Consider the following 56,370-nt stretch of genomic DNA (forward strand, 5'->3'; position numbering starts at 1 on the left):
TGAAAAAATCACCTTAATAGAAGATAGATTTAAAGAATACGAAAACACTATCAAATCAAGATCTGAGCTTTTAAATAAAATAAAAGTGTTTTTAGCTGGTTCAATAGCTATGGAGCTTATTTTTAATGAAAGTTATACTAACGCACAAAGTGATCTTTTAAAAGTTAAGGAAATACTAGCTTTTATGGAAAATTTTGGAATGCTAAATGAAGGTTTGTTGCAAGATCAAAAGCAAGAAGTAAAAGAATTTTTAGAGATGATGAAAGATAAGATTACAAAACTTGCTAGTATTCTTTTAGAAAATGAAAAGATAGAAAGGCAAGATGTAGAAAAAGTAATAATGGAGTTAAAATGATAAAAATAGGAATTTTAGTGCTTTCAGATAGAGCAAGTAGTGGGATTTATGAAGATAAATCAGGGGTAGAAATAGAAAAGATTTTAGATTCTTATATAAAAAATGAAAAAAAATTTTATTATGAATTAATTCCTGATGAGTATGATTTAATTATAGAAAAATTAATATATTTAACAGATGAAGTAAAGTGTGATTTGATTTTTACTACAGGTGGCACAGGTCCTGCATTGCGTGATGTTACACCAGAAGCTACCCAAGCAGTGTGTGATAAAATGCTTCCAGGTTTTGGAGAGCTAATGCGTGCTAAAAGCTTAGAATATGTTCCAACGGCCATACTTTCAAGACAAAGTGCAGGTATAAAAGGAAAGTCTTTGATAGTAAATTTACCAGGAAATCCAAAAGCTATAAAAGAGTGTTTAGAGCCTATATTTCCTGCAATTCCTTATTGTGTGGATTTAATAGATGGAGCTTATATAGAAAATAATGAAGAAATAATTTCTGTGTTTAGACCAAAGAAAAAGTAAGTCCAGTTAGACTTACTTACTTTGAGGTTTTATAGCCTTGTGATAAAAGTGCGTTCATACCGCCTTTTAAATTAGTAACTTCTATACCATTTTGATCTAGTAAAGCAGAAGCTTTAGCACTTCTAGCACCGCTTCTACAAACTATAGCGATAGGTTTGTCACTTGAAATCTTTTTAACTTCTTCAACGAAATTTTCATTCACACTGCCATCTTCGTTATAAAAGCTAATTTTAATGGCGTTTTTTATTGTGCCAGTTTGTGACCATTCGCTAGGTTTTCTAACATCAATTACTTGATAATTTTCCAAAACATCCGCATTAATATCGATATTTTTAACTTCTGCTAAAACAAAACTAGCACAAAGTGCTAAAGATAAAAATATTTTTTTCATAATCAACTTTCCTTTTTTATGACTTCATAACCTTGTGATAAAAGCGCTACCATACCTCCATCAAGATTAACACATTCTATACCTAGTGCATCTTCTATCATCATAGCAGTATGTTTGCTTCTTGAGCCTGTAGCACATACAAAAGCTATGTTTTGGCTTTTAAAATCTATTTTAGTTTTAAACTCATTTATGAAATTTTCATTCATATAACCATTATCGTCACAAAGTGCAATTAAATAAGCATTATCAATAACCCCATTTTTCCATTCACTAGGGGTTCTTACATCTATAATGCAATAATTTTCTAAAATATCTTTAGAAATAGCTATGTTTTTCATTTTTTTAAAGCCTTAGAGATTATTTTATTTAATGCATTGTTAAACTCACTTGGATTATCTATACCCATACCTTCGCTAAGTTTAGCCATATTCAATAATATATGTGCCATTTCATTAGTTAAAGTATCATTTTCTTTTAGTGCTTTTAAAATTTCATGATTAGGATTGATTTCAAGTATAGGTTTGACTTGTTGTTCTTGTCCCATTTGTTTAAGAATTTGTTGCATAGCAAAGTCAGGTTTGTTTTGATCATAAACAATGCAACTTGGACTATTTGAAAGTCTTTGGCTAAGTTTTACTTCTTCTACTTCATCTTTTAAAACTTCTTTTATCTTGATAAGTAAAGGTGCAAATTCAGCCTTTTGTTCTTCACTAATTTCCTCACTAGTTAAATGATTAATAGCGCTAAATTTCAAGCCTTCAAATTCATTCATCATAGGCATAACTATAGTATCAATTTCCTCATCAAGCAATAAAACATTGATATTTTTTTGTTTATAGCTTTCAAGAAGTGGCGAATTCCTTAGAAGTTTTTCATTTTTACCACTAATATAAAAAATTTCTTTTTGACCTTCTGCTAAATTTTGTTTGTATTCTTCAAGATCAATTAGTTCTTCTTTATCGGAGTTTTTAAAGTATAAAAGTTTAGCAATAGTATCTTTATTTTCACCAAATCCATACAAACCTTCTTTTAAAACTTTTCCAAAATTTTCATGAAATTTAAGATAATTTTCTTTATCTTTTTCTTTAAATTTTTTAAGTTCAGCTAGGATTTTTTTAACACTTGCTTCTTGAACGCTTTTTAAAATTTTGTTTTCTTGTAAGATTTCACGGCTAACATTAAGCGGAAGATCTTCTACATCGATAATACCACGCACAAATCTTAAATATGTTGGCAATAATTCTTTGTCATCATCACTAATAAACACGCGTTTTACATAAAGTTTTAAACCACTTTTATAATCTACTCTATACAAATCAAATGGAGCTTGAGCAGGTATGAAAAATAATGAATTATATTCTATAGAACCTTCTGCTTTTGTGTGTATGTAAAGCATGGGTTTGTTTGAATCGTGAAAATTTTGCTCATAAAATTTTTCATAATCATCAGCTTTTAAACTAGCTTTGTTTTGTCTCCACAAAGCACTTGCGGTGTTTATTTGGGTATTTTTTAATTCTTTTTTAGGTTCTTTTTCACCTTCTTCTAAAGGTAAGTACTCTTCTTTTTCCATAAAAATAGGAAATTGTATATGGTTTGAATATTTTTCAACTATACTTTCTATGCGATATGAATTTAAAAATTCTTCGTCTTTTAAGTGCAGAGTAATACAAGTTCCTTGTTCATCTTTTTTAGCATCTTCTATCTCATATCCATTTGCATCAGAAGTCCAAAGATAAGCTTTATCATCTAGTGCTTTTTTACTTAATACTTCTATTTTAGAAGCAACCATAAATGCAGAGTAAAAACCTACACCAAATTGTCCTATAAGCTGAGAATCTTTTTTCGCATCTCCACTTAAATTTTCTAAAAAACTTTTTGTGCCACTTTTTGCTATGGTTCCAAGATGATTGATTAAATCTTCTTTATTCATACCTATACCATTATCACTTATGGTTAAAGTTTTTGCTTCTTGATTGAAATTAATTTGAATTTTTGGTTCAAATTTTAAACTTTTATAAGCATCATTACTAACACTTAAATAACTAAGTTTATCAAGTGCATCACTTGCATTAGAAATAAGTTCTCTTAAAAATATTTCTTTGTTAGAATACAAAGAATGAATCATTAATTGTAAAAGTTGATTAACTTCAGTTTGAAATTGCATTTTTTCTCCTTTATTTTAAAATTAAAAATCCTAGCCATACCGCCAAAAGGCAAAGAGCTACATTTAAGAATATATTTAATAAAAATTGAAAATAATTACCACTTTGTAAAAATAGCAAATTTTCATAAGAAAAAGTTGAAAATGTTGTAAAAGCACCTAAAAAACCAGTGCTAACTAAACTTTTGGTCAAAATATGCACACCTTTAGAGTTCGCATAAGAAAAAAATAAACCTATTAAAAACGAACCTATAATATTTACAAATAAAGTTCCATAGGGATAATTATGTGGAATAATTTTACTAAAAAAACTACTTGTGATCATTCTAGCAATCGCTCCTAAAAAGCCACCAAAACCTACAGCTAAAATAGTTCCAATCATACTTGTGCCCTTTCTTTATCTAGCACTGCTTGCATGTTTTTTCTGCTTTGTTCAAACCAATCTTCTTTGCTTGTATCTATAGGTTCTAAAAAGATTACTTTTAAAATCCCACTTTTTGCACTAAAATTTTGTGTATCTAAAATTTTAGCCGAATCAATAATTACTACAGGTTGAACTTTTAGATTTAATTTTTCAGATAAAATTTTAGCACCGACTTTAAATTTTAGTAATTTTTGTGTTTTTGATCTTGTTCCTTCAGGGAAAATAGCTAAAATCCTACCTTCTTTTAATCTATCTTTAGCCTCTTTTAAAAGTTTTACTAGGCCTTTGGGACTTCTATCTATGCAAATAATTTTAGGTTTTTTAATCAGTGTTTTAAAAATAGGAATTTCTCCTAATTCTTTTTTGGCTATCCAAGAAATATTTTTTGGACATAAATCTTCTAAAACCACTATATCTAATAAGCTTTGATGATTAATTAAGAATAAATTTGTTTGCGGGTGTATAGAGCCTTGAGTTTGAATTTTGTAATTTATAACATATTTTTGTAATTTAGCCCATTTCTTTCTAATTTTCCATATTTTATCTTGAGATTGGGTTAGTAGAAAAAAAATACATAAAAATATAATAGAAATAATAAATTCTATCCAAAAAATCAAAGCTTTAAAATTTTGATAAATTTTCACTTTTAACCCAGCCTATTTTTCCATTAATAAATAAAATTTTTTTATAATTATCTCTAGAACCTATAACTTCAACTTCTTGTTGATAATTACCAGAACTAAAATGAGTTGAATTTTGAGTTGGTAAAATTTGAATATTACTATCTGCTTTTAATATTGCTTTATAAATATTATTTTGTGTTAAAAAACTTGCTATTAGTGTTAAAATAGCTAGTCCTAATGCAATATAGCTTTTTTTGAATATAAACCATATAGCAAGTATTCCACATAATATCCAGAAAAATATTTGTTTATAAAAATTCAAATCATTTGTTTTGGGATTTAAATCGCTTTGTGTGCTAATACTATCTTCTTTTAATTCTATTTTTAATGAAAAATCTTTTAATTCTTTAGAGTTAAGATTAAAATAAGAAAAATCAAAACGGGTTTTACTTTTATCTAAAATAGCATAATAAAATCCACTTTGTTTATCAAATTCTCCCTTTATAGCTTCTACGCCTTGTTTTTGAATGTCTTTTAAATTAAAGCCTGCTAAATTGGTATTTTCTCCTAAAAGTTCAATAAAAATTATCATATTTTCATTATCAAAATTACTAGCTTTAACTTGCTTAACTTCTAAATTATTTGCAACTATATGAGAATATTTATTAGATGATGCATTTATTTTTTTTAATTTAATAGGCTTGATAATTAAAGATGAATTTTGAACAATATGATCATTTCTGCTTAAAGAAACAATTATTTTATTCAAATTTGCATTAAGACTTTTTGCTTCAAACCATAATTTTGTATAGTAAGAATTAGCCTTTTGTTCCCATAGTGGATTAGGATTAATCCAAAGCATATCTTCGCTTTTATCAAAACTAATGTTTAAATCCAAACTTATATTTGTTGTGGTAATAACTTCTAAATCAATTGAAAATATTTCATCTATATAAACTTCATCGACATAGTTTTTTGCGTTTAAAACCAAAGAATTTTGAGAAAAGTTATCCTCTATAATTTTTTGATCAAAATAACTTTCATCACTAGGTGCAATAGTATTATAAATTTGTTTTTCTTGTTCATCTAAAGAATGATAGTTTTTTTCTAAAGTATTATAATCTTCAAATACACTATTTTCTTGTGCGTATAAATTCAAACAAATTATAAAAATAAAAAAAAACTTAAAAGTTTTTAACAATGCATAAATCCTTCAAACATTTTAAGTCCTACACTTGAACCTAATATATCATCACACATTCTTTCAGGATGGGGCATAAGTCCAAAAACTTTTTTATTTTCATCACAAATTCCAGCTATATCGTTTAAAGAGCCATTTGGATTGTTAATGTATTTTAACAATATCATATCTTTATCTTCAAGCATTTTAATGCCATCTTCGTTGATAAAATAATTCCCTTCTCCATGGGCTATAGGAAGTTCTATAATATCATTCTTTTGAAAATTTTTTAAAAAAGAGTTGTTATTTGATATGACTTGTAATTTTTGCATTTTTGAGATAAAACTAAGACTATTATTATGTTTCATAGCTCCTTTTAAAAGTCCAAGCTCTAAAAGAATCTGAAATCCATTGCATATACCTAAAACATACCCGCCTTTTTTTACATGTTCTTTAAGTGTTTTCATAGCAGGAGCAAGTTTTGCAATAGCAGCACATCTTAAATAATCTCCATAAGAAAAACCACCAGGTAAAACAATCAAATCTGCACTAAAATCTTGTTTTTCGTGCCATATTATTTCCGTTTCTATTCCTAATTTTTTAAAAGCATAAGCTGTATCAAATTCACAATTTGTTCCAGGGAAACGAATAATAGCTACTTTCATAATAATATCTCATAATCTTCTATAACGGTATTAGCCAACAACTCTTTACACATTAAATCTACTTGTTTTAAAGCCTCATCTTTACAATCACAAGCTATATCAAAACTAATTTGCTTTGATGTTTTTACATTAGAAACATTGTTAAAATCTAAAGAATGTAAAGCCTTTTCTATGGCTTTACCTTGAGGATCTAAAACTCCATTTTTTAAAGAAATATTTACAACCACTTTCATTCAAAATCCTAGCTTAAAATTCTTTTTAAAACTTCTTCATAAGCCATTTTAACATTACCTAAATCTTGTCTAAATCGATCTTTGTCTAATTTTTCATTAGTTTTGCTATCCCAAAATCTACAACTATCAGGGCTAATTTCATCTGCTAAAACCATATTTCCTTCTTTATCAATTCCAAATTCTAGTTTAAAGTCAATAAGCCTCAATCCTTTTGATTCAAAAAAATTAACTAAAATAGAATTAATATGTCTTGCTGTGTTTTTGATTAATTCTAAATCTTTTTCACTTTTAACTAAATTTAATATCAAACAATGTTCATCGTTGATAATAGGATCACCTAATGCATCGTTCTTATAACAAAACTCAACTACAGCAAAAGGTAAAACTGTCCCTTCTTTGATACCTAATCTTTTGGTTAAAGAACCCGTTGCTACATTTCTTGTAATAACTTCAATAGGGATGATTTCGCATTTTTTTACCAATTGTTCTTTTTCTCCAATAGTCTCAACTAAATGAGTTTTTATACCTTTTTTTTCTAAAAGATGAAAAATTTCAGTACTTATTTTACAATTTAATGCACCTTTTCCCGCTTCATTCCCTCTTTTTTCCGCATTGAAAGCTGTTAAGTCATCTTTAAATTCTGTGATGAGTAAATTTTCATCATCAGTTTTAAACATTTTTTTACCTTTTCCTTCATATAAAAGATCTAGTTTTGTTGCCATTTTTACTCTCCTTTTGTGATATTTAGAATTTTAATTGTATCTATTGCTGTTTTAAGTTGTATGTCATTGTTGATTTGTTCTTTTGTTATGATGTTTTTACTATCTTTATTTTCTTTTTTATTATCTTGATGTCCTATTTTATCAAGTTCAGCTTGTAGATGTTTTTTAAGATCAGCCTCTTTAATCTCAAATCCATGGTTTTCTTCTTTGCTTACCTTGCCCGGAAAAACTTCTATATCAGGCTTGACTCCAACTGCTTGTATAGTTCTACCGCTTGGTAAATAATACTTAGCTATGGTAAGTCTTAAACCTTCCTTACCCTTATCATCCATAGGTAATATAAGTTGTACACTACCTTTGCCAAAAGTTTTTTCACCTATGATAATAGCTCGTTTAAAATCTTGTAAAGCCCCGCTTACTATTTCACTTGCACTCGCACTTCCACCATTTACAAGTACTACTAAAGGTGCATTAGTAATTTTTTTGCTAGGATTTGCCTTAAATTCTACATTTTCGTTTTCAATTTTTCCTTTTTGAGAAACAATAACACCTTCATCAACAAAAAGATTCACTAAGCCAACTGCTTGATTTAACACCCCGCCTGGATTTGTTCTTAAATCTAATATAATACCTTTTACCTTGGAATTATTTCTTATAGCTTTACTTGCTTCATCAACAACATTTTTATCAAAATTAGTCACCCTTAGATAGAGCAAATTTTCATTTTCGATTAATTTAGTATAAACACTATCTACTTTTATAATATCTCTTTTTAAATTGATATCAAAAGGCTTAGAATCACCTTTTCTATAGATTGTTAGGCTTACTTTTGTTTTAGGTTCTCCGCGCATTTTGGAAACTGCTTCATTTAAGGTCATTCCTAAAGTTGATTCATTATTAATTCTTAAAATAATATCATCAGTTTTTATTCCTGCTTTATCTGCTGGACTACCTTCAATAGGTGCTACTACACTAATTGCTCCATCTTTTTGAGTGATGGTAAAACCAAGCCCGCCAAATTCCCCATTGGTTTGTTCTTTTAGTTCTTTAAAACCTTTTTCATCTAAAAAAGAAGAGTGTGCATCTAAATTTGTTAGTAATCCTGCTATGGATTTATCGACTAAATCTGTATAATTTATATCATCTACATAGTATTGTTCTATAATAGACATTGTCCTAGTAAGTTTTGATAAAGCTTCAATTTTTTTCTCTGCTTCACTTTGGGGTTGATTTTTAGCTTGTAAATTTGTAAAAATAAAAGATGCTGCTAATAAACTACAAAGACTTGCTACAATTAGAAGATTTTTTTTTGTTTTCAAGAAAAACTCCAAATAATAAATATAATGTTATAAAAATAAATATCTAATTTTATTGATTTTTGCTTAAAAAATTGTAAATAAATGAAATATTTTTATATTATTAGCGTTATATTATAAAAAAATATTTATAAATATAACTAAAAAAACTTGACAATAATAGACTAAAGTTATATAATATACTACATATAAAGATAATATTAAGGAGTTGGAAATGGCGAATATACAAGATTTTTTAACAGATTCTATGCTTTCTAACATAGAAAGTGCAGTATCTTTGGCTATACATTCTAAAAATAATGAGGTTAAATCATTGCATTTATTGTGGGCATTAAGTGTTGATGGCTCAAGTTTATTGAATCAAGTTTTTAATAAATTAAATGTTTCTAAAGAAGCTTTTGAATTAGAAATCAAAAGCAATATATCAACTCTTCCTACAAGTTCAAATGTAAATAAAGAAAATATAAAATTTTCAAATGAATTTATAAATTCTTTAGAAAAAGCTAAGGGTCTTGCTATAGAAAATAAAGATAATTATTTAGCAGTAGATATGTGGCTGATTTCAGAAAGTGAAAATAGTCCTATAAAAAATATTTTATCTAAGTTTTTGAATATAAATGATTTTATAAAGGAGTTAAAATCAATTAGAGCTGGATCTAAAATAGAAAATAAAACTAGTGATGAAACTTTAGATTCTTTATCAAAATTTGGTATAGATTTAACATTAAAAGCAAGTAATGGTGAACTTGATCCTGTTATTGGTAGAGAAGAAGAAATACAAAGATTAATGCAAATTTTAATAAGAAAAACAAAAAATAATCCTATACTATTAGGTGAACCTGGGGTTGGAAAAACTGCTGTTGTAGAAGCATTAGCTCAAAGAATAGTAAAAAAAGATGTTCCAACTTCTTTACAAAATAAAAAAGTAATAGCTTTAGATATGAGTGCTTTAATAGCTGGGGCAAAATATAGAGGTGAATTTGAAGATAGATTAAAAGCTGTTGTAAATGAGGTTATAAAACATAAAAATATAATTTTATTTATTGATGAAATTCATACTATTGTAGGAGCTGGTGCAAGTGAAGGAAGTATGGATGCAGCAAATATTTTAAAACCTGCTCTAGCAAGAGGAGAGCTTCATACTATAGGTGCTACTACTCTAAAAGAATATAGAAAATATTTTGAAAAAGATGCAGCATTGCAAAGAAGATTTCAACCTGTAAATGTAGCTGAACCTAGTGTAAATGAAGCTTTGGCAATGCTTAGAGGTATAAAAGAAAAACTTGAAATTCATCATAATGTTAGTATAAATGATAGTGCTTTGGTGGCAGCTGCAAAATTATCTAAGCGTTATATAGCAAATAGATTTTTACCTGATAAAGCAATAGACTTAATAGATGAAGCAGCCGCTGAACTTAAAATGCAAATAGAAAGTGAGCCAAATTCATTAAGAAAAGTAAAAAAACAAATTGAAAGTTTAGAAGTAGAAAATGAAGCTTTGAAAATGGAAGAAAATGATACCAATGAAAAAAGACTAGAAGAAATCAAAAAGGAACTTGCAAATTTAAAAGAAGAACAAGCAAGGTTAAATTCTCGTTTCGAAAATGAAAAATCTGTTTTTAATGGAATAAGTGCTAAGAAAAAAGAAATAGATATTTTAAAAAATGAAGCGGTATTTGCTAAAAATAAAGGTGATTTTCAAAAAGCAGCTGAAATAGAATATGGCAAAATACCAGAATGCGAAAAAGAAGTTTTAAATTTAGAAGATAAATGGAAAAAAATGACTCAAGATGGAGTTTTACTCAAACATCAAGTTGATGAGGATTTAGTAGCTGGAATTTTAAGTAAATGGACAGGAATTAGCGTACAAAAAATGCTAACTTCTGAAAAACAAAAATTTTTACATATACAAGAGCATTTGCAAGAAAGCGTAGTCGGTCAAGATGAAGCTTTAAGTGCTTTAGCTAAAGCTATAAAACGCAATAAAGCAGGACTTAATCAAGCAGGCAAGCCTATAGGAAGTTTTTTATTTTTAGGACCGACAGGAGTTGGAAAAACAGAAAGTGCTAAAGCTTTGGCTAAGTTCTTATTTGATGATGAAAAAGCTATGATACGATTTGACATGAGTGAATTTATGGAAAAACATAGCGTTTCAAGACTTTTAGGAGCACCTCCAGGATATGTTGGCCATGAAGAAGGTGGTGAATTAACAGAGGCTGTTAGAAGAAAACCTTATAGTGTTATTTTGTTTGATGAAGTTGAAAAAGCACATAAGGATGTATTTAATGTCCTTTTGGGAATTTTAGATGATGGTAGGGCCACTGATAGTAAGGGTATTACGGTTGATTTTACCAATACTATTATTATTTTAACATCAAATATTGGTGCAAATTTTATTATGGAATTAAAAGGCGAAGAAAGAGAAAAGGCAATTAAAGAAGCACTTAGAAGCTTTTTTAAACCTGAATTTTTAAATCGATTAGATGATATTATAACTTTTAATCCATTAGGAGAACAAGAAGCAGAAAAGATTGTAAAATTATTGTTTAAAACTTTACAAAATAATCTTGAAAACAAAGATATTAAAGCAAGTTTAAGTGATAAAGCAGCAAAATTAATAGCAAAAGTTGGTTTTGATGTTGATTTTGGTGCTAGACCATTAAAAAGAGCATTATATGATATGGTAGAAGATAAACTTAGTGAAATGATTTTAGAAGATAAGTTAAGTGCAAATGATGAATTAATCATAGATGCAAATGAAAATGATATAGTTATAACAAAAAAATAAGCAAGTTTTAACTTGCTTATTTTAGACTAATATTCTCTTAAATAACATTAAATTATAAACAAATCGTATATTTTGCAAAAAAATTTTTATTTTTTATAAATTCTTAACAATTATTATCCTAAAATCTATTCTGATATTTTTTATTTTTAAGGAAAAACAAATGAGTGATTTAGATATTTTTAATCGCCGTTTAGACGAATTAGAAAAACTTCCTCTTTTGAAGAATGAGATTTCAATTTCTAAAGCTTTAGAGCAATCAGGTTTTTCAAGAAGAGATTTTATGAAATGGGCTGGTGCAATGACAGCTTTTTTGGCACTTCCTGCTAGCTTTACTCCAGTAGTTGCAAGAGCAGCTGAGCTTAGTGATAGACTTCCAGTAATTTGGCTTCATATGGCTGAATGTACAGGATGTTCTGAAAGTTTATTAAGAACTGATGCGCCAACAATCGATAGTTTAATTTTTGATCATATTTCTTTAGAATACCATGAAACCATCATGAATGCTGCAGGTTGGCAAGCTGAACACAATCTTGAGGCAGCTATGGAAAAATATAAAGGTAGATATATTTTAATGGTAGAAGGTGGAATTCCTACTGGAAACACAGAGCACTTTTTAACTATAGGACCACATGGTAAAAGTGGTAAGCAAATAGCAGAGCAAGCCTGTGATAATGCTTTAGCTATTTTTGCTATAGGAACTTGTTCGGCTTTTGGGGGTATTCAAGCTGCTAGACCAAATCCAAGTAATTCTGTAAGTTTAAGTAAAATTACCAATAAAACAGTTATAAATGTTCCAGGCTGTCCTCCAAGTGAAAAAAATATTATAGGTAATGTAATTCATTATATACTATATCAAACATTACCAGCACTTGATGCTTATAATAGACCAAAATGGGCTTATGCTTTAAGAATTCATGATCTTTGCGAAAGAAGAGGGCGTTTTGATGCAGGTGAATTTGTACAACAATTTGGTGATGAAGGTGCAAAAAAAGGATATTGTTTATATAAAGTAGGCTGTAAAGGACCTTATACTTTTAATAATTGCTCAAGAGAAAGATTTAATCAACATACTTCATGGCCTATCCAAGCTGGACATGGTTGTATAGGTTGTTCTGAACCTGATTTTTGGGATACTATGGGACCTTTTGAAGAAGTGATGGCAGGAAGATTGTTTGATACTGTTTATGGTTTAGGTGCAGATAATATTTCAGATAAAATTGGTATAGGCGTGCTTTGTGTAACAGGTGTTGCAGTTGCTGCACATGCTGTAATTGCTTCATTAGAAAAGAATAAGGATTAAGAATGTCAAAAAGAATTATTATAGATCCACTTACTAGAATAGAAGGACACTTGAGAGTTGAAGTGGTAGTTGATGAAAATAATGTAATCAAAGAAGCTTACTCAGGATCAACTTTATGGAGAGGTTTGGAGACAATAGTTAAAGGGCGTGATCCAAGAGATGCGGGTTTTTTAACTCAAAGAATTTGTGGTGTATGTACTTTTTCACACTATAGAGCAGGAATTATTGCGGTAGAAAATGCTCTAGGTATTACTCCACCATTAAATGCAGTTTTAACTAGAACTTTGATGAATGCAGCTTTATACATGCATGATCATCCTGTGCATTTTTATCAACTTCATGGGCTTGATTTTGTTGATGTTGTAAGTGCTTTAAGTGCTGATGTAAAAAAAGCAAGCGATGAAGCGTTTAAATATACTGATATACCGTATGCAACAGGTGCTGATAAGCTTTTAGAAGTGCAACAAAGATTAAAAACTTTTGTAGATAAAGGAAATCTTGGGCCATTTGCTAATGCATATTATGGACATGCAACTTATCGTTTTACTCCAGAGCAAAATTTAATAGCACTTTCACATTATTTAGAGTGTTTAAGAATTCAAAGAACTATAGCTCAGGCTATGGCGATATTTGGTGCTAAAAATCCTCATCCTCAAAGTTTAACTGTTGGTGGTGTAACTTGTGTTATGGATCTTTTAGATCCTTCAAGAATGGCTGAGTATGTGACTAAATTCCAAGAAGTAGCTGATTTTATTAATCGTGCTTATTATCCAGATTTAATTATGGCAGCTAAAGCTTACTCTAAAGAAGCAAGTGTTTTAAATGATGTAGGAGTAAATAACTTCTATACTGAAAGAGAATTCCAAGTTTCAAGTGATGAGTGGTTATTTGAAAGTGGTATTATTAGAAATGGTGATTTAAGTAAAGTTGAAGAAGTAGATGAAGCTAAAATTACTGAAGAAGCTACAAGAGCTTGGTATGCAGATAATGAAGCATTACATCCTTATGATGGTAAAACTAATCCAAACTATACAGGTTTGGTTGATGGTGAAAGCATTGATGATAAAGGCAATATGGTTCATAGTAAAGTATTTGATACTAAAGGTAAGTATAGTTGGATTAAAGCCCCAAGATACGAAAACCTACCAATGCAAGTTGGACCATTAGCAAATATTTTAGTTAATTATGCTAAGGGTAATAAAATCGTAGTAGAGGCGGTTGATTCATTCTTAAAAGCTACAAATTTACCTGTTAAAGCTTTAATGAGTACTTTGGGTAGAACAGGTGCTAGAGCAATCGAAGCTAAAATTGTTGCTGATCATGGTTTAAAAGCATTTAATTCTTTGGTTGAAAATTTAAAAACTGATGAAAGCACTTGTGCAACTTATGTGATTGATAAAAATAAAGAATACAAAGGTAGATTTATCGGTAGTGCACCTCGTGGAGCATTAAGTCATTGGTGTAGAATTAAAAATGGTGTTATTGAAAATTGGCAAGCAGTGGTGCCTTCTACTTGGAATGCAAGTCCAAAAGATGCAAATGGAGTAGGTGGTAGCTATGAACAATGTCTTATTGGTATGAAACTAGCTGATGTTAAACAACCTTTAGAAGTAATAAGAGCAATTCACTCTTATGATCCTTGTATAGCATGTGCTGTGCATGTTATGGATACTAAAGGTAATAATCTTAGCGAGTATAAAGTTAATGTAAATTTATAAGGAAAGGATTTTAGCATGGATACTAAACATTCCTTAACAACAGAAAGAAAGGCTGAATACGAATTTAGTATCGGTCTTCGTTTTACACATTGGTTAAGAGCTGTTGCAATTGTTATTTTGGTGGGGACTGGTTATTATATATCTTATGTGTTTCAAGCTCCTTCTATTTCATCAGAACCAACTTTGTTTATGCAAGCAAAATATCGCATGGTGCATCAAATTTTTGGTTTTATTATGATAGCTTGTGTGCTTTTTAAGACATATTTATTCTTTTTTGATCCAAAAAGTGCCAATGAAAGAAGAAGTGTAAAAGATATCTTTAATGTAAAATTATGGGTAAATCAAATTAAATTTTATATTTTTTTAGGAAAACATCCTCATTTGCAAGGTGTGTATAATCCTTTACAATTTGCAACTTATTTTTTCTTTTATCTTGTTATGTTTGGACTTATCTTGACAGGCTTGATCCTTTATATGCATGTATATCATGAGGGTTTGGGTGGATTTTTATATAATATCTTAAGACCTATTGAAGTTGCATTAGGCGGATTAGCTGATGTTAGAACCTATCATAGAATTTTAATGTGGGTTGTATTGATTTTCGTTCCAGTGCATATTTATATGGCTGTGTTTAATTCTGTTAAAGGTAAAGATGGTGCTTTAGATGCTATCTTTAGTGGATATAAATTTGTAAGAGAAAATCATTGAAGCTTCTAATTCTAGGTATTGGAAATATTATGTTTGCAGATGAGGGCTTAGGCGTTCATCTTTGCAAACTTTTAGAAAAAAATTATATTTTTTCTCATGAAAAAGATTCTATAAGTTTTGTTGATGGTGGAACTTTAGCATTGCAACTTAGTTATATCATTGCTGAATATGATGAAATGGTTGTGATTGATTGTATAGCAGCAGATGATGCTAAGATCGGAGATATATTTTTCTTTCCATATGAAGCTATGCCAAAAAAGGTAAATTGGAGTGGTAGCGCACATGAGGTTGAAATGCTTCAAACTTTGCAATACATGGAGCTTATGGGAGATTTACCTAAAACTCAAATTTTAGCTTGCGTTCCAAAGCGTATAGAGCCTTTGAGTTTTAAAATTTCAGATGAAGTTTTAAAATCTTTAGAAAAGATGGAAAAAATTTTACTTGATTTTTTAGAAAAAAAAGGTTTTGTTTATGAGAAAATTGCTAACTATAATATACAAGAGCTTGCATTAAGTTCTTATAAAAGCTAGACTAAGCAAAACTTAGTCTAGCTTTTTAATCATCAATTTTTTGCCCTAAAAAATTACCATTTATGTCAGTGTAAATTTCCATCATATTATTAAGCTTAATTTTATAACCTTGAATTTCTTTTTCAACTTTAGTTATACTTGCATTTGGATGCATTTTTTTAATCGTTGTTAAAACATTTGGACTTAAAAAAGAAGTATCAATAGGTCTGTATTTAGCATCAATTTCTTTCCAATCCCCATTAATAAAAAACTCAAGTTCTGTTCCATTATCAAGATAAACATCAAAACCATCAATATCTTGTTTAACTAAAGCAATGTTTGATCCTGCAAAGTGTTTCTGTATGAAATTTTTTGAATTTGCTGGTAAAGCGTTAATGCCTACAACCATATCTTTTGCAAAAACACAACTTGCTATTGCTAAACCAACTAGAGCTAATTTTAATTTCATTTTTAATCCTTTGTGTTAATTTGTTGATAAAATCATAATATTAATAAGTGAATTTTGTGTGAACTTTACAAAAATTAAAAGAAATAGCAAGTATTTAATTGTATAATGATAGAAAAATTTAAAGGATTATTAAAATGTATAGGTTTGCACCATCGCCTACTGGAGATATGCATATTGGAAATTTAAGAGCTGCTTTGTTTAATTATATCAAAGCAAAACAAGAAAATACAGATTTTATTTTGCGTATTGAAGATACAGATAATGCTAGAAATATAGCTGGAAAAGAAGAAGAGATAAAAGCTATTTTAAAAGAATTTGGTATAACTTGGCAACATTATTATGTGCAAAGTGAGAATTTAAAATTTCATCGACAAATGGCTTTAAAATTAGTAAGTGAGAAAAAAGCTTTTGCTTGTTTTTGTGCTGAGGATGAATTAGCTCATAAAAAAGAACTAGCTAAAAGTAAAAATCAAGCTTATAGATATGATGGTACTTGTGAGAAATTAACAGATATTGATGTGTTAAATTGCGAAAAGCCTTTTGTGATCCGTCTTAAAAAACCTCAATCGCAAATGAAATTTACTGATTATATTAAAGGTGAGATTAGTTTTAATCCTGAAGATATTGATAGTTTTGTAATTATGAGAGCGGATAAAACTCCAACTTATAATTTTGCTTGTGCGGTTGATGATATGTTAGAAGGTGTTACTTGTATTATAAGGGGTGAAGATCATGTCTCAAATACTCCTAAGCAAGAGCATATTAGAGCAAGTTTGGGTTATGATAAAAGCATGACTTATGCACATTTGCCTATCATTTTAAATGAAGAGGGTGTTAAAATGAGTAAAAGAGAGGCTCATTCTAGTGTAAAATGGATGCTTGATAATGGTTATTTAGCAAGTGCTATTGCTAATTATTTAATACTTTTGGGTAATAAAACTCCAAAAGAGATTTTTACTTTAGAAGAGGCTATAGAATGGTTTGATTTAAAAAAAGTTTCAAAATCTCCTGCTAGGTTTGATACTAAGCGTTTAATGCAAATTAATCGTGAGCATATAAAAATGCTTGATGATGATAAATTAAATTCTTTATTAAACTTAGACAAAGATGTAGCTGAACTTGCAAAATTTTATACCCAAGAAGCCAGCACACTAAATGAAATAAGAGAAAAAATACAAGCAATTTTTGCAGTTAAAAATTATAATGAATTTGAAAATGAATGCAAGTTGATTAAAGAAGTTTTAAAAGATTTAGATTTACCTCAAGAATATGATGAGTTTAAAAAGATTTTGATGGAAAAAACAAATTTAAAAGGTAAAAATTTCTTTATGCCTTTGCGTTTAGTATTAACAGGGGTTACTCATGGACCTGAAATGAGTGAGATTTATACTTTAATCAAACCTTTTGTAAAAGAAATTATAAAGGAGTAAAATGGGAGTTGGAACAAGTTTAATTGTGTCATTGGTGCAAATTTTTTCTTTGGTTATTGAAATTTATGTATGGATTATAATCATTGCTGCGTTAATTTCTTGGGTGAGACCTGATCCGTATAATCCTATAGTGCAAATTTTATATCGTTTAACAAATCCTGCTTATGCTTTTGTCAGAAGATTTATTCCTACTACTATAGGGAGTATCGATTTAGCGCCTTTGATTATTATTTTAGGGTTAAAATTTATTCAAATATTTTTATCAAATTTAATTTTAGGAAGTTTGTAAGTGTTAAAAAAAAGTATAGTATTGCTCCTAACTGGGGTGGTTTTTGCAAATAGTGCAATGTATTCTTATAAAGAGTTAGAGCAAAAACCAAATTCTTTGGCTAAAGATTATTATTTATATCGTTTATTAGAAAAAAACGAATTTAAAAAAGAAAAAATCGAAGGTCTAAAAGAACATATTTATAGATATGCAGGACGCATTAAGAATGCCATTGAAGCTATTGTTCCACCTTTGGGATATAATAAAGAATATGAATTATGTTATAAATTTAATACACAAAATATCTTAGATGCTAACACTACTTGTCAATTTATAAGATTAAATAGTTTAACTTTTATACAAGATTTAAACACTTCTGTTCGTAATGAAATGAAAAAAGTTATTCCACAAGATAATGTTAATTTAATAAAACTTTTAGATGCTTTTGATGCAAAAGACCCACTAAGCTATGTGGTGTTAAATTATGATAGTGTAAATTTTTATAAAGTGTATAATTTTTTGAAAGATAAAAAAGATCTTTTTTTAGAAAAAGATTTTGTAAATGAACTAGCCAAAGAAAAAGATTTTACAGATTTTGTTAAAGAACTAGTAATTAAAAGAAAAAGCCCATTAATCAGAAAATCTTTGGTTAATGTTGATGCAAATTTAACTTTTCAAGATAATGCTTTTTATTTAGGTGTAAATGCTATTTTAGAAAATGATGAGCAAAAGGCTTTAGAGTTTTTTCAAGTCGCAAAGGATACTTTTAAAAGCAAGCCTTTAGTAGATAATGCAATTTTTTGGGTTTATTTACTAACTAAAGATAAAAAATATCTTGATGAATTAGCTCAAAGTAATTCTTTAAATATCTATAGTCTTTATGCAAGAGAGTTAAAAGGTTTGTCTATACCTAAAATAGAAAAATTGCAACCAAAAAAACAAAAAAATGATTTTAATATGCAAGATCCTTTTGCATGGCAAAAATTAGCTAAACAAATAGCAAAAAGTTCGCCGAGCGAACTTGAAAAACTTGCTAAAGAATTTTATACAAAAGATAATATAGCTATATATGCTTATATTAAAGAAAGAGCAGAAGGGTTTAAAAAACATTATTTTATAATGCCTTATTATGATCTTTTAAAAGATTATGCAATACAAAGACAAGCTATGATTTTAGCACTCGCTAGACAAGAAAGTCGTTTTATACCAACTGCTATTTCTACTTCTTATGCTTTGGGTATTATGCAATTTATTCCATTTTTAGCAAATCATATAGGCAATAAAGAATTAAAAATTCCAAATTTTGATCAAGATATGCTTTTTGAGCCAAAAACAGCATATATGTTTGCAAATCATCATTTAGATTATTTAGAATCTAAACTTAACTCCCCGGTTTTTGTAGCTTATGCTTATAATGGCGGTATAGGTTTTACCACTAGAATGCTCAAAAGAGAAGATATGTTTAGAGCAGGAAAATATGAACCATTTTTATCAATGGAGCTAGTTCCTTATGCAGAAAGTAGGACTTATGGTAAAAAAGTTTTAGCTAATTATGTTGTATATTTGCATCTTCTGAACGATAATACACCGATTTCGAAATTTTTTGAAACTTTGATTCAAAACACTGATTCTCAAAGCATAAGTTTAATTGCAAAGTAGGTTTTTGGATTATTTCATTTAGAGTGATTTTGTAATAATTTGCATAATCACTCTTGAGTATATATTTAAATAATTCATCATTTTCTTTTAAAGATGTTATCATAGTTTTTTTTCCTTCTATTAACATTGAAATTTGGTCTTGATTTATATTGACACTTGGTAAAAAGCTTAATATAAAAATCTCTTCTTTGCTTTTTTCATCAAGTACAGGATTTAAATAGCTAAGAATGGCAACATATCTTATATTGTTATATTGAAAATTTATTTTTTGTGCATACATTAGAGTTTGACTTTTTAAATTTGCAATGCTTTGTTCTTGGGTTTTATTAGAACAAGCATTAAAGATAAAAGCAAGTAGTATAATAGTAGAAAATTTTTTCATATTCTATTCCTAATTTTTTTATAATTATAAGCTTTTAACTTTTAAAAAGATATAATTGTTTTTATTTTCTTTGAATTTAAGGAAAACATAGTGAAAAGATTGGCAATGGCATTTAGTGGGCCTTCTAATTCTGGTAAAACTACTTTGATAACTCAAGTTGCTAAGTATTTTATGGAGAAAAATTATAAAGTATGTATTATAAAACACGATCCAAAAGATAAAGCTAGTTTTGATATAGCTAAAAAAGATAGTTTTAAATTTTTTCAAAGTGGTGCTGATGTTATGGTTTTAAGTCCTACAAGGACAACTTTATTTACACATTCTTCAAGTACTTTAGATGAAGCTATATCTAAGTTAGGTGATTTTGATTTTTTATTGATAGAAGGATTAAAAACTTTAGATATGCCAAGAATTAGTGTATTTTGTAAAGAAATAGACGAAAGTTATTTTGCCTATTCTAGTGCTATAGCAAGTTATGAAAAAGTTTTTTATGAAGAGTTAGTTTGGATTCATTTAGATGATTTAGAAAGTATTTGTGATTTTATATTAAAAAATTCAAAAAAAGTATAGGGGTAAAATATGCAAGAATTAATCAATGATATACAAAAAGCAGTGATTGAAATTTCAAAAGAACTTAGATATTTAACAGATTTTGATTATACTACTTCTCAAAATGCAACCGGAGATACTCAACTAAAACTTGATGTAAAAAGTGATGAGATTATTACTAGAGTTTTAAAACAAAATAAAAATATAAAAAGCTTAATTAGTGAGGAAAAGCAAGAGCAGTTATTAATCAATGAAAATGAAAAATATATTATCGCCTATGATCCATTAGATGGTTCTTCTTTAGTGGATGTTAATTTTGCTATAGGTTCTATTTTTGCTATTTATGAGCAAAGGGCTAGTGCAAAAAATTTAAAAGCAGCAGTTTATGCTATTTATGGTGTGCGTTTAGAGCTTATAGTATGTATAGATACTCCTAAGCTTTATAGATTAAATGAAAATGATGAATTTGTTTTTGTTAGAGATTTAAAGCTAAATGAAAAAGGTAAATTGAATGCAAGTGGAGGCACGCAAAAAAATTGGTCAAATACTCATAGAGCATTTATAAAAGCTTTATTTGATGAGGGTTATCGTTTAAGATATTCAGGTGCTATGGTGAGTGATTTACACCAAATTTTACTCAAAGGTGGAGGATTGTTTTCATACCCTGCAACTACCGATGCACCAAATGGAAAATTAAGAGCTTATTTTGAAGTATTTCCTTTTGCGTTTATATTTGAAAAGGCAGGGGGGCTTTCTACAAATGGAGAAAATGATTCTTTGCTTGATTTAGAATTTGAAAAAATTCATGCAAGCACTCCATGCTTTTTAGGTTCAAAATATGAAGTTGAAAAACTAAAACAAGCTTATAAAGGTTTTTAATGGGTGAAATTAAAGATGAGTTTGAATTAGCTTTAGAAGTTAAAAAAAACGAGCTTCAAGCTTGCCAAAATGAAAAAAACTTAAAATCTTGTTTGCCTTGTCCTATGATTTTTGAATGTGCTTTGAGAAAAGAATATATTGAAGCAGTTTATAAAAGCATGTCTAAAGGTAAAGAAGGTGGATTTGATTTTTAATTAAAGGTTGAAAATGCGTTATATTACTACTCCAATATATTATGTAAATGATGTGGCTCATATAGGTCATGCTTACACTACAATTATAGCAGATACTTTGGCTAGGTTTTATCGCTTGCAAGGCCATAAAACATTTTTTTTAACAGGTACAGATGAACATGGCCAAAAAATAGAGCAAGCTGCTAGTGCTAGAAATTTTAGCCCAAAAGAATATGCAGATGAAATTAGTGCTAAATTTAAAAAACTTTGGGATGAGTTTGAAATTTCTTATGATTATTTTATTAGAACTACTGATGAAAATCACAAATTAAGCGTACAAAAAGCATTTAAAAAAATGTTTGATAAGGGTGATATTTATAAAGGGATTTATGAAGGATTTTATTGTGTTTCTTGTGAAAGTTATTTCACTCAAACTCAACTTGTAAATGAATGTAATTGTCCAGATTGTGGCAAAAAAACGCAACTTTTAAAAGAGGAAAGTTATTTTTTTAAACTTTCTAAATATCAAAATCAAATTCTTAAATGGTATAAAGAAAAAGAGCCGATTTTACCTAAAAATAAAGCTAATGAATTAATCCACTTTGTAGAAGGTGGCTTAAAAGATCTTTCTATTACAAGAACGAGTTTTGAATGGGGTATAAAGCTTCCAAAAGAATTAAATGATGACAAACATGTGGTGTATGTTTGGCTTGATGCTTTGATGAATTATGTGAGTGCTTTGGGCTATGGACTTGATGATAAAAATATGGATCTTTGGCCTGCTCACATTCATTTTGTAGGTAAGGATATCTTGCGTTTTCACGCAGTATATTGGCCGGCGTTTTTGATGAGCTTAGAACTTCCTTTGCCTAAATTTGTAGCAGCACATGGTTGGTGGACTAAAGATGGTGAAAAAATGAGTAAATCTAAAGGTAATGTTGTAGCACCTAAAGAAATTGCAGATACTTTTGGTTTAGAATCTTTTAGGTATTTTTTACTCAGAGAAGTTCCTTTTGGTAATGATGGGGATTTTTCACAAAAAGCTTTAATTACTAGAATCAATACAGAATTAAGCAATGAGCTTGGAAATTTATTAAATAGAATTATTGGTATGAGTGCAAAATATTCTCAAAATATTATTGGTTGTAAGGATGTGAGTTTGTATTTTAATCAAGAATTAAGTGAATGTAAAAAGTACTTAGATAATGCAATTAATGCTTTAGAAAATATTCAACCAAATCGCTATTTAGAAGAACTTTTTAAGGCTTTATCCTTGGCAAATTTATGTATTAGCAAATATGAACCTTGGAATTTGATTAAAAATAATCAAATGCAAAAAGCAAATGCTTTGGTGGCTTTATGTGCTAATATTTTAACAAAGGTAACAATTTTACTTTTTGCAGCCATGCCAAAGACAGCTTTGAAAATTGCTAATGCTTTAAATTTTGAAATCTCAAATGAAAATTATCAAAAATTAATCTTAAACAATCAATTATGTGATTTAAAATCTAGCTCGTGTGAAGCTTTGTTTCCAAAAATTGAATTAACTCAAGAAGATAAGAAAGAAGAAAAGGCAGAAGTTATACCGAGTTTGCCTCAGATTAAAATTGATGATTTTAAAAAAATTGAAATCAAGGTGGCTTTGGTGAAAGATTGTCAAAATATAAAAGGAAGTGAAAAGCTTTTAAAATTTCAACTTGAGCTTGAAAATGGTGAGTTAAGACAAGTGCTTTCAGGTATTGCTAAATTTTACAAAGCCAGTGAATTAATAGGTAAGCAAGTTTGTGTGATTACAAATCTAAAAAAAGCTAAAATTTTTGGGCATGAAAGTCAAGGTATGATTTTAAGTGCCCAAAAAGATGGAAAATTAGTTTTAATTAGTCCGCAAAGTTTTATAGAAAATGGAGCTTTAATAGGCTAAATGAATATTTCTAATTTTATTGAGCTTATTAATGCCCAAGTTTTAAACTATGGAGCAACTTCTAGTGTCTATGATTTTAGTATTGATTTAAATAAAATTAAACAAGCTAGTGTTTTTTTTGCCAAAAATCAAGAGCAAGCTAATTATGCAATAAAACTTGGTGCTTATGTTATAGTAAGTCAAGAAAAATTAAAACTTGAAGATAAAGATGTGTATTATCTTCAAGTTTATAACCTAGAAGAAGCTATTTTTAGGCTTTTTAGATTTTTTTGTGAAGAAAAATCTTACGAGTTTGTATATTGTAATAATATAGAATTAAAATTTGCAAAAGCTTTTAATTTTAAAGTCTTAAATTCAAATATTTTACTTGATTTTGAACTTTTAAAAAATGCCAAAGAAAAAACTTTTTTTTATTCTAATGATGAAAAATTTATTTTAAAATTAAAATCAAATTATCATATTTTAAAAAAATGCACTTATGAAATTTTAGGTATAAAATCTTTATTTCAAACTACCATTCTTTGTAAGAATTTATATTTTAAAGATTTAAAATTTGCTTTTTTTTATGCAGATATTTTTGCTAGTTTTATTGATTTTATTGAAAGTAAAAATTTATCCTTTAATTTTAATGAAAAAAAATTAGAGCTTTTTAAAGCATATTTTTTAGATTCAAAAAATGAAATTTGTGCTTTTGGTAGTAGTTCTAGGGTGGTTTTGCTGGTGGAAAATGATGAAGATTTTGAATTTATATCACAAAAACTCCAAAATATAAAGGGTTTTAAAACTGCACTAAGAAATTCTTTATTTTGTGATTATTCGTATTCAACTTTAAAAGAGTTTAAAAAAAATATTGATTTTACATATTGTCTTATTAAAGAGAATCGAGAAGATTTTTTAGCTTATTTTTTACCCAATGAAAAAGAAATTAATTTATTTGATTAAATATATTTAAAAATAATTTTTATTAACTATAAAAGGCTATATTTTCACATTAGTTTTTATTAAAGGTTTAACATGAAAAAATTTTTATTTTTAAGTTTATTTACAGCAGTTGCTTTAAATGCTGAAATTTTGGTATATGGTCCTGGTGGTCCAGCACCTGTTTTAAAAGAACTTGCTAAGCAATTTGAAGCAAAGAGTGGTGAGAAAATTATTATTAATGCAGGTCCAACTCCTAAATGGATAAAACAAGCTAAAATAGATGCTGATATAATTTTTTCCGGAAATTCTTCAATGATGGATGGTTTTATTAAAATGTTGCCAAATCAAATCAAAGTAGAAGATATTCAAGTTTTAAACGCTAGAGGCTCTGGTATGATAGTTAGAGCAAATAATCCTAAAAAAATCAAAAAATTTGAAGATATTTTAAAAGATGGTGTTAAAGTAATGGTTGTTGATGGAGCAGGGCAGGTTGGTTTGTATGAAGATATGGCTTTAAAAACAGGTAAGGCTGAAAATTTAGAAAAATTAAGAAAAAATATCGTGGTTTATGCTAAAAATTCAAAAGCTGCTGTCGATGAGTGGAAAAATAACCAAAATATAGATGTGCTAATTATATGGACTCATTGGATTAAGGCAGTTGGAGAAAAAGATAATAAATTTATTAATGCAGATAAAAATTCAATCATTTATAGAGCAGCAGAAATTGCTCCAACACAAAAAGGAGTGAAAAATCCAAAAGTGGCTGAATTTATACAATTTATTCAAAGCAAAGAAGCTCAAAAAGTATGGAAAAAAGAAGGTTGGTTGGGTAGATAATTTTATATTTTCACAAGCATAAAAATATATGCTTGTGAGAGTTTATTTTTCGTTCATCTCCGCTTCGATATTAATTTGTATTTCATCTCCAAGCGTCAAAGTAGAAGTTTCTGGTGCAAAACTAAAATCACTTCTTTTGATTTGTCCTTGTAAAGTAAAGCCAGCTTTTTCTTTGCCACTATCTGTTTTAATTACTCCACCAATTTCTGTATCTAAAACAATCTTTTTTGAAACGCCAGCTATATTTAAATTCCCATACATCCTACCCTTTTCGTTGGAAATTTTTTCATATTTATCCATAGTGAATATAATATCTGGATATGTTTTTGCTTTGAAAAAATCATCTTGTTGTAAATGAGCATCTCTTGCTTTGTTATCTGTGTTAATTGAAGATACTTTTATTTTAGCTTCTAGTTTATTAAATTGAAAACTAGAGCTATCAAAATCTATATCAGCATTATAATCTTTAAAATTTCCATTTACATTGCTAATTTGCAAATGTTTGATTTTAAATGCTACATTAGAGTGTGCTTTATCTAAATTAAAATCTTTTGCAAAAATATTAACATTTACCAAAGAAGCGATTACAACAGAGCCTAGTAAAAATTTTTTCATATTTTTCCTTTGTTTAAATTTTTAAATAATAAATATTATTAAATAAAAGTAAATATAAGTAAGAAATTACATATAAAAAATTACATCTTCACAACCTATTTCTTTAAAACCTTTTAGTCTTAATAAGCAGCTATCGCATTTACCACAAGCTTTATCTTCTCTTTCATAACAAGACCAAGTATATTCTAATGCTACTTTTTCTTTTAAAGCTAGATCAACTATTTGCCCTTTACTTAGATGAACTAATGGGGTTTTTATTTTTACTTTGTAAGTTTTTGTAGTTCCTTCGTTAATAAATTCATTTGCCTTTTGTATGAAGTTTTCACTACAATCAGGGTATCCACTACTATCTTCTTGCACAACACCTATAAAAATACTTTCGCATTTTTCTTTCTCAGCTATAGACCCTGCAATAGATAAAAAAATTCCATTTCTAAAAGGAACATAGGTATTTGGCACTTCTTTTTCATGGAGTTTTTCTTTTGGAATTTCTAAATTTAGATCCGTTAAAGAATTTCCGCCAATATTAGCTATAAAAGAAACATCTAAAATATATTTTATTTTTATGTCAAGCTTTTCACAAATTTTATTAAAACATTCTCTTTCTTTAAGCATGGTGCGTTGATTGTAGTCAAAATGTAAAGCAATAATTTCATATCCTTCTTTTTTAGCCAAATATGCACATAAAGTGCTATCCATACCACCACTTATAACACAGAGGGCTTTTTTCATATACTTTTCCTTAATTTTGATATAATTTAAAATTATAATTTTAAAAGGATAATAATGATTTTTTGTGAAGAAGAAATGGAAATTTCTTTTCTTAAAAAAATTGCTGAAAAGATGAGTGATAAAAACATAGAACTTGTTTTAGTGGATGAAAAAACTATGCATGAGATCAATCTAAATCAAAGAGGTATAGATAAAACAACAGATGTGTTGTCTTTTCCACTTTTGGAAAATTGTGAAAATTTACTTGGTTGTATTGTGATTAATTTAGATGAAGTTAGTAAAAAAGCAATACAATTTAAACACAGCAATCAAGATGAAATGTCTTTGCTTTTTATTCATGCAATGCTTCATTTGCAAGGTTATGATCATGAAGTAGATCAAGGACAAATGCGAGAAAAAGAAAAAGAATGGATTGATTTTTTTAAACTTCCTAAAAGTTTAATTGTAAGAGTAGAGGAGGAAAAAGATGATTAAAAGAATAGTTTTTGGATTAGGTTTGTATGCAAGTTTATATGCATATGAAGAAAATATTTTTGATATTAGTTTTTTACAAGGAAAGGAATTTGATATTCAACTATATAGCTCATCAAAAAGCAATACAAGTTATGGTTATGTGCAAACTAAGCAAAAACAACATAGTTTTTGGGGTAGTGCTAGAAAAAATGAATATTTTATTGATATTATTGATTTTGGTACATGTGCTTTAAAAGATATGAAAAATAATAAAATTGATGCTTTGTGTAAAATAGAAAATAAAAAAGAAGAATATACTTTTGAAAAAAAACCTTCAGAATTTAAAATATATAAATTATCTTTAAAAGATCAAAAACAACTTAGTGAGGATAATAAAACTATAGACTTTGATTATAGTGCAGATTTACTAAAATACTCTAGTAAAAACAAAAATTTAGAAAAAATCATTGATGATTTTAATGAGAATTTAAACGAAGTTTCATTGGCTCAGATGGCAAAAGAAAATAGGGAAAAATGGAAAAAAGAAGAAATTGTTGTTAGTGATTTTTTATCACAATCTTATGTTTTTTATCAAGATGATAAAATCATATCTTTAGGAAAAAATATTTATGAGTATAAAGGTGGTGCTCATGGAATGATGGATTATCAAAGAAAAACATATGATATTATAAATATGACTTTGATTAATTTAAAAATGGAATTAAAATTAGAAAATGAAGATTTTAAAAAACTTATAAAAGAAAAACTTTCTAGTCTTTATAATGAAAATGAACTGTTTGATCTTAAAGATTTCAAAATGACTGAAATTTTTGAAGTGAGAAAAGATGGATTGGTTTTTATATGGGAGCCTTATGAAATAGCCCCTTATTCCACTGGTGCTGTGGAAATTTTCATAGATTTTAAAGAATTAAATCCTTTTTGGAAAAAAAATTCAAAACTTTCCTATTTGAGCTTAGCAAAATAAGCTCAATCATCGTATTTTTGTCTTAATATTGTTCCATTGTTGTCTATATAAAGCTTTATTTGATTATTAAGCTTTATTTTATAGTATGAAATTTTTCTTTCTATTTCAACTATGGAAGCATTTGGATAAGAATTTTTTATAGTATTTTGTATAGCTAAAGGTAATATAGAAAAACTTAAAGCTTTGAAATTTTCAGCTTCTTTAAATTCTCCTGATAGTAAAAATTCAAGTTCGCTTCCATCGCTTAGATATATTTCATAAGAATAACCATCTTGCTCAACTAAACCAATATCTGCATTAAAATGTTCTTTTATAAAATTTTTAACTTCTATTGGTAAAGAATCAGGGGCGATGACTATACCAGCATTAAGAGTATTTAAACTAATTAAAAAAGCTATAACTAATTTTTTCATTTTAAACCTTATAAGATTTTTTGCCGATATTGTATCTTATAAATGTGAATTTTATGTGTAAAGCTAGTTTTAAATAGCTTTTTATTAAATAAAAATAAAAGTAGGGCAATGGTAGCTTCTTTTTTAATAGCTTTAAATGTTATTGTATTTATTTATGTGAATTATCTTCATACAGGTGATTTGAATTTAGATATTTTTTTGGGTTTAAATTTATTTTTCTTTCAAGGGTTTTATTGGCAAATTTTAAGCTCTATGTTTATGCATGGAAACTGGGCTCATTTGATATTAAATATGATAGTGCTTTTTCAATTTGGTTCTATACTAGAAAGATATTTGCAAAGTTTTAAATTTGCCTTACTTTACCTTTTGGGCGGAGTTACTTGTTCTTTACTTAGTATTTTTTATATTTATTTAAGTTTTGATGGAAATTTTGTAAATGTGGTGGGAGCTAGTGGTGCTATATGTGTTTTAATGGGTTTTTATGCGTATTTAGATAAAAGTGCTACCAAAGGGCTTATCGTAGCTATATTGCTAATGAGTTTTGTGCCTATTTTTATGGGGGTAAATATAGCTTGGTATGCACATATTTTTGGATTTATATGTGGATATATATTAGCTAAATTTAGGATTATAAGATGAAATATATTTATTTTATAAGACATGCAAAAGCACAAAAAGATATACAAATTCAAGACTTACAAAGAGATCTTAGTTCTAGTGGTAAAGATGATCTTAAAACTATGATTTATAGGATTAAAGATTTAGATTTTAAAGCACAAAATATCATATCAAGCCCTGCAAAGCGTTGTATAAAAACAGCACAAAAATTATGCAAAAGTTTTGCTTTAAAAGAAAAAGATATTTTAATAGAAAAATGTTTTTATGATGGTTCTTTTGATGAAGTTTTAAATTATATAAAAAATATAAAGCAAAATAGGGTAGTGCTTATAATGCACAATCCTTTACTAGTGCAATTATGTGAATACTTAACTCATATTGATTTAGAAAATTTTCCAACCTCTGCTATATTATGTATTAAATTTAATATAGATAGCTTTTATAATATAAAAGAACATAGTGGAGAAGTTATTTTTTTTGATTATCCTAAAAGTTCTGATTTATAATTTATAATATTATTAAGAAAAAACTAAGAATTATTTTAAGCTAAAAATAACAATATTATTTTTATATCTTATTTTATACATAAAATCAATATTATTATTTATCAAAAAATTATACTTATTTTTTTATGGATAAATTATTTTCACCCAAAAAATAAAATCATTTAAAATACCATAAAATAGGTATTTTATTTTTATATTTATATATGATAGTATGGTAAAATATAAAAGTTTGAAAATTATAGTTTTCAATACAAAATATATATAATTTTAATATTTTACTATTTATCATATAATTTTACATATTAATTAAGTTTTAATTAATATATTTTTTATGAATTAAAAAGCTAAAATTATAAGTGAGAATAAAGATTGGATATTAGAGTTTAAAATATATAAAGATTTTAGTTTTATTAAGATTTTTGGATTAGTCTTGAAAGTTGTTTTGCCAAAATCATAGCACTATTTTCATCTTTGGATAGTTTTTTCATATTTTCTTTAAAATCATAAAGTCTTTTTTCTTGTGCAAAATCATTTTCAAAACCAATATTTTGCTGATAGCTAATATCTTTCTTTGGAAACTTTGGTGTTTTTTTCTTCTTCATAAAAAACATTTTTTTATCCTATTTCGATTTTTATTATTATAACTAGATATTTTTTAAGTAAGTTTTTTTTATAATTTTTTATATTAAAAACAAAGGAAAAAGTTTGAAAACTATAGGTTTAATAGGTGGAATGAGCTATGAAAGCACATTAAGCTATTATAAAATTATCAATAAAATAATTAATGAAAAGTTAGGAAAGCTACATAGTGCTAAAATAGTTCTTGCAAGTGTTGATTTTGAAGAGATAGAAGAATGCCAACGCGAGAATGATTGGCAGAAAGCAAGTGAAATTTTAACTTATCATGCCCTACTTTTACAAAAATGTGGAGTTGATTTCATATTAATTTGCACTAATACTATGCATAAATGCTATAATGATATTCAAAAAAATATCCAAATTCCTATTTTGCATATTACTCAAGCAATATTTTTAGAACTTAAAAAACAAAATATTGATAAAGTATTGTTGTTAGGGACAAAATACACTATGGTTGAAGATTTTTACAAACAGCTTTTGATTACGTCAAATATTGAAGTTTTTATCCCTAAAAATGATGATATAGTAAAAGTTAATGATATCATTTTTAATGAACTTTGCAAAGGTGTCATAAAAGAAGATTCTAAAAAATATTTTGATAATTTAATCATTCAATTTCCACAAGCTCAAGGAGTAATTTTAGGTTGCACTGAGCTTGGTTTGATTATAGATAAAAGCTCTAAAAAACTTTTTGATAGTGCGTATATCCACGCGAAGGTAGCTGCTTTAAAAGCTTTGGGGATTGAGTGATGAAATATTTGTTAGATTGTGAAGAAAATTTTGAAAAATCTTTTTTATTTTGGCTTTGTAGGTATATAAAATTTAAACTTAATTCTCTTTCAAATAAAGAGTTAAAAGATCCGCAAGCTTTAGCTGTGGTAAATTTAGCTTTAAGTAAAGGTGTTAAAAATATACAAGAACTTGATGCTTATGTAAAAAAAGCTAGAAATGCTGGACTTAGCGGAGTAAATACTTATTTTAATCCTTTAAAAAAACTTTATGAGTGTTTGATGTTTTATAAACTTTATTCGCTAAAACAAATTGATGAAGAGCTTTTGGTGGAAGTTTTAGCAAGCATTAGTGCTTCATTGTCTGATGCAAGTAAAAAAAATTACCGCATAGCTGTGATTAATTTTTTTGCATTTTTAGATAAACAAAATGAAGAAGAACAAAAGGCACATATTTTTGATATAAATCTTAAAAATTGGGCTGGAATTAGTGGTTCTAAGGGGGTTAAGCTACCTGAATATATGAGTGAAGATGAAGTAGGTAAATTTTTAAATGCTATTGATAATACTGATTTTAAAAATAATACTATACGCAATCGTTTAATTATTAAAATCATCATTTTTACAGGAATTAGAGTTAGTGAAGCTATTAATATAAAATTAAAAGATATTAGTGAAGAAAATGATCTTTATATCATACGCATTAGAGGCAAAGGTAACAAATATCGCGTTGTGATGATTAAAAAAGAGCTTATAGAGCATCTTTTAAAAGATGTTAGAGTAAATTATCTTTCTCAAGATGGACTTTTATTTGTTAATCGTAACGGAAAAACTCTAACTCAAGCTTATGTTTCTCGTATAGTAGAGCAAATCTTATTTAAAGCTGGAATTCGTAAGCAAAAAAATGGTGCTCATATGTTAAGACATACTTTTGCTACCCTACTCTATAAAAAACAAAAAGATTTGGTTTTGGTTCAAGAAGCACTAGGACATGCAAGTTTAAACACTTCAAGAATTTATACTCATTTTGATAATGAAAAGTTAAAATTAGCCGCAGAAGTAGCTAAAAAACTTTATGATGGAGATTAAATATTTTTTTAAAAATCCGATATATGCTCTTAAAGAAAGGATATATTATGCAAATAAATGACTATACTGGTAAAATCAATCCTTATATTTTAAATACTCAAAAAGAAAACAAAGAAAACAAAGAAAATAAGAATTTTATAGAATTTAAATTCACTCAAGGTATAAAAGAGCTTGAAAAAAGCATTAAAGAAGGCCAAGATGGAGGAAAATCTGAAGATGAGTTAAGCAAACTTTACAAAGAGCTTTCTAAAATACAGGCTAAAATTGCAGAATTGAATGCAAAATTACAATCAAGTCAAGATCCACAAAAAGCACAAATGATCAATTCTCAAATTCAAAGTTTAAATACACAAATGCAAAGTATTTATGCAAGAATTATGCAAATGTTATCTCAAGCTATGCAAGCTGCTAAATAATTTAGTTATTTAGTGTGTGTTTAGCATTCAAAAAGACACTAAGAATAATTAAGCTAAAAGCAAAAAGATCAATTAAACTATAAATAGTTCCTAAAAATAAAAAACTCATCAAAGCAGCAGCCACAGGTTCGATACAAGCTATCATACTAGCCTTAAAAGCTCCTATTAATTCAACCCCCTTTAAGTATAAACAAAAAGCTCCTATTGTGCCTATGAGTATGATTCCACTCATAGCTAAAAATGAATTTAAAGAAAAATTATGTTTTGGGATATTCCCTTGTAATAGTGTAAAAAGTAAAAAAGAAGCAAATAAACTAGCTAAACCCATGATTAAAAATAAGCCATATTTTGCTATGATAAGCCTAGCGCTCAAAGAATAAAACGCTACTCCAATAGCTCCAAAAAATGCCCAAATAACACCTCTTATATCAAGCTTTAATGCATAAATATCCCCATTTGTTATAAGTAAAAATAAGGCAAAAAGTATTAAAAATAAAGCGATTAGTTCTATTTTTTTAGGAAAAATTTTATTTTTAAAACACATAAAAAGCATTATGATTAGGGGTGCATTGTATTGAATCATCGTAGCAGTTCCCGCATCAGTATAATAAATGGCCTTAAAATAACCATATTGAGTTATCAATAAACCAAAAATTGAAAAAATTAAAAGAGAGTTAAATTCTTGTTTTTGCTTTAATAATTTTAATTTGAAATTTTTTGCACCTAAAATTATTAAAATAATACCTGTAAAAAGTAAGCGATAAAAACTCACCCATTCAGCAGAATAATGATTTTTAAACAAATACTCAGCCAAAACCCCGCTTATGGCCCAAAATATCCCACCAAGTATAACTAGAAAAACTCCCAAAAAATACCTTTAATCTTATTAATTTATATAATATTTGTAGTAAAATATTATTATATCATTAAATGTATATTTTAAGGAAAGTTAATGACTTATTTGGAGATTGATGGTGTTGAAAAATTAAACGGAGAAGTGATAATAAGCGGTGCTAAAAATGCTGCACTTCCTTTGATAGCTTCAAGTATTTTAGCTAAAAATGAAGTGCAAATTTCAAATTTACCAAATGTTGCAGATATTTGCACCCTACTTTCTTTGCTTGAAAATTTAGGAGCAAATTATACCTTTAAAGACAATTTCGCAAAGATAAATACAAACAATCTAAATCAAACTATAGCAAAATATGACATAGTGCGTAAAATGCGTGCGTCTATACTTACCCTAGGACCATTGCTAGTTAGATTTGGAAATTGTGAAGTTTCTTTACCTGGAGGTTGTGCTATAGGACAACGCCCTATTGATTTACACCTTTTAGCTTTAGAAAAAATGGGAGCTAATATCGAGATTAAACAAGGTTATGTAGTAGCTAGCGGAAAGCTTAAAGGTGCTGATGTGATGTTTGATAAAATCACCGTTACTGGTAGTGAAAATATCATCATGGCTGCAGCCTTAGCTCATGGTAAAACTAGACTTTTAAATGTTGCCAAAGAGCCTGAAGTGGTGCAACTTTGTGAGGTTTTAGCTCAGGCTGGACTTGATATACAAGGCATAGGATCTTCTGAACTTGAAATTTATGGCACAAGTGGAGAGCTTTTAGAATTTAAACCTTTTGAGATTATACCTGATCGTATTGAAGCAGGAACTTACTTGTGTGCAGGAGCTATCACTAACTCAAAAATCACTCTAAAAAAGGTCAATGTGAATCATCTTAGTGCAGTTTTAGCAAAGCTAGAGCAAATGGGATTTAGTTTTGATATTAATGAAGATAGTATTAGTATAAATCCTACTAGAGAAATTAAGCCGGTTGAAATTTTAACTAGTGAATATCCGGGTTTTCCAACGGATATGCAAGCACAATTTATGGCTTTGGCTTTAAAAGCAAATGGTACAAGTATTATTGATGAAAGATTGTTTGAAAATCGTTTTATGCATGTGGGTGAGCTTTTAAGAATGGGAGCTGATATAAGATTAAACGGGCATATTGCCACTATAAATGGCACTAAAGAGCTTTTAGGGGCTGATGTTATGGCTACTGACTTGCGTGCATCTTCGGCTTTGATTTTGGCAGCTTTAGCAGCTAAAGGAACAAGTAAAATTCATAGAATTTATCATCTTGATAGAGGTTATGAAAATTTAGAAGAAAAATTTAAAAAACTAGGTGCAAATATAAGAAGGCTTGAAGAATGAGAGATATTTTTGCAACTTTAGAGCTTTTAAAAGAGCAAATCAAAGCAAAAAATGAGTTTCAAAAAGTAAATTTAACACAAGCTTTGGGGTGTATTTTATATGAAGATGTTTTTGTTGAAAAAAACTTACCTGCTTTTGATAATTCTGCCCTAGATGGTTATGTGCTAAATTATGCGGATAAAAATGAATTACTAAAGATAAAAGGAAGTATTTTAGCAGGAGATAAAAATAATTATGTTTTAGCTAAAAATGAATGCTATAAAATTATGACAGGAGCTAAAATTCCACAAAATGCAAATACTATTTTAATGTTTGAAGAAGCTTTACTTGAAGATGAAAAGCTCAATGCGAAAAATGCTAAAGAAAACAATGCTATCCGTTTTAAAGGCGAGGAAGTAAAGTTTGGAGAGCTTTTGTTTAAAAAGGGGCAAAAAATCACTTCAGGCATGATAGCTATGCTTGCTTCTCAAGGAATTTATGAGTTAAATGTCGTTAAAAAATTGCGTGTTGGGATTTTTTCAGGTGGAGATGAGCTTGTAGAGCCTTGGAAAAATGCTGATGAATATAGCGTATATAATGCAAATGCATTTGGAATTTATGCTATTTTGCAAGGTTTGGCAGATGTTGAGTATTTAGGGCTTATAAAAGATGATTTAAGTGCTTATAAAAAACTTTTAGATAATAAAGAATTTGATATGCTTATAAGTAGTGGTGGAGCTAGTGTGGGTGAAGCTGATTTTATCAAACAAGCTTTGTTTGAATGTGATTTTAGCCCTATTTTTGAAAAAGTCAATGCTAAACTTTGCAAGCATGTAAAACTTTTTAGCAAAAACAATATGCTTTTTTTAGCCCTACCAGGAAATCCTTTAGCCTCTTTAGTTTCAACGCATATTTTCGCAAAAAATATCCTTAATTTGCTTTATGATATAAATCTTTTAAAATTTGATAAAGCAAAATTAGCTGATGGTTTAAAGTTTAAAGGTCAAAGGAATGATTTTGCTTTTGGAAAATTAATCAATGGATATTTTAAACCAAGTAAAGCTAAATTTGGTTCAGGTATGATAAAGCCATTATATGAAAATTCATATATATTTATAAGTAAAGAAGATGAATTAGAATATAAAAAAGATCAAGAAATTGAAATTTTACAAATCAATCATTAGTTAGTGGTGCTGAAAATACTTTAAAATCTTTGTTTTCTTTTTGCTTTTGTTCTATTTTAAGCTGCCAAAAATTAGTACTAAATTTTAAGCTATTTAGGCTAGATGTTTGCATAGGATTAATATTTTCTATTTTTGATGTGATTTTATTGTTTATTCGTTCATTGATATTTTCTTTTGTTTTCTTTTCAAGTTTGATTTTAATTTGTTCTTTATAGCTTTGCTCATCTAAAACTATTTTCTTTTCAAACTGATTTGTTTCTTTGTTAAAAACTAATTCTTCTTTGTATTTTTTCATTTTATCTTCTGCAAGTTTTTTATTTTGCTTTAAAAGATAATCAAAAGGTAAATCATACAAAGAAGATTTTTTATTTTGTCCTTTATTGTTATTTGAAAATAATTCTTTAAAATTGTTATTAGAAATTTTCATAATCTTGAATTATCTAAAGTTTTAAAAAGATTATTTAAAATATTTTCTTCATTTTTTTGGTATTTACTCTGGCGTAATTTTTCCCAAGCATATACACCATATTCTTTTGAAATTGATCCTATGGTTAAATCTGTGTTATTAAAAGCATTGTTACTATTTTTTTTATACTCTTTTTCTTCTTTATCTTTAAGTGCATTAAGTGTAGCTTGAAATTCATCTGAAGAGGTGTTTTTTTCTTTGATTTTTGTCATATTATTTAAAACTAATGGATTATTTTTATTATTTACTTGCATGAAAATTCCTTTTTATATTTTAGTATTATATATAAGCAAAAAACATTCCTTAATTTTAAAAATTTGACATTAAAATAAAGTTTTGATAAAATCACAGTCTGCTTTGCAAAAGCGGGAATAGCTCAGGGGTAGAGCACAACCTTGCCAAGGTTGGGGTCGCGAGTTCGAATCTCGTTTCCCGCTCCATTTTTCTATAAATTGAATTTTTGTAATTTAGTTTTATTAAAAATCCATGATTACTTTCATTGATTTAATTAAGTAAGAAATAATTCAAACTTTAATATTTATAATTTTTGATATAGTGTTTTGAGAAAGGAAATCATTAGCTTTTTCTATATCATTGCTAAATTTTACATTAAAAAGAATTTCTAACTCTTCATTTGTGTTAAATTTATTTTTTAAAAGATTCTTTACAAGTTCATTTCTTATATTATCACCTTTGTAAGTTTCTTTGTTTTTACTTTCGCCTTGTATGGGTTTGAAATGTTTTTCTTTATTTTTTTCTGAATTTTCTTGAAAGTTGTTGATTTTCTTACTAAAATCAACAGAGTATGTTTTTTGAAGCTCAAGGTATTTTTCTTTAAATTCATCTATGCTTTTACTTGTATGAAAAATTTTAACATAAGCTTCATCATAACTTATTCCATTTATACTTAGCCAATGGGGTGATTTAGAGTTTTCATCCATCCATTTGTATAAATTTTCAACTTCTAATTTTGATAATTCATTTTTTCTAAGCTTGTCTTCTATTGAATCTTCAAGTAATTCTATTTTATCACTAAATTTTTTAGAAATTTTATATAAATCTATTAAATCATTACCTAGTTTTTCTCTTTGTTTTTTTGTAAGTTCAGAATTTCCATTTTCCACAATTTCGTTTTTTATTTTATTAAGTGTTTCTAATGGATTTTCCCCAAAATATTTATTAAAAGAGCTTAATGGAAATGTTATCATTTTGTTATCCTTATTACATAAATGTCTATTTAAATATCGACCATTTTTTGTATAAATTTTTAAATTAAAATATATTTGATTTTATCAATAATTCATTATTAACATACCAATGCTCGTAAAAATTGAAAACGACCCACGCTTTCCACATTTTGTGGTAATTATTAATTATAAAGGGGGTTATTTACAAGTATTTGATCCAAGCTATGGAGAGTATATAAGTTCTAAAAGAGAATTTTTTAGCATTTGGGATAGATATAATAAAGGTGGATATGCTTTAATTGTAGCACCAAAAAAAGAATTGAAGAAATTTAAATTAAATATACCAAAACATTTATTTTTTGAAATAAATCATTTTGGTATAAATTAAAAGATTACGCCCTAGTTTGATTTAAAATATTATTTAATTTATCCATTACAGAATTTACATAAGAATTTATACTTTCATTGCTAGGAGAGTAGCCACTAGCTTTAGCTTGATTAAATTGATTATCAAACCAAGCCCCACCATAACCTATGCTTGAATTTTGCCAAGCAATATTATTTTCTTTGGCATAAATTTTAGAATCAAGCCAACCATCTTGAGCGTGTGCTTTTAAAATTTGTGCAAAATCGACTTTACCTGTCATAATATCATTTAAAGAGGCTAAAGAACCATCAAAACTTTCTTTTGCCATAGCTTCTTTAAATGCTTGAATTTTAGGATTGACTTTGGTGCTTCCACCTTCTAAAATTGTTCCACCACTAGATTTTAAAAAACTCATAAATAAAGCTTCTTTAGGATAACTCCCATCTTCATTTTTTGGATAAACAGACATATCGGGATTAAAAGTATCTTTTGCTATATCGCTATCTAAAATTTGAGTTTCCATACTTTCAGGGGAAAAATCTAATTTTTTTAATCCTGTATTGATAGAATTTTGCATTCCTATGCTATCTATAGTATTGTATTGCTCTTGTGTATCATAAAAATTTGTTATAGTTTGTTTATTTAAATTTTCTAAAGAAGCAAAATTGTTATTTGTGTCATAAACGCTATAACCTTTTGGTAAAGAATTTAAATCTTCTACACTAAAACTAGTTTTATTAGAATTTTCAAAACTATGATTTATGATTTGATCAAATTTAGAATAATATTGTCTTATAGTATCAGCCATATCTATGTTTGTATAGTAACCACCAGTTACACTCAATGAAGTTTTACTTGATGTGCTAAAATAATTTTCCTCATTGTATCTATACAACTCATCTAAAGTAGATTTATGTATCTTAAAATCTTCAGGCAATCCCGCTGCTTTATTAAAATCACTACCCATATAGCCACTAGAATCAACACTATAACCATAAGCCATAGAAGCAGGATTATTAGCTTGTCTATATTTTAAAGCATAAATAGAATTTTTAAAATCGCTTGATATATGATAATTAGGGGAGTCATTTTTTATATTATTTTTATTTGACATTGCTTCATTGAGTGCTAATGTTTGAGTATTATTACTTTGAATTTCAATTAATTTACTAGCATTTTGTTTAACAAAAGTATTTGCAAAATTTGTTTTTGAACTTGTTTTATTTTCTTTATTTGCTTTTGTTTGTGAAATGATAGAACCATAAGATGAACTATCATTTATACTAAATATACTCATTAGGCAATTCCTTAGATTTAGATTTTGCCCTCAATCTTCAATCTTGCATTTTTACAAGCAAATTTTATTCCGCTTATTTTGGTAATTTTCAACTAAATTCAAACTTTTTTTATGTATGATATATCAGTTTTTGATTTTATTATGTAAGGTTATATTACTTGTGAAAAATATTGTATTATTTTTATTTTTCTATACTTTAAATTTTGCTTCAAATTTTGATGAAGTAAAATTAGCTTTAATTAAGGAATTTAAAACAAACTATCCAGAATTAGAAATCATTTCTTTAGATCTTAATACTCAATCAAGCTTACCTGTAGATTTTAATCAATACATTTTTTTAAAACTAGGCAATCATAATTTTGATAGAGCTGATGGTTTTGTTAAGGCTGAATTTAAAACTCCAGAGCAGTTTAAAAAAAATATCTTTTTTAAATATTTTTTAAAAGCAAAATTAGAAGTTTTGCAGACTACGCGTCCTATTTCGCGTAATGAAAATTTAAGTCCTGCAAGTTTTAAAATTTTAAAAATTCCTTTTGATAAAGCTCCACAAGGTGTGTTAAAAAAAGATGAAATTGCAAATTTAATAGCAAAAAGCAATATAAGGGAAAATATGATTTTAAAATATAATATGTTTAAAACCAAAACCCTTATACAAAGAAATGATTCTGTTTATGGGATTATTAAAGATGGGGATTTAAGTATGATTATAGAGTTAAAAGCTTTGCAAAGTGGAAATTTAAATCAAAGAATTCGCCTTAAAAATAAAGATGGAAAAGTCGTGCATGGTAAAGTCATTAGTAAAAATTATGTGGAGCTGAAATGAGAAAAATTTTAGTAGGTATTAGTGGTGCTAGCTCTTGTGAGTTAGGGTTTTTACTATTAAAAAATTTAAAAGAAAAAGCAGATGTTTTTGCTATTATAACTCAAAATGCACATATTAGTTTTTCAAAAGAAAATTCTCTTTTTGAAAACATAGACTTTATGCAATACATAAAAGATAAATTTGAACTTTATCATGTAAATTTTTTAGATAATGAAGACATTAGTCAGAATGTTGCAAGTGGATCTTTTGGTATAGATACAACTTTTATCACACCTTGTTCTATCAATACTTTGGCAAAAATAGCTTGTGGTATAGGTGATACTTTACTTACAAGGGCTGCAGGGGTGGCTTTAAAAGAGCGTAAAAGGCTTATACTTGGAGTTAGAGAAATGCCCTATTCTACTTTAAATTTAGAGCAGATGACTAAGCTTTCTAATTATGGGGTTGTCATTGCGCCACCTATAATAGCAAGTTATGCTAAAGCACAAAATTTAGAAGAATTAAAAGAATTTATTGTAGGCAAATGGCTTGATGTTGCCAACATTGAGCATAATTTATACCAAAGGTGGCAAAATGGCTAGTTGTATTTATCCAGGAACTTTTGATCCTATTACCAATGGGCATTTAGATGTAATCATTAGAGCTAGTAAAATGTTTGAAGAAGTTGTAGTTGCTATAGCTAAGAGTGAGAGTAAAAGACCCATGTTTAGTTTAAAACATAGAGAAAAAATGGTAAAAATTGCTACAAAAGATTTAAAAAATGTTAGAATTATCACTTTTGATAATTTGTTAGTAGATTTAGCTAAAAATTTACAAATAAATATCATTATAAGGGGTTTAAGAGCAGTTAGTGATTTTGAATATGAATTGCAACTTGGTTATGCAAATCATATGCTTTGGGAAGATTTTGAAACTATTTATCTTATGCCAAATTTAAAAAATTCTTTTATCTCTAGTTCTATAGTTAGATCTATTTGTATGCATAATGGCGATGTGAATAAACTTGTGCCAAAAGAAATTATACCTTTATTAAAGGAGAAAGATTGTATATAGCTTTTGAAGGAATTGATTGTGTTGGTAAAAGTACGCAAATAGAGCTTTTAAAAAAATATTTCCATGATGCAATTTTTACTAAAGAACCTGGTGGAAGTGAGCTGGGGGTGCATTTAAGAAAGATTTTACTAGAAAGTAAAATACAATTTTCTAAAAAGGCTGAATTGTTGCTTTTTTTAGCAGATAGAGCAAATTTAATTGATATGTATTTAGTGCAAAATAAAAACAAACTTATCATTTCAGATCGTAGTTTTATCTCCAATATGGCTTATGCTAAACTTGATTTTGATTTAAAAACTTTATTTGAATTAAATACTTTTGCCACAGGCGGAGTGTTTCCGCAAAAGATAGTTTTTTTATATGGTTCTAAAGAGCTTATCATGCAAAGACTTTCTAGAAAAAATTTAGATAGTATTGAAAAAAGAGGAATTGAATATTTTTTGAATATACAAAATGCATTAGAAGAAACTTTGGAATTTTTAAAAACTAAGATTGATATAAAAATTTTAAGATTGGATGCATCATTAAGTATTGAAAATTTACATGAAAAAATTAAGGATTTTATAGATGATTAATGCTTTAAAAGGAATGAAAGATTTACAAGATGATCAAGCAATGCTTTATGAAAAAGTAGTAAAAACTTGTGAAGAAGTAGCTAAAAATTATGGATTTACTTTCATCAATTGTCCGCATTTAGAACTAACTAAACTTTTTAAAAGAAGTGTTGGAGAAAGCTCTGATATAGTCGGTAAAGAAATGTATGAATTTATCGATAAAGCAGGTAATGAGGTATGTTTAAGACCTGAGGGTACAGCCGGAGTAGTAAGATCATATATAGAAGCAAAAATGGATAAAGCTCAAAGTGTTAAAAGATGGTTTTATCATGGCTCTATGTTTCGCTATGAAAGACCACAAAAAGGAAGATTGCGTGAATTTCATCAATTTGGAGTAGAAAGCTTTGGTATAGCAAGCGTGTATGAGGACGCAAGTATTATCCTAATGTTAAATGAAATTTTTAGATGCTTAGAAATTCATACAAGCTTAAAAATTAATTCTTTAGGCTGTAAAGAATGCATGGGTATATATAAAGAAAAACTCATAGCTTTTTTAAATTCTAAAGAAGGTTTTTGTGAAGATTGTTTAAGAAGAAAAGATTTAAATCCTATTAGGGTGCTTGATTGTAAAAATGATCATTGTCAAAGTTTAATCGAAAATGCGCCAAAACTAAGTGAAAATTTATGCTCATGTTGTAAGAAAGATTATGAAAAATTGCAAAAACTTTTAAAAGAAAATGATGTTGAGTTTGAATGTGATGAGAAATTGGTTCGTGGGCTTGATTATTATTCCAAAAGTGCATTTGAGTTTATCAGTGATGAAATTGGTGCAAAAGCTGCCGTAGCAGGTGGTGGAAGATATGATAGATTGATTGAATACTTAGATGGTAAAAGTGGTTATGGTGTAGGTTATGCTATGGGTATAGAAAGGATTATGGCTATTTTAGAGCAAAAACAAAGTGTAAAACAAAGAGAAGGAATTTATCTTTGTGCTATGGATGAAGCTTATATAGATACTATCTTTAAATTAGCAAATACTTTAAGAAAAAAACACAAAGTATATTTAAGCTATGAGGCAAAAAAACTTGCAAAACACTTAAATCAAGCAGATAATGCTAATATTAAAATCTTTTTGTGTATAGGTGAAGATGAAATGCAAAAAGAAGAGATTTTTTATAAAAATTTAGAAAATAAAGAAACTAAAAATATAAAATTAGCAAATTTGGAGAATGAATTATGATTGATTATGGTATTAATATTTGGGGTGCAAATAATTTTATCATTGAAAATGGCAAAGTATGTGTAAATCATGGTAAAAAACCTGCTATTATAGATATAGTAAATACTTTGCGTGATGATGGTTACAAGGGGCCGTTATTGCTTCGTTTTCCCCATTTAATCCATAAACAAATTGAGCAAATTTATGATAAATTTGCTAAGGCAAAAAAAGAATTTAATTACAAAGGTTCTTTTAATGCTGTGTATCCTTTAAAAGTAAATCAATATCCTGGTTTTGTAAAAAATTTAGTCAGTTTAGGTAAAGAATATAATTATGGCTTGGAAGCAGGAAGTAAGGCTGAGCTTTTGTTAGCTATGGCTTATAACAACGAAGGTGCACCTATAACGGTTAATGGCTTTAAAGATAAAGAGCTAATAAACATGGGATTTATAGCGTGTGAAATGGGTCATAATATCACTTTAACTATGGAAGGGCTTAATGAGCTTGAAGCAATGATAGAAATTGCTAAAAATCGTTTTAAGCCAAAGCCAAACATTGGTTTAAGAGTGCGTTTGCATTCAGCTGGGGTAGGAATTTGGGCAAAAAGTGGTGGTATAAATTCAAAATTTGGTTTAACTTCTACTGAACTTATTGAAGCAGTAAATCTTTTAAAAGCTAATAAACTTTTAGATCAATTTACTATGATACATTTTCATTTAGGTTCGCAAATCACTGAAATTCATCCTTTAAAAAAAGCTTTAAATGAAGCAGGTAATATCTACACCGAGCTTAGAAAAATGGGTGCAAAAAATTTAAAAGCCATTAATCTTGGAGGGGGGTTAGCAGTAGAATACTCTCAGTTTAAAAATGAAACAAGTAGAAATTACACTCTCAGTGAGTATGCAAACGATGTTGTATTTATTTTAAAAGGCATCGCAGAGCAAAAAAAAGATTTAGAGCCTGATATTTTTATAGAAAGTGGGCGTTTTGTAGCGGCTAATCATGCTGTGTTAGTAGCACCTGTTTTAGAGCTTTTTTCACAAGAATACACAGAAAGTAAGCTTTTATTAAAAGATAAAAATCCAAAACTTATTGATGAACTTTATGATTTATATAAAAATATTAAAGCCTCTAATGCACTTGAATATTTACATGATAGTATAGATCATATGGAGAGCATTTTAACCTTGTTTGATTTAGGTTATGTGGATTTACAAGATCGCTCTAATAGTGAAATTTTAGTGCATTTGATTATGAGAAAAGCTATTACTTTGGTGGGTGATCAGGCTGATTTATCAAGTTTGCAAAATGAAGTGCAAGAAAAATATTTAGTGAATTTTTCGGTGTTTCAGTCTTTGCCTGATTTTTGGGGTTTGGAGCAAAATTTTCCTATTATGCCACTTGATAGACTTAATAAAAAGCCCACAAGAAGTGCAAGTATATGGGATATAACTTGTGATAGCGATGGAGAAATTTCATACTCTAAAGACAATCCTTTGTTTTTACATGATATTGATGTGGAAGCTGAAGATTATTTTTTAGGATTTTTCCTAGTAGGAGCTTATCAAGAAGTATTAGGTATGAAACATAATCTTTTTACACACCCAACAGAGGCTTGCATAAGTATCAATGAAAAGGGTTTTGAAGTAGAAAGTATATTGGAGGCTCAATCTATTTTAGATACATTAGAAGATCTTGATTATGATATTCATGCGATTATGGATAATATTAATGAAAAAATTTATGCTTCAAAACTTGTTAATGAAAATCAAAAAAAACATATCTTAGGTGAAATTTATTTGTTTTTAAATGATAATGGATATTTAAAAAGTATAGGTAGTAAATAAAAAATTATAAGGCAAGAAAATTCTCTTGCCTTATTTTTACCAATCAGTCGTCATACATTTTTGCTGTATATATATCATAAGAGCTTTTTTACCATCTGGTGTAGTTGGTGGATTCTTAAATTCTTCTGAAATTTTAATTATTTTATTATTGGGACATTGTGCCCTAGTACTCAATCCTTTTTTAACTTCAAGCAAATACTTTTTTCCAGAAAATTCAAAATCATATATACCATCTTTTGGCTGTTTGCTATTGACTGATTTTGGTTTTTCTTTATTGGAAGGTGTATTATTATCAACGATAAAATTTTTTAAATCACCTGCATTTAACATTGAAGCATATAACACTGAAATAATACAAATTACATTTTTAAAATTATTTTTCATTTTTTCCTCTTTCCTCTTTTAAGTTTTTAAGTTTTTAAGTTTTTAAGTTTTTAAGTTTTTAAGTTTTTAAGTTTTTAAGTTTTTTATTCCTCCTTATTTTGAATTTTCTTTACCATATATCCAAAGCATATGATCAATTTCTCTATTACTAAAATTATTTAATTTGTAAAATATTTTAAATTCATTTATTATTTTTATTAAATTTTTATAATTTTTTAAATTATTTTTTGTAAAATGAAAGGATGAAAATTTATATTTTTTATTAAAATAAATTAAACTTTTTGAAATAAATTGATCATAGATAACATATTTTTGTTTGTTATGATGAAAACAGTATTTACTAGCAAAAGAATATAAGAATATTTTTTTATTTTTAGAATTTGTAAAATTTGCAATTTGCTCAATAATACAAGGATTTCCCGCTTTTAAAGCTTTGTCAATATCTAGTTTTAATATCCAATCGGCTATATCATTTATGCCATACATTTTTAAATTTGTACTATAAAAGTTATCTATAATACAAGCTTTTAGAGAAATAGAAATTTTGTTTTTGTTATCTGGGTAATTGTTGAAAATATATTCAACTACCTTTTCTTGCTCTCTATAATGTTTATATTCTTTAGATTGTTTATATTTATTGAGAAAATTTATCAAGACATTTTTAATTTCTTCTTGCATTTTAACCCTTATTTTTAAAAAAAGTATTCTACCCCCCCCCATTATTAAAAAACACTTAAATATAGTGTAAAATTATTTATAATTTTTTTGGTAAAATTATTTTTCAGATATTATAAAAAGGTGAAAATATGGGATTTTTTTGTATTCTTAAAGAAGATTTTTCTATGCCAAAACAAAAAGATCCTGCATATAGATCTTGCCTAGAATTAGCTTTTAATTATCCTGGCGTTTGGGCTGTTGTAAATTATCGTTTTGCACATTTTTTTTACAAAAAAGGTTTTATAAAAATTGCAAGGATTATTAGTGGAATTTCTCAATTTTTTACCGGAGTTGATTTGCACCCAGGTGCAAGTTTAGGTAGAAGGATATTTATAGATCATGCTTATGGGGTTGTAATTGGTGAAACTTCTGTTATAGGTAATGATGTTTTGATTTATCAAGGCGTTACTTTAGGTGGAACGAGTTTAGATAAAAAGACCAAAAGACACCCTACTATAGAAGATGGTGTGATAATAGGCTCTGGTGCTAAAATTTTAGGTAATATTACTATAGGTAAAAACGCCAAAATAGGTTCAAATGCAGTTGTACTAAAAGATGTTGGATCAAATTTAACAGCTATTGGCATACCTGCTTATATTAAAGAACATGGTAAGATTGATTATGAAGAAAAAATAGCTAAATTAGAAACAAGACTTGCTGTTTTAGAAGAAAAACTAAATAAAGAGGATAAATGATAGCAATTACAGGCGGAGGTACGGGAGGGCATTTGGCTATAGCTAGATGTCTTTTGCAAAGTGCAAAAAAACAAGGCATAGATTGTATTTATATAGGAAGTGAAAATGGTCAAGATAGGCTTTGGTTTGAAAATGAAGATAGTTTTTATAAAAAATATTTTTTAAGTTCTCAAGGTGTTGTCAATAAAAAAGGCTTGGCTAAATTTCAGTCACTTTTTCACATTTTAAAACTTGCAAAAAAAACAAAGCAAATTTTAAAAGAGCATAAAATTAAAGCAGTTTTTAGCGTGGGAGGATATAGCAGTGCTCCTGGTGCTTTTGCTGCTTTAATGGCAAATATCCCTCTTTTAATTCATGAGCAAAATTCCAAAATGGGGAGTTTAAATTCTCTTTTAAAACCTTTTTCTAAAGCTTTTTTTACTGCTTTTGATGATCAAATTAACAAAACAAACACTTTCTTTTGTCCTTATCCTATTAGCGAGATTTTTTCTCAAAAAGCAAGAGTTCGAAAAGAATTGAAAAATATTATTTTTTTAGGTGGCTCACAAGGAGCTAAATTTATTAACGATCTTGCTTTGGAAAATGCTTTATATTTCAAAGAAAAAGGCATTAATATTATTCATCAATGTGGTAAGAATGATTATGAAAGATGTAAAAAAGTTTATGAAGATTTAAATATAAAAGTAGAACTTTTTGATTTTGATAAAAACATTATAGACAAAATTTCTAAAGCAGATTTAGCTATATCAAGATCAGGTGCTAGTAGTCTTTTTGAACTTAGTGCAAATTACCTCCCTTGTATTTTTATACCTTATCCTTATGCGGCTAAAAATCATCAGTATTTTAATGCTTTGTATTTAAAAGAGCGTAATTTATGTGAGATTTTAAGTCAAGAAGAAAAACAGAAATTTTTGAACTTAGTAGAAAATTTTTCACTAGAATCAAAATCTTTAGCTTTGCAAGGATTGAAAAGTGAAAATGGTGCAGATTTTATGATAGAAAAAGCTAAGCAAATGGGGTTTATTTAAATAAAATACTCCCTAAACGCACCATATTTGAGCCACATTTTATAGCGAGTTCGAAATCTCCACTCATACCCATAGAGCAAATTTTTGCCCCGTGTTTTTGTAAATTATCATAAATTTTAAAAGTTTGCTCAAAGCTTTCTTTGATTTTTTCTTTATTCATGGAGCCTATACACATAATGCCTACTAGGTTTAAATTTTTACATTCTTCTTGTATTTGTAAATACTCTTCTATAGCCTTGTTTCGTTCTATGCCACTTTTTGAATTTTCATTAGCGGTGTTAATTTCCAATAAAGTATCAAGTTTATAATCAAGTCTTTTATCTACTGCTTTGGCGATTTTTAAGCCATTGCAAGATTGCCAAAGTATAGGGTTTTGTTTGATTAAAAGATTGATTTTATTACTTTGAAGATTGCCTATAAAATGCCATTTGATTTCTAAATCTTGAAGCTTTTCTTTTTTTAAAGCTAAAGCTTGGACTTGATTTTCTCCAAACTCTATGATACCTTGCTTAAAAAGCTCTCGAATCTGCCCATCTTGAACATATTTACTAGCTGCTATTAAACGCACATTTTGTTTTATGGTTTTTTCAAAAATTGTTTTTAAATTCATCTTTTCCTACATTAATTCATATAATTTTTTACGCTCACTTGAACTTCCTATACCAAGTTGCATACGATATTTAGTGATGGTTCTACGCCCTAACTGCACACTTGGGAATTCTTTTTGAGTAAGTTCGAGAATTTTCAAATCACTCAAAGGTTTTTTAGGGTTTTCTTTTTTAATTAAATTACTAAGAAAATCTTTGATAGTTGCATTTGAAGTTTCTCCATCATCAACAGCAGTGGTAAAGAAAGATTTTAAAGGTATTAAGCCTCTATCACAACTTAGATATTTATTAGCAATTGCTCTTGAAATAGTTGAGGCATTTCTTTCAAGATCTTGTGCCAAATCTTTAAGTTGCATAGGTTTAATATCACCTCCCATAAAAAAATCATATTGATATTCAACTATCATAAGTCCTATTTTATAAAGCGTTGCCTTACGCATAGCTAATGCATCAATCAAATTTTTAGCATCTTTTAAATATGCATTTAAAAATTCATGTTCTAATCCATCTGTTTCAAAAGCAATTTCTGGGTAATAATCATCATTTATTTTGATCTTAATTTCTCCGTTTTCATGATAAATAAAAATATCAGGAATGATTTCCATGCTTTCTTCGAAATACTCCAAAAATGGTGGAATAGAAATTTTTTTAATTATAGCTATAGCCTTTTTATATAAAGGATCTTTAGTAAAATCCTTAGCATTTTCTAAATTTAAAATAAGTATTTTGCAAAACTCATAAAGTTCACTATCTAAATCAAAATGCTCTAATGCAAAAATAAATGCTTCTTGATTATCTTTTGCTCCTACCCCAATAGGATCAAGATACTTAAATCTTTGTCTTATTTTTTCTACTTCTAAAGGATCAAATTCACCTAGAATTTCTTCATCATATTCAAAATACCCTTCATGATTTAAGCATTCTATGATTTTTTCGGCAATTGTTTGAGATTTTTTAGTCGGAAAAAATGGTGGAATGATTTGTTCGCTTAAAAGATTATAAACATTCTTTACCTCTAAGCTTTTTATATCTATCATTTGTGTAGTTGTATTTTTACTAAAATATTCTTGATAGTATTTATTTTGAGTGTTAGTAATGCTGGAATTTTCTTTTATCTCTATAAATGGATTTTCTTTAGCAAATTCATCTAAACTTTCTTTTAAATCTTCAATGTTGGCTTGTAATATAGGAAGCCATGATCTTAAAGTTTGTGATAGTTTTGCTTTTTGTGTTATAGAGGTTTTTTGTTTAAGCATTATTCAAGTCTAAACTCACTTCCAAGATAGTATTTTTTAACATCTTCATTATGTGCTATTTCATTAGCATTACCACTAGCTAGTAATCTTCCACTTCTAATCACATAAGCTCTATCGCAAATTGCTAAAGTTTCTCTTACATTATGATCGGTGATTAAAACACCTATATTCATAGCTTTTAAATCATTAATCAAACTTTGTATTTCACCTACTGCTATAGGATCAACCCCAGCAAAAGGCTCATCTAAGAGTAAAAATTTAGGATTACATATTAATGATCTTGCGATTTCACAACGCCTTCTTTCACCTCCACTTAAACTCATACCTTTTCTGTGTCTAATGGGTTCTATACTTAACAATTCTAACATTTGTTCTATTTTTTGCTCTAACTTTTTTTTATCTTGATATATTACTTGAGCCGCTAAGAGCAAATTTTCTTCTACACTTAAATCTTTAAACACACTACTTTCTTGAGGTAAATACCCGATGCCAAGTTTTGCTCTTTTATTGAGAGGTTCTTTTGTAATATCTTGCGAATCCAAAAAAACTTTTCCACTTGTTGGAAAAATAAGCCCGCAAATCATATAAAAACTTGTTGTTTTTCCTGCTCCATTTGGGCCTAAAAGGCCTACAACTTCACCACTTTGAACTTCCAATGAAACATCATGTATGATTTTAGTTTTTTTAATAATTTTTTCTAAATTTTTAGCTTCTAGCTTACTCATGTATTATATACTTTCTTTTGTTTTTATAAGGAATGATTTGTAAAATTATATTAAAAATTTGATATTTATCTAAGTATTTTTTTAATTTTTCATCACCCCACTCTACCAAATGTAAGCCTTCTTCAAAAAAATTTTCAATTAAACCATTTTTCAAAAGCCCTTCAAATCCTTCTTGATAAATATCATAATGATATATTTTCCCTTGATAAAAATCATATTCTTGCATGATAGAAAAAGTAGGAGAATTAAGCATTTTTTCCACTCCAAGAAATTTAGCATAATTTTGCACTAAAGTAGTTTTACCACTTGCTAAATCTCCTTGAAGTAATATAACTCCACTTTTAGGCAAAATTTCACAAAGTTTATTAAGTTCATTTTGAGTTAAGATTAATTCTTTCATTGAATTTTTACCACATATTTTTCTTGCATAGCTTTTGGAATACTTTTGGAAGTTGGTATATCTAAAACTTTATAAATATTAGTATATTCTATAAATTTAATACTTATTTCATCACCAACTTTAACTTCTTTACTAGCTTTTACTACTTGATTGTTTATACTTACCACACCACTTTTACACATATCTTCTGAAATTGCACGACGCTTAGTAATATTAACTACATTTAAAAATTTATCTATTCTCATAAAAATATTTTATCAAAAAATACAAGAAATTGTTATAAAATTTTACATTATATTAAGCTAAATTCGTTAAATTTTAAAATTATTTTTACAAAGAGGAAAAACAATGAAAAAAGATATTAAAAAAGTGGTTTTAGCATATTCTGGCGGACTTGATACAAGTATAATTTTAAAATGGTTGCAAGATGAATACAAATGTGAAGTAGTAACTTTTACAGCTGATATTGGTCAAGGTGAAGAGCTTGAACCTGCTAGAAAAAAAGCACTTTCTTTGGGTGTAAAAGAAGAAAATATTTTTATTCAAGACTTAAAAGATGAGTTTGTAAGAGACTATGTGTTTCCTATGTTTAGAGCAAATGCTATTTATGAGGGCGAATATTTACTAGGTACAAGTATAGCAAGACCTTTGATAGCAAAAACTTTAGTAGAAATTGCAAATAAAACAAATGCAGACGCAATTAGTCATGGAGCAACCGGTAAAGGAAACGATCAAGTGCGTTTTGAGCTAGGTGCTTTGGCTTTAAATCCAAATTTAGCTATTATTGCGCCATGGAGAGAATGGGATTTAAATAGTCGCGAAAAACTTTTGGCTTATGCACAAAAACATGGTATTGATATAGCTAAAAAACCTGGTAAATCACCTTATTCTATGGATGCAAATTTATTGCATATTTCTTATGAAGGTTTGATTCTTGAAGATCCTTCGGCTAAGCCTGAAGTAGATATGTGGCGTTGGGTGAAAGATTTAAAGGAAACTCCAAATGAAAGCGAAGTAATAGAACTTGAGTTTAATAAGGGCGATTTATGTGCTATAAATGGAGAAAAATTATCACCTGCACAACTTTTAGCTAAGCTTAACGAGCTTGGTGCAAAACATGGTATAGGTCGTCTTGATATAGTGGAAAATCGTTATGTGGGTATGAAAAGTAGAGGTTGCTATGAAACCCCAGGTGGAACCATACTTTTAAAAGCACACCGTGCCATAGAAAGTATCACTCTAGATAGAGAAGCAGCACATTTAAAAGATGAGTTAATGCCAAAATATGCAAGTTTAATTTACAATGGTTATTGGTTTTCACCAGAAAGAGTTATGCTCCAAGCTTTAATAGATGAATCACAAAAGTATGTAAATGGCAAAGTTAAGCTTGAATTATATAAAGGTAATGTGATGGTAATAGGCAGAGAAAGTGCAAATGATAGTTTATTTAGTGAAGCTTATTGTACTTTTGAGGAAGATTGTGTATATGATCAAAAAGATGCAGCAGGCTTTATAAGATTAAATGCTTTAAGATTTATCATTGCTGGTAAAAATGGAAGAAAATTTTAAAATTAAGGAAAGAAATGAAAGTATTATTAATCAAAGATGTAAAAAGTTTAGGAAAAGCAGGAGAGATTAAAGAAGTTAAAGATGGTTATGGACAAAATTTTTTAATTGCCAAAGGTTTTGCTAAGGCTGCTACACATGAAGTTTTAAAACAATATGAAGCAGAACAAAAGAAAAAGGCTGAAAATTTAAGATTTGAGCTTGCAAATTTGGAAAAATTAAAAGAGGAATTGTCTAAAATCACTATTTGTATAGCTAAGCCTGTAGGAGCTAATGGAAGCTTGTTTGGTGGGGTTACTAAGGATGAAATCGCACATGCGCTAAAGGAACAAAAAGGTATAGAGCTTGATAAAAAAAGCTTAGAATGCGATACTATAAAAGAACTTGGTGTGCATGAAATTTCAGCAAAATTAGGTCATGCAATTCATGCTGTATTTAAGCTAGAAGTTAAAGGAGAATAATGTTTCACGCAACTACAATTTTAGCTTATAAGGGTAAAAATAAATCAGTTATTGGCGGCGATGGTCAAGTAAGCTTTGGAAATACCGTTTTAAAAAATAATGCCGTAAAAATTAGAAAATTGAATAATGGAAAAGTATTAGCAGGCTTTGCAGGAAGCACTGCTGATGCTTTTAATCTTTTTGATATGTTTGAAAAATTACTTTCAGCTTCAAAGGGCGATTTGTTAAAAGCTGCGATAGATTTTTCAAAAGAATGGCGCAAGGATAAATATTTAAGAAAATTAGAAGCTATGATGCTTGTACTTGATAGAGATCATATATTTTTACTTTCAGGAACTGGAGATGTAGTTGAACCTGAAGATGGCGCTATAGCAGCTATTGGTAGTGGAGGTAATTATGCACTTTCTGCTGCAAGGGCTTTAGCTAAGCATTCGAATTTAGATGAAGAAAATGTAGTAAAAGAGAGCTTGCAAATAGCTGGTGAAATTTGCATTTATACTAATACAAATATTAAAACCTATGTAATTGAGGATGATAAATGAATTTAACTCCAAAAGAGATTGTAAAATTTTTAGATGATTATGTAATCGGGCAAAAAAATGCTAAAAAAATCATAGCCATTGCGTTAAGAAATCGTTATAGAAGAATGCAACTTAGTCCTGAACTTCAAGATGATATTATGCCTAAAAATATTTTAATGATAGGTTCAACTGGTGTCGGTAAAACCGAAATTGCAAGACGACTTGCTAAGATGATGGGACTCCCTTTTGTAAAGGTTGAAGCAAGTAAATATACTGAAGTTGGTTTTGTTGGGCGTGATGTAGAGAGTATGGTTAGAGATTTAGCTAATGCGGCTTTAAATTTGGTAAAAAATGAAGAAAAAGAAAAAAATGAAGAAAAAATCAATGAATTTATAGAAAATAAAATTTTGGAAAAACTTTTGCCACCTTTACCAAAAGGAATTAGTGAAGAAAAACAAGAAGAATATCAAAATTCTTTAGAAAAAATGCGTGTAAAATTAAAAGCTGGTGATTTAGATAATAGTGTGATTGAAATTGAAATTTCACAAAGTGTATTTGATACAAATCCAAATTTACCACCTGAAATGGGTGCTATGCAAGATATAGTAAAGGTAATTGGAGTTGGTAGTAAAAAAGTAAAAAAAGAAATGAAAGTAAAAGATGCAAGAATAGCTCTAGCTCAAGAAGCAAGTGAGAAAATTCTTGATATGGAAAGTATTAAAGGCGAAGCTTTAAGAAGAGCTGAAAATGAAGGGATTATTTTTATAGATGAGATAGATAAAGTTGCTGTTTCAAGTTCAAATTCAAACCGCCAAGATCCAAGTAAAGAAGGTGTTCAAAGGGATTTACTTCCTATAGTTGAAGGTAGCACTATACAAACTAAATTCGGACCTTTAAAGACTGATCATATTTTATTTATTGCAGCAGGAGCTTTTCATCTAAGCAAACCAAGTGATTTAATCCCTGAACTTCAAGGTCGTTTTCCTTTAAGGGTTGAGCTTGATTCATTAGATGAAGATGCTTTATATGCTATTTTAACAAGACCTAAAAATTCTTTATTGGCTCAATATATTGAACTTTTAAAAACAGAAAAAGTAGAACTTGTTTTTGAAGATGAAGCTATAAGAGAAATAGCAAAAATTGCAAGTAAAGCTAATGAAGAAATGCAAGATATAGGTGCTAGACGCTTGCATACTGTTGTAGAAAAGCTTTTAGAGGATATTAGCTTTGAAGCAGATGAGTATGCTGGAAAAGTTTATAAGATAGATGATTTTAAAGTTCAAGTTAAACTTGGAGATATTATAGAAAATAAAGACTTAGCTAGGTATATCTTGTGAAGAGTGGCTTTATAAGCATAGTGGGTAGAACTAATGCAGGAAAAAGTTCTATCCTTAATTCTTTATTAGAAGAAAAAGTGGCTATGGTTTCTCATAAACAAAATGCCACAAGAAGAAAAATTAACGCTATTATTATGCATGAAAATCATCAGCTTGTATTTATAGATACTCCTGGCTTACATACAAGCTCTAAAGCTATGAATCAACTTATGATTGATTTGGCGGTTAAAAGTATTGCAGATTGTGATGTGATTTTATTTGTAGCTAGTATTTATGATGATATAAAAGATTATGAAAAATTTTTAAATTTAAATCCTAAAGTTCCACATATAGTTTTAATCAATAAAGTTGATTTGGTAAAAAAAGAAGCTTTGCTTAAAAAATTAAGTGAATATACTAAATTTAGTTCATATTTTAGTGCTATTATTCCCTATTCTGCTAAGCAAAAATTTTATAAAAAAATTCTTTTAGATGAAATAATTAAGTATTTACCTAATCATCCTTATTATTTTGATCCTGAATTTATTACTACCACAAATGAAAAAGATATTTATAGAGATTTCATTTTAGAAGCTATATATGAGAATTTAAGTGATGAAATTCCTTATACTACCGAGGTAAAAATTGAAAAAATTAAAGAATTGGAACAAATTTATTATATTAATGCTGTTATTATTACAGATAGTAATTCCCATAAAGGAATGATATTAGGTAAAGATGGTATGACAATTAAACGCATTGGTAAAGAAGCTAGAATAAAAATAGAAAAATTAGCACAAAAAAAGGTAATGTTGAAATTATTTGTTCAACTTGAAAAAAATTGGCATAAAAACGAACAAAATCTCAAAAAAATTCTTTACAATGAATAAGAAAAAAATAAATAATAATTATATAAATTATGAAAAACTTTTATATATTAATTTTCCAAATTTACTCAATGAAGATGAGATTTTAATTAAAAGTTTTAAAGAACTTGGTATTAAAGATGATTTTTCTTATAAGCTAGCGTATTTTTACAATGAGCAACATACTCATGTTTTTCTAACTAAATTTGAAAATATTTTAGATTATGATGTGTTAATTCCAGAGCCTTTACTTTTTGAAGCTTATTTTAATCAAAAAATAAGTAAAAATTTAGTTTTGATTTTTAAAAATAAATATATAGTATTAGTGGAATATCTAGGAAATCAGTTTCAAAATTGCAAGACTATACCTAATAGTATTTATAATATAAACTATGAACAACAATTAAAAAATAACTATGAAAATATTTTGAGCGTAAATGATGTTAAAAGTATAAGTGGTTTTAAAAAGAATGATAGTAATATATTATATTTTGAATTATTACAATCAAATATAAATTTTAAAATTAATTTTGCTTTAAAAGAAGAAAAATTAATTTATAAAACATTAAGTTTTAAAATTTTAAGTAGTTTTATATTTGGTGTGTTATTTGCTTTAATTTACCCTTTATATTTATATTTTCATGGATTAACTATAGAAAATGAAATTGAAAGATATGAAAACATATTAGTAGAAGAAGAAGCTACATTAAAACATTTTAAACAAAAACAAAAACAAACATTAAATCTTATAAATATGCAAAATGAAAACAATGAAAAAAATCAATATCTATATGATTTTTATAAAAATACACTTTGTTATAAAGATTTTTACAATTTTATTAAAATACTAAATATTCATAAAAGTTTAATTGAAAAATTAATTTTCAAAGACAATGTATTTCAAATAGAACTTACAAAAGACTATAATTTTTATGATGATTTTAAAAAATATGGATTTATATTGAAAAATAAAGAAATTAATAATGAAAAAATTAATATATATTTGCAAAAAAATATTTGATTTTTTAGAAAATATTCTAATTAGATTATCATCTAGAGAATATAAATTAGCTTTAATTTTAAGTTTTATTTTTGGTTTTTTTGTGGTTTATTTTAGTATGTTTAGACTTTTTGAAAACAAAGATATGCTTTTAAATGATAAATTAAATTCTTTGCAATTGAAAATACAGCAAAATAAAAATGATATTATCTTTGCTCAACAAGATATCAACGCTTCATTAAAAATAAATGATAATAAATTTAAACAATTAAAGCAAGACTATCAAACAATCTTAAATCTTATAGAAAAAAAATTATTATTAATAAAAGCAAAATCGGTTCAA

The 56,370-nt window shown here is 27.7% G+C and carries 68 protein-coding genes, 1 tRNA gene and 1 pseudogene (2 of these 70 running past the window's edge); 42 read left to right on the forward strand and 28 right to left on the reverse strand.

Translation table 11 applies throughout. From position 1 onward, the window contains the following. Both CARM_RS03880 and mog read left to right on the forward strand, forming a co-directional pair. On the forward strand, positions 1–355 hold the 3' portion of the coding sequence (locus tag CARM_RS03880) for an AAA family ATPase (RefSeq protein ID WP_139425175.1). 1,250 nt of this gene lie to the left of the window's left edge; 355 of the gene's 1,605 nt are visible here — the last part of the coding sequence; the start codon falls outside the window, past its left edge; it ends in the stop codon at positions 353–355. Next, on the forward strand, positions 352–879 hold the full coding sequence (mog, locus tag CARM_RS03885; protein ID WP_139425176.1) for a molybdopterin adenylyltransferase: 528 nt from the start codon (positions 352–354) through the stop codon (positions 877–879). The genes CARM_RS03880 and mog overlap by 4 nt, the downstream gene beginning before the upstream one ends. A gap of 16 nt (positions 880–895) precedes the next feature. Here mog and CARM_RS03890 read toward each other — a convergent pair whose 3' ends face one another. Genes CARM_RS03890 through CARM_RS03935 form a run of 10 tightly spaced genes read right to left on the reverse strand, consistent with a single transcriptional unit; the run spans position 896 to position 8,609 of the window. Beyond that, complete coding sequence (locus tag CARM_RS03890) at positions 896–1,270, reverse strand: rhodanese-like domain-containing protein (RefSeq protein ID WP_139425178.1); 375 nt, start codon at positions 1,268–1,270, stop codon at positions 896–898. Between the two features lie 2 nt (positions 1,271–1,272). Next, a complete protein-coding gene (locus CARM_RS03895; protein ID WP_139425180.1) occupies positions 1,273–1,608 on the reverse strand; it encodes a rhodanese-like domain-containing protein in 336 nt (111 codons plus the stop codon). Then, a complete protein-coding gene (gene htpG / locus CARM_RS03900; protein WP_139425182.1) occupies positions 1,605–3,434 on the reverse strand; it encodes a molecular chaperone HtpG in 1,830 nt (609 codons plus the stop codon). Before htpG ends, CARM_RS03895 begins: the two co-directional genes overlap by 4 nt. A 10-nt stretch (positions 3,435–3,444) precedes the next feature. After that, positions 3,445–3,813, reverse strand: coding sequence for a fluoride efflux transporter CrcB (gene crcB / locus CARM_RS03905; protein ID WP_139425184.1), 369 nt, complete (start codon positions 3,811–3,813; stop codon positions 3,445–3,447). Further along, a complete protein-coding gene (locus CARM_RS03910; RefSeq protein ID WP_139425186.1) occupies positions 3,810–4,499 on the reverse strand; it encodes a lysophospholipid acyltransferase family protein in 690 nt (229 codons plus the stop codon). The genes crcB and CARM_RS03910 overlap by 4 nt, the downstream gene beginning before the upstream one ends. After that, positions 4,477–5,679 carry an SH3 domain-containing protein gene (locus CARM_RS03915; RefSeq protein ID WP_139425188.1) on the reverse strand — a complete coding sequence of 401 codons (1,203 nt, stop codon included), beginning with the start codon at positions 5,677–5,679 and terminating at the stop codon, positions 4,477–4,479. Before CARM_RS03915 ends, CARM_RS03910 begins: the two co-directional genes overlap by 23 nt. Further along, entirely contained in the window at positions 5,673–6,323 is a 651-nt protein-coding gene (purQ, locus tag CARM_RS03920) for a phosphoribosylformylglycinamidine synthase subunit PurQ (RefSeq protein WP_139425190.1), read from the reverse strand. The genes CARM_RS03915 and purQ overlap by 7 nt, the downstream gene beginning before the upstream one ends. After that, on the reverse strand, positions 6,320–6,556 hold the full coding sequence (gene purS, locus CARM_RS03925; RefSeq protein ID WP_139425192.1) for a phosphoribosylformylglycinamidine synthase subunit PurS: 237 nt from the start codon (positions 6,554–6,556) through the stop codon (positions 6,320–6,322). Before purS ends, purQ begins: the two co-directional genes overlap by 4 nt. Before the next feature lie 8 nt (positions 6,557–6,564). Next, a complete protein-coding gene (gene purC, locus CARM_RS03930; RefSeq protein WP_139425194.1) occupies positions 6,565–7,278 on the reverse strand; it encodes a phosphoribosylaminoimidazolesuccinocarboxamide synthase in 714 nt (237 codons plus the stop codon). A gap of 2 nt (positions 7,279–7,280) precedes the next feature. After that, a complete protein-coding gene (locus CARM_RS03935) occupies positions 7,281–8,609 on the reverse strand; it encodes a S41 family peptidase (RefSeq protein WP_412842187.1) in 1,329 nt (442 codons plus the stop codon). Positions 8,610–8,808: 199 nt separating this feature from the next. Here CARM_RS03935 and CARM_RS03940 point away from each other — a divergent pair, with 199 nt between their 5' ends. The 5 genes from CARM_RS03940 to CARM_RS03960 all read left to right on the forward strand — a co-directional run bounded on the left by CARM_RS03940 (position 8,809) and on the right by CARM_RS03960 (position 15,638). Then, a complete protein-coding gene (locus tag CARM_RS03940; protein ID WP_139425198.1) occupies positions 8,809–11,382 on the forward strand; it encodes an ATP-dependent Clp protease ATP-binding subunit in 2,574 nt (857 codons plus the stop codon). Positions 11,383–11,542: 160 nt separating this feature from the next. After that, on the forward strand, positions 11,543–12,682 hold the full coding sequence (locus CARM_RS03945; protein ID WP_139425199.1) for a hydrogenase small subunit: 1,140 nt from the start codon (positions 11,543–11,545) through the stop codon (positions 12,680–12,682). 2 nt (positions 12,683–12,684) lie between these two features. After that, on the forward strand, positions 12,685–14,400 hold the full coding sequence (locus CARM_RS03950; RefSeq protein ID WP_139425201.1) for a nickel-dependent hydrogenase large subunit: 1,716 nt from the start codon (positions 12,685–12,687) through the stop codon (positions 14,398–14,400). A gap of 15 nt (positions 14,401–14,415) precedes the next feature. Beyond that, a complete protein-coding gene (gene cybH / locus CARM_RS03955) occupies positions 14,416–15,108 on the forward strand; it encodes a Ni/Fe-hydrogenase, b-type cytochrome subunit (RefSeq protein ID WP_139425203.1) in 693 nt (230 codons plus the stop codon). After that, on the forward strand, positions 15,105–15,638 hold the full coding sequence (locus CARM_RS03960) for a HyaD/HybD family hydrogenase maturation endopeptidase (protein ID WP_139425205.1): 534 nt from the start codon (positions 15,105–15,107) through the stop codon (positions 15,636–15,638). Before cybH ends, CARM_RS03960 begins: the two co-directional genes overlap by 4 nt. A 25-nt stretch (positions 15,639–15,663) precedes the next feature. On the opposite strand, the gene CARM_RS03965 is transcribed toward CARM_RS03960, so the two are convergent. Continuing rightward, a complete protein-coding gene (locus tag CARM_RS03965) occupies positions 15,664–16,086 on the reverse strand; it encodes a PepSY-like domain-containing protein (protein WP_139425207.1) in 423 nt (140 codons plus the stop codon). Positions 16,087–16,220: 134 nt separating this feature from the next. Between CARM_RS03965 and gltX the strand changes: the two genes are divergently transcribed. The 3 genes from gltX to CARM_RS03980 are packed head-to-tail and all read left to right on the forward strand — an operon-like array spanning position 16,221 to position 19,443. Then, entirely contained in the window at positions 16,221–17,516 is a 1,296-nt protein-coding gene (gene gltX, locus CARM_RS03970; RefSeq protein WP_139425209.1) for a glutamate--tRNA ligase, read from the forward strand. A gap of 1 nt (position 17,517) precedes the next feature. Then, positions 17,518–17,805 (forward strand): YggT family protein, encoded by a 288-nt coding sequence (locus tag CARM_RS03975; RefSeq protein WP_012661430.1) that lies wholly within the window; start codon positions 17,518–17,520, stop codon positions 17,803–17,805. Continuing rightward, positions 17,806–19,443, forward strand: a complete 1,638-nt coding sequence (locus CARM_RS03980; protein WP_139425211.1) for a lytic transglycosylase domain-containing protein — start codon at positions 17,806–17,808, stop codon at positions 19,441–19,443. Here the strand turns inward: CARM_RS03980 and CARM_RS03985 are convergent. After that, the gene (locus tag CARM_RS03985) at positions 19,331–19,825 is read right to left on the reverse strand and encodes a hypothetical protein (protein ID WP_139425213.1); all 495 of its coding nucleotides are present in this window, start codon (positions 19,823–19,825) and stop codon (positions 19,331–19,333) included. The two genes, CARM_RS03980 and CARM_RS03985, sit on opposite strands and share 113 nt — an antisense overlap. A gap of 90 nt (positions 19,826–19,915) precedes the next feature. Between CARM_RS03985 and mobB the strand changes: the two genes are divergently transcribed. From mobB to CARM_RS04015, 6 genes are all read left to right on the forward strand, one after another. Further along, positions 19,916–20,395 carry a molybdopterin-guanine dinucleotide biosynthesis protein B gene (mobB, locus tag CARM_RS03990; RefSeq protein WP_139425215.1) on the forward strand — a complete coding sequence of 160 codons (480 nt, stop codon included), beginning with the start codon at positions 19,916–19,918 and terminating at the stop codon, positions 20,393–20,395. A 9-nt stretch (positions 20,396–20,404) separates the two neighbouring features. Beyond that, positions 20,405–21,253: a class 1 fructose-bisphosphatase gene (locus tag CARM_RS03995; protein ID WP_139425217.1), complete on the forward strand. Its 849-nt coding sequence runs from the start codon at positions 20,405–20,407 to the stop codon at positions 21,251–21,253. Beyond that, a complete protein-coding gene (locus CARM_RS04000; protein ID WP_139425219.1) occupies positions 21,253–21,447 on the forward strand; it encodes a hypothetical protein in 195 nt (64 codons plus the stop codon). Before CARM_RS03995 ends, CARM_RS04000 begins: the two co-directional genes overlap by 1 nt. Positions 21,448–21,460: 13 nt before the next feature. Beyond that, positions 21,461–23,347, forward strand: a complete 1,887-nt coding sequence (gene metG, locus CARM_RS04005; protein ID WP_139425221.1) for a methionine--tRNA ligase — start codon at positions 21,461–21,463, stop codon at positions 23,345–23,347. Then, complete coding sequence (locus CARM_RS04010) at positions 23,348–24,289, forward strand: hypothetical protein (protein WP_139425222.1); 942 nt, start codon at positions 23,348–23,350, stop codon at positions 24,287–24,289. A gap of 72 nt (positions 24,290–24,361) precedes the next feature. Further along, a complete protein-coding gene (locus tag CARM_RS04015; RefSeq protein WP_139425224.1) occupies positions 24,362–25,105 on the forward strand; it encodes a substrate-binding domain-containing protein in 744 nt (247 codons plus the stop codon). Between the two features lie 42 nt (positions 25,106–25,147). Here CARM_RS04015 and CARM_RS04020 read toward each other — a convergent pair whose 3' ends face one another. Next, complete coding sequence (locus CARM_RS04020) at positions 25,148–25,720, reverse strand: YceI family protein (protein WP_139425226.1); 573 nt, start codon at positions 25,718–25,720, stop codon at positions 25,148–25,150. A 66-nt stretch (positions 25,721–25,786) separates the two neighbouring features. Beyond that, a complete protein-coding gene (queC, locus tag CARM_RS04025) occupies positions 25,787–26,452 on the reverse strand; it encodes a 7-cyano-7-deazaguanine synthase QueC (RefSeq protein ID WP_139425228.1) in 666 nt (221 codons plus the stop codon). A gap of 54 nt (positions 26,453–26,506) precedes the next feature. Here queC and ybeY point away from each other — a divergent pair, with 54 nt between their 5' ends. After that, on the forward strand, positions 26,507–26,926 hold the full coding sequence (gene ybeY, locus CARM_RS04030; protein WP_139425231.1) for an rRNA maturation RNase YbeY: 420 nt from the start codon (positions 26,507–26,509) through the stop codon (positions 26,924–26,926). Beyond that, entirely contained in the window at positions 26,919–27,890 is a 972-nt protein-coding gene (locus tag CARM_RS04035; protein ID WP_139425233.1) for a DUF3298 and DUF4163 domain-containing protein, read from the forward strand. The genes ybeY and CARM_RS04035 overlap by 8 nt, the downstream gene beginning before the upstream one ends. A gap of 2 nt (positions 27,891–27,892) precedes the next feature. Here CARM_RS04035 and CARM_RS04040 read toward each other — a convergent pair whose 3' ends face one another. Next, complete coding sequence (locus CARM_RS04040) at positions 27,893–28,303, reverse strand: PepSY-like domain-containing protein (protein WP_139425235.1); 411 nt, start codon at positions 28,301–28,303, stop codon at positions 27,893–27,895. Positions 28,304–28,411: 108 nt separating this feature from the next. Here CARM_RS04040 and CARM_RS04045 point away from each other — a divergent pair, with 108 nt between their 5' ends. Together CARM_RS04045 and CARM_RS04050 are read left to right on the forward strand one after the other, a co-directional pair. Then, entirely contained in the window at positions 28,412–28,942 is a 531-nt protein-coding gene (locus CARM_RS04045; RefSeq protein ID WP_139425237.1) for a rhomboid family intramembrane serine protease, read from the forward strand. After that, positions 28,939–29,427 carry a SixA phosphatase family protein gene (locus CARM_RS04050; protein ID WP_139425239.1) on the forward strand — a complete coding sequence of 163 codons (489 nt, stop codon included), beginning with the start codon at positions 28,939–28,941 and terminating at the stop codon, positions 29,425–29,427. The genes CARM_RS04045 and CARM_RS04050 overlap by 4 nt, the downstream gene beginning before the upstream one ends. Before the next feature lie 410 nt (positions 29,428–29,837). Here the strand turns inward: CARM_RS04050 and CARM_RS04055 are convergent, their stop codons facing one another. Further along, positions 29,838–30,038 (reverse strand): molybdenum cofactor biosynthesis protein, encoded by a 201-nt coding sequence (locus CARM_RS04055; RefSeq protein ID WP_139425241.1) that lies wholly within the window; start codon positions 30,036–30,038, stop codon positions 29,838–29,840. A gap of 94 nt (positions 30,039–30,132) precedes the next feature. Here CARM_RS04055 and CARM_RS04060 point away from each other — a divergent pair, with 94 nt between their 5' ends. From CARM_RS04060 to CARM_RS04070, 3 genes are read left to right on the forward strand one after another with little or no spacing between them, the layout of a single operon-like run. Then, positions 30,133–30,816, forward strand: a complete 684-nt coding sequence (locus tag CARM_RS04060; RefSeq protein WP_139425243.1) for an aspartate/glutamate racemase family protein — start codon at positions 30,133–30,135, stop codon at positions 30,814–30,816. Then, on the forward strand, positions 30,816–31,883 hold the full coding sequence (locus CARM_RS04065; RefSeq protein ID WP_139425245.1) for a tyrosine-type recombinase/integrase: 1,068 nt from the start codon (positions 30,816–30,818) through the stop codon (positions 31,881–31,883). The genes CARM_RS04060 and CARM_RS04065 overlap by 1 nt, the downstream gene beginning before the upstream one ends. 47 nt (positions 31,884–31,930) lie before the next feature. Beyond that, the gene (locus CARM_RS04070; protein WP_139425247.1) at positions 31,931–32,299 is read left to right on the forward strand and encodes a hypothetical protein; all 369 of its coding nucleotides are present in this window, start codon (positions 31,931–31,933) and stop codon (positions 32,297–32,299) included. Position 32,300: 1 nt separating this feature from the next. Here CARM_RS04070 and CARM_RS04075 read toward each other — a convergent pair whose 3' ends face one another. Further along, positions 32,301–33,167, reverse strand: coding sequence for a DMT family transporter (locus CARM_RS04075; RefSeq protein ID WP_139425249.1), 867 nt, complete (start codon positions 33,165–33,167; stop codon positions 32,301–32,303). An 84-nt stretch (positions 33,168–33,251) separates the two neighbouring features. On the opposite strand from CARM_RS04075, the gene murA reads away from it, so the two are divergent. Beyond that, complete coding sequence (gene murA / locus CARM_RS04080) at positions 33,252–34,508, forward strand: UDP-N-acetylglucosamine 1-carboxyvinyltransferase (RefSeq protein ID WP_139425251.1); 1,257 nt, start codon at positions 33,252–33,254, stop codon at positions 34,506–34,508. Further along, the gene (locus CARM_RS04085) at positions 34,505–35,671 is read left to right on the forward strand and encodes a molybdopterin molybdotransferase MoeA (RefSeq protein WP_139425253.1); all 1,167 of its coding nucleotides are present in this window, start codon (positions 34,505–34,507) and stop codon (positions 35,669–35,671) included. Before murA ends, CARM_RS04085 begins: the two co-directional genes overlap by 4 nt. On the opposite strand, the gene CARM_RS04090 is transcribed toward CARM_RS04085, so the two are convergent. Both CARM_RS04090 and CARM_RS04095 read right to left on the reverse strand, forming a co-directional pair. Further along, positions 35,661–36,098 carry a hypothetical protein gene (locus tag CARM_RS04090; RefSeq protein ID WP_139425255.1) on the reverse strand — a complete coding sequence of 146 codons (438 nt, stop codon included), beginning with the start codon at positions 36,096–36,098 and terminating at the stop codon, positions 35,661–35,663. The two genes, CARM_RS04085 and CARM_RS04090, sit on opposite strands and share 11 nt — an antisense overlap. Next, a complete protein-coding gene (locus CARM_RS04095; protein WP_139425257.1) occupies positions 36,095–36,391 on the reverse strand; it encodes a hypothetical protein in 297 nt (98 codons plus the stop codon). The genes CARM_RS04090 and CARM_RS04095 overlap by 4 nt, the downstream gene beginning before the upstream one ends. Positions 36,392–36,502: 111 nt before the next feature. Here CARM_RS04095 and CARM_RS04100 point away from each other — a divergent pair. Next, positions 36,503–36,577, forward strand: a tRNA-Gly gene (locus tag CARM_RS04100). Positions 36,578–36,661: 84 nt separating this feature from the next. Here the strand turns inward: CARM_RS04100 and CARM_RS04105 are convergent. Continuing rightward, positions 36,662–37,345, reverse strand: coding sequence for a hypothetical protein (locus CARM_RS04105; RefSeq protein WP_139425259.1), 684 nt, complete (start codon positions 37,343–37,345; stop codon positions 36,662–36,664). A 94-nt stretch (positions 37,346–37,439) separates the two neighbouring features. Between CARM_RS04105 and CARM_RS04110 the strand changes: the two are divergent. Further along, positions 37,440–37,712, forward strand: a pseudogene (locus tag CARM_RS04110) (cysteine peptidase family C39 domain-containing protein); the annotation flags it as partial. A gap of 4 nt (positions 37,713–37,716) precedes the next feature. Here the strand turns inward: CARM_RS04110 and CARM_RS04115 are convergent. Then, positions 37,717–38,988 (reverse strand): Cj0814 family flagellar-dependent secreted protein, encoded by a 1,272-nt coding sequence (locus CARM_RS04115; RefSeq protein ID WP_139425263.1) that lies wholly within the window; start codon positions 38,986–38,988, stop codon positions 37,717–37,719. 160 nt (positions 38,989–39,148) lie between these two features. Here CARM_RS04115 and flgA point away from each other — a divergent pair, with 160 nt between their 5' ends. The 6 genes from flgA to speA are packed head-to-tail and all read left to right on the forward strand — an operon-like array spanning position 39,149 to position 44,484. Next, entirely contained in the window at positions 39,149–39,811 is a 663-nt protein-coding gene (gene flgA, locus CARM_RS04120; RefSeq protein WP_236103555.1) for a flagellar basal body P-ring formation chaperone FlgA, read from the forward strand. Then, positions 39,808–40,392 (forward strand): UbiX family flavin prenyltransferase, encoded by a 585-nt coding sequence (locus CARM_RS04125; RefSeq protein WP_139425267.1) that lies wholly within the window; start codon positions 39,808–39,810, stop codon positions 40,390–40,392. Before flgA ends, CARM_RS04125 begins: the two co-directional genes overlap by 4 nt. Further along, complete coding sequence (coaD, locus tag CARM_RS04130) at positions 40,385–40,864, forward strand: pantetheine-phosphate adenylyltransferase (RefSeq protein ID WP_139425269.1); 480 nt, start codon at positions 40,385–40,387, stop codon at positions 40,862–40,864. Before CARM_RS04125 ends, coaD begins: the two co-directional genes overlap by 8 nt. Beyond that, positions 40,855–41,439 (forward strand): dTMP kinase, encoded by a 585-nt coding sequence (gene tmk, locus CARM_RS04135; RefSeq protein WP_139425271.1) that lies wholly within the window; start codon positions 40,855–40,857, stop codon positions 41,437–41,439. The genes coaD and tmk overlap by 10 nt, the downstream gene beginning before the upstream one ends. Then, positions 41,432–42,658, forward strand: a complete 1,227-nt coding sequence (hisS, locus tag CARM_RS04140; protein WP_139425273.1) for a histidine--tRNA ligase — start codon at positions 41,432–41,434, stop codon at positions 42,656–42,658. The genes tmk and hisS overlap by 8 nt, the downstream gene beginning before the upstream one ends. Then, positions 42,655–44,484, forward strand: a complete 1,830-nt coding sequence (gene speA, locus CARM_RS04145; RefSeq protein ID WP_139425275.1) for a biosynthetic arginine decarboxylase — start codon at positions 42,655–42,657, stop codon at positions 44,482–44,484. The genes hisS and speA overlap by 4 nt, the downstream gene beginning before the upstream one ends. 36 nt (positions 44,485–44,520) lie before the next feature. Here the strand turns inward: speA and CARM_RS04150 are convergent, their stop codons facing one another. Beyond that, entirely contained in the window at positions 44,521–44,868 is a 348-nt protein-coding gene (locus CARM_RS04150; protein WP_039666976.1) for a hypothetical protein, read from the reverse strand. A 93-nt stretch (positions 44,869–44,961) separates the two neighbouring features. Beyond that, positions 44,962–45,546 carry a hypothetical protein gene (locus CARM_RS04155; RefSeq protein WP_139425277.1) on the reverse strand — a complete coding sequence of 195 codons (585 nt, stop codon included), beginning with the start codon at positions 45,544–45,546 and terminating at the stop codon, positions 44,962–44,964. A 128-nt stretch (positions 45,547–45,674) separates the two neighbouring features. On the opposite strand from CARM_RS04155, the gene cysE reads away from it, so the two are divergent. Further along, positions 45,675–46,280 (forward strand): serine O-acetyltransferase, encoded by a 606-nt coding sequence (gene cysE, locus CARM_RS04160; protein ID WP_139425279.1) that lies wholly within the window; start codon positions 45,675–45,677, stop codon positions 46,278–46,280. Further along, entirely contained in the window at positions 46,277–47,308 is a 1,032-nt protein-coding gene (gene murG / locus CARM_RS04165) for an undecaprenyldiphospho-muramoylpentapeptide beta-N-acetylglucosaminyltransferase (protein WP_139425281.1), read from the forward strand. Before cysE ends, murG begins: the two co-directional genes overlap by 4 nt. Here the strand turns inward: murG and CARM_RS04170 are convergent. From CARM_RS04170 to CARM_RS04190, 5 genes are read right to left on the reverse strand one after another with little or no spacing between them, the layout of a single operon-like run. Further along, positions 47,301–47,918, reverse strand: coding sequence for a YggS family pyridoxal phosphate-dependent enzyme (locus CARM_RS04170; protein ID WP_139425283.1), 618 nt, complete (start codon positions 47,916–47,918; stop codon positions 47,301–47,303). The two genes, murG and CARM_RS04170, sit on opposite strands and share 8 nt — an antisense overlap. A gap of 6 nt (positions 47,919–47,924) precedes the next feature. Continuing rightward, complete coding sequence (locus CARM_RS04175; protein ID WP_139425285.1) at positions 47,925–49,172, reverse strand: RNA polymerase factor sigma-54; 1,248 nt, start codon at positions 49,170–49,172, stop codon at positions 47,925–47,927. Then, a complete protein-coding gene (gene lptB, locus CARM_RS04180) occupies positions 49,172–49,897 on the reverse strand; it encodes an LPS export ABC transporter ATP-binding protein (protein WP_139425286.1) in 726 nt (241 codons plus the stop codon). Before lptB ends, CARM_RS04175 begins: the two co-directional genes overlap by 1 nt. Next, positions 49,890–50,297, reverse strand: a complete 408-nt coding sequence (tsaE, locus tag CARM_RS04185; RefSeq protein WP_139425289.1) for a tRNA (adenosine(37)-N6)-threonylcarbamoyltransferase complex ATPase subunit type 1 TsaE — start codon at positions 50,295–50,297, stop codon at positions 49,890–49,892. The genes lptB and tsaE overlap by 8 nt, the downstream gene beginning before the upstream one ends. Further along, positions 50,294–50,542 (reverse strand): RNA-binding S4 domain-containing protein, encoded by a 249-nt coding sequence (locus tag CARM_RS04190; protein ID WP_139425291.1) that lies wholly within the window; start codon positions 50,540–50,542, stop codon positions 50,294–50,296. Before CARM_RS04190 ends, tsaE begins: the two co-directional genes overlap by 4 nt. Positions 50,543–50,645: 103 nt before the next feature. Here CARM_RS04190 and CARM_RS04195 point away from each other — a divergent pair, with 103 nt between their 5' ends. The 7 genes in view from CARM_RS04195 to CARM_RS04225 are tightly spaced (at most 14 nt apart) and all read left to right on the forward strand, a layout consistent with a single transcriptional unit that may run on beyond the window. Next, the gene (locus CARM_RS04195) at positions 50,646–51,866 is read left to right on the forward strand and encodes an argininosuccinate synthase (RefSeq protein WP_139425293.1); all 1,221 of its coding nucleotides are present in this window, start codon (positions 50,646–50,648) and stop codon (positions 51,864–51,866) included. 14 nt (positions 51,867–51,880) lie between these two features. Beyond that, positions 51,881–52,324, forward strand: coding sequence for a 50S ribosomal protein L9 (rplI, locus tag CARM_RS04200; protein WP_139425295.1), 444 nt, complete (start codon positions 51,881–51,883; stop codon positions 52,322–52,324). Then, positions 52,324–52,866 carry an ATP-dependent protease subunit HslV gene (gene hslV / locus CARM_RS04205; protein WP_139425297.1) on the forward strand — a complete coding sequence of 181 codons (543 nt, stop codon included), beginning with the start codon at positions 52,324–52,326 and terminating at the stop codon, positions 52,864–52,866. Before rplI ends, hslV begins: the two co-directional genes overlap by 1 nt. Further along, complete coding sequence (gene hslU / locus CARM_RS04210) at positions 52,863–54,182, forward strand: ATP-dependent protease ATPase subunit HslU (protein WP_139425299.1); 1,320 nt, start codon at positions 52,863–52,865, stop codon at positions 54,180–54,182. The genes hslV and hslU overlap by 4 nt, the downstream gene beginning before the upstream one ends. Then, positions 54,179–55,051 carry a GTPase Era gene (era, locus tag CARM_RS04215; RefSeq protein ID WP_139425301.1) on the forward strand — a complete coding sequence of 291 codons (873 nt, stop codon included), beginning with the start codon at positions 54,179–54,181 and terminating at the stop codon, positions 55,049–55,051. The genes hslU and era overlap by 4 nt, the downstream gene beginning before the upstream one ends. Beyond that, the gene (locus CARM_RS04220; RefSeq protein ID WP_139425303.1) at positions 55,044–56,048 is read left to right on the forward strand and encodes a hypothetical protein; all 1,005 of its coding nucleotides are present in this window, start codon (positions 55,044–55,046) and stop codon (positions 56,046–56,048) included. Before era ends, CARM_RS04220 begins: the two co-directional genes overlap by 8 nt. Further along, positions 56,011–56,370 carry the 5' portion of a hypothetical protein gene (locus tag CARM_RS04225; protein WP_139425305.1) on the forward strand. It continues 192 nt past the right edge of the window, so the window shows 360 of its 552 coding nt (coding positions 1–360); the start codon lies at positions 56,011–56,013; its stop codon lies off the right edge, out of view. The genes CARM_RS04220 and CARM_RS04225 overlap by 38 nt, the downstream gene beginning before the upstream one ends.

The organism is Campylobacter armoricus (assembly GCF_013372105.1).
Classification (GTDB): domain Bacteria; phylum Campylobacterota; class Campylobacteria; order Campylobacterales; family Campylobacteraceae; genus Campylobacter_D; species Campylobacter_D armoricus.

Bases quoted from the DNA above. Each gene is read 5' to 3' on its own strand.
- mog (WP_139425176.1), top strand. From the start codon at position 352: ATGATAAAAATAGGAATTTTAGTGCTTTCAGATAGAGCAAGTAGTGGG.
- CARM_RS03890 (WP_139425178.1), bottom strand. From the start codon at position 1,270: ATGAAAAAAATATTTTTATCTTTAGCACTTTGTGCTAGTTTTGTTTTA.
- CARM_RS03895 (WP_139425180.1), bottom strand. From the start codon at position 1,608: ATGAAAAACATAGCTATTTCTAAAGATATTTTAGAAAATTATTGCATT.
- htpG (WP_139425182.1), bottom strand. From the start codon at position 3,434: ATGCAATTTCAAACTGAAGTTAATCAACTTTTACAATTAATGATTCAT.
- crcB (WP_139425184.1), bottom strand. From the start codon at position 3,813: ATGATTGGAACTATTTTAGCTGTAGGTTTTGGTGGCTTTTTAGGAGCG.
- purQ (WP_139425190.1), bottom strand. From the start codon at position 6,323: ATGAAAGTAGCTATTATTCGTTTCCCTGGAACAAATTGTGAATTTGAT.
- purS (WP_139425192.1), bottom strand. From the start codon at position 6,556: ATGAAAGTGGTTGTAAATATTTCTTTAAAAAATGGAGTTTTAGATCCT.
- purC (WP_139425194.1), bottom strand. From the start codon at position 7,278: ATGGCAACAAAACTAGATCTTTTATATGAAGGAAAAGGTAAAAAAATG.
- CARM_RS03940 (WP_139425198.1), top strand. From the start codon at position 8,809: ATGGCGAATATACAAGATTTTTTAACAGATTCTATGCTTTCTAACATA.
- CARM_RS03945 (WP_139425199.1), top strand. From the start codon at position 11,543: ATGAGTGATTTAGATATTTTTAATCGCCGTTTAGACGAATTAGAAAAA.
- CARM_RS03950 (WP_139425201.1), top strand. From the start codon at position 12,685: ATGTCAAAAAGAATTATTATAGATCCACTTACTAGAATAGAAGGACAC.
- cybH (WP_139425203.1), top strand. From the start codon at position 14,416: ATGGATACTAAACATTCCTTAACAACAGAAAGAAAGGCTGAATACGAA.
- CARM_RS03965 (WP_139425207.1), bottom strand. From the start codon at position 16,086: ATGAAATTAAAATTAGCTCTAGTTGGTTTAGCAATAGCAAGTTGTGTT.
- gltX (WP_139425209.1), top strand. From the start codon at position 16,221: ATGTATAGGTTTGCACCATCGCCTACTGGAGATATGCATATTGGAAAT.
- CARM_RS03975 (WP_012661430.1), top strand. From the start codon at position 17,518: ATGGGAGTTGGAACAAGTTTAATTGTGTCATTGGTGCAAATTTTTTCT.
- CARM_RS03985 (WP_139425213.1), bottom strand. From the start codon at position 19,825: ATGAAAAAATTTTCTACTATTATACTACTTGCTTTTATCTTTAATGCT.
- CARM_RS03995 (WP_139425217.1), top strand. From the start codon at position 20,405: ATGCAAGAATTAATCAATGATATACAAAAAGCAGTGATTGAAATTTCA.
- CARM_RS04000 (WP_139425219.1), top strand. From the start codon at position 21,253: ATGGGTGAAATTAAAGATGAGTTTGAATTAGCTTTAGAAGTTAAAAAA.
- metG (WP_139425221.1), top strand. From the start codon at position 21,461: ATGCGTTATATTACTACTCCAATATATTATGTAAATGATGTGGCTCAT.
- CARM_RS04010 (WP_139425222.1), top strand. From the start codon at position 23,348: ATGAATATTTCTAATTTTATTGAGCTTATTAATGCCCAAGTTTTAAAC.
- CARM_RS04015 (WP_139425224.1), top strand. From the start codon at position 24,362: ATGAAAAAATTTTTATTTTTAAGTTTATTTACAGCAGTTGCTTTAAAT.
- CARM_RS04020 (WP_139425226.1), bottom strand. From the start codon at position 25,720: ATGAAAAAATTTTTACTAGGCTCTGTTGTAATCGCTTCTTTGGTAAAT.
- queC (WP_139425228.1), bottom strand. From the start codon at position 26,452: ATGAAAAAAGCCCTCTGTGTTATAAGTGGTGGTATGGATAGCACTTTA.
- ybeY (WP_139425231.1), top strand. From the start codon at position 26,507: ATGATTTTTTGTGAAGAAGAAATGGAAATTTCTTTTCTTAAAAAAATT.
- CARM_RS04035 (WP_139425233.1), top strand. From the start codon at position 26,919: ATGATTAAAAGAATAGTTTTTGGATTAGGTTTGTATGCAAGTTTATAT.
- CARM_RS04040 (WP_139425235.1), bottom strand. From the start codon at position 28,303: ATGAAAAAATTAGTTATAGCTTTTTTAATTAGTTTAAATACTCTTAAT.
- CARM_RS04045 (WP_139425237.1), top strand. From the start codon at position 28,412: ATGGTAGCTTCTTTTTTAATAGCTTTAAATGTTATTGTATTTATTTAT.
- CARM_RS04050 (WP_139425239.1), top strand. From the start codon at position 28,939: ATGAAATATATTTATTTTATAAGACATGCAAAAGCACAAAAAGATATA.
- CARM_RS04055 (WP_139425241.1), bottom strand. From the start codon at position 30,038: ATGTTTTTTATGAAGAAGAAAAAAACACCAAAGTTTCCAAAGAAAGAT.
- CARM_RS04065 (WP_139425245.1), top strand. From the start codon at position 30,816: ATGAAATATTTGTTAGATTGTGAAGAAAATTTTGAAAAATCTTTTTTA.
- CARM_RS04070 (WP_139425247.1), top strand. From the start codon at position 31,931: ATGCAAATAAATGACTATACTGGTAAAATCAATCCTTATATTTTAAAT.
- murA (WP_139425251.1), top strand. From the start codon at position 33,252: ATGACTTATTTGGAGATTGATGGTGTTGAAAAATTAAACGGAGAAGTG.
- CARM_RS04085 (WP_139425253.1), top strand. From the start codon at position 34,505: ATGAGAGATATTTTTGCAACTTTAGAGCTTTTAAAAGAGCAAATCAAA.
- CARM_RS04090 (WP_139425255.1), bottom strand. From the start codon at position 36,098: ATGAAAATTTCTAATAACAATTTTAAAGAATTATTTTCAAATAACAAT.
- CARM_RS04095 (WP_139425257.1), bottom strand. From the start codon at position 36,391: ATGCAAGTAAATAATAAAAATAATCCATTAGTTTTAAATAATATGACA.
- CARM_RS04105 (WP_139425259.1), bottom strand. From the start codon at position 37,345: ATGATAACATTTCCATTAAGCTCTTTTAATAAATATTTTGGGGAAAAT.
- CARM_RS04115 (WP_139425263.1), bottom strand. From the start codon at position 38,988: ATGAGTATATTTAGTATAAATGATAGTTCATCTTATGGTTCTATCATT.
- CARM_RS04125 (WP_139425267.1), top strand. From the start codon at position 39,808: ATGAGAAAAATTTTAGTAGGTATTAGTGGTGCTAGCTCTTGTGAGTTA.
- coaD (WP_139425269.1), top strand. From the start codon at position 40,385: ATGGCTAGTTGTATTTATCCAGGAACTTTTGATCCTATTACCAATGGG.
- hisS (WP_139425273.1), top strand. From the start codon at position 41,432: ATGATTAATGCTTTAAAAGGAATGAAAGATTTACAAGATGATCAAGCA.
- speA (WP_139425275.1), top strand. From the start codon at position 42,655: ATGATTGATTATGGTATTAATATTTGGGGTGCAAATAATTTTATCATT.
- CARM_RS04150 (WP_039666976.1), bottom strand. From the start codon at position 44,868: ATGAAAAATAATTTTAAAAATGTAATTTGTATTATTTCAGTGTTATAT.
- CARM_RS04155 (WP_139425277.1), bottom strand. From the start codon at position 45,546: ATGCAAGAAGAAATTAAAAATGTCTTGATAAATTTTCTCAATAAATAT.
- cysE (WP_139425279.1), top strand. From the start codon at position 45,675: ATGGGATTTTTTTGTATTCTTAAAGAAGATTTTTCTATGCCAAAACAA.
- murG (WP_139425281.1), top strand. From the start codon at position 46,277: ATGATAGCAATTACAGGCGGAGGTACGGGAGGGCATTTGGCTATAGCT.
- CARM_RS04170 (WP_139425283.1), bottom strand. From the start codon at position 47,918: ATGAATTTAAAAACAATTTTTGAAAAAACCATAAAACAAAATGTGCGT.
- CARM_RS04175 (WP_139425285.1), bottom strand. From the start codon at position 49,172: ATGCTTAAACAAAAAACCTCTATAACACAAAAAGCAAAACTATCACAA.
- lptB (WP_139425286.1), bottom strand. From the start codon at position 49,897: ATGAGTAAGCTAGAAGCTAAAAATTTAGAAAAAATTATTAAAAAAACT.
- tsaE (WP_139425289.1), bottom strand. From the start codon at position 50,297: ATGAAAGAATTAATCTTAACTCAAAATGAACTTAATAAACTTTGTGAA.
- CARM_RS04190 (WP_139425291.1), bottom strand. From the start codon at position 50,542: ATGAGAATAGATAAATTTTTAAATGTAGTTAATATTACTAAGCGTCGT.
- CARM_RS04195 (WP_139425293.1), top strand. From the start codon at position 50,646: ATGAAAAAAGATATTAAAAAAGTGGTTTTAGCATATTCTGGCGGACTT.
- rplI (WP_139425295.1), top strand. From the start codon at position 51,881: ATGAAAGTATTATTAATCAAAGATGTAAAAAGTTTAGGAAAAGCAGGA.
- hslV (WP_139425297.1), top strand. From the start codon at position 52,324: ATGTTTCACGCAACTACAATTTTAGCTTATAAGGGTAAAAATAAATCA.
- hslU (WP_139425299.1), top strand. From the start codon at position 52,863: ATGAATTTAACTCCAAAAGAGATTGTAAAATTTTTAGATGATTATGTA.
- CARM_RS04220 (WP_139425303.1), top strand. From the start codon at position 55,044: ATGAATAAGAAAAAAATAAATAATAATTATATAAATTATGAAAAACTT.